54 protein-coding genes and 3 tRNA genes are annotated in these 56824 nt (G+C 64.2%); 29 read left to right on the top strand and 28 right to left on the bottom strand.

The window, feature by feature from the left end; all coding sequences use genetic code 11:
* Positions 1 to 181: 181 nt before the first annotated feature.
* The 3 genes from CKW39_RS14230 to CKW39_RS14220 form a co-directional block, all read right to left on the bottom strand.
* Positions 182 to 1069, bottom strand: coding sequence for an SDR family oxidoreductase (locus CKW39_RS14230; RefSeq protein WP_095798779.1), 888 nt, complete (start codon positions 1067 to 1069; stop codon positions 182 to 184).
* Between the two features lie 119 nt (positions 1070 to 1188).
* Positions 1189 to 1917 (bottom strand): phosphotransferase, encoded by a 729-nt coding sequence (locus tag CKW39_RS14225; RefSeq protein WP_058874198.1) that lies wholly within the window; start codon positions 1915 to 1917, stop codon positions 1189 to 1191.
* A gap of 23 nt (positions 1918 to 1940) precedes the next feature.
* Positions 1941 to 2978, bottom strand: coding sequence for a phosphotransferase family protein (locus CKW39_RS14220; RefSeq protein ID WP_158222960.1), 1038 nt, complete (start codon positions 2976 to 2978; stop codon positions 1941 to 1943).
* Positions 2979 to 3174: 196 nt separating this feature from the next.
* Here CKW39_RS14220 and CKW39_RS14215 point away from each other — a divergent pair, with 196 nt between their 5' ends.
* Positions 3175 to 4209 carry a hypothetical protein gene (locus CKW39_RS14215; RefSeq protein WP_095798778.1) on the top strand — a complete coding sequence of 345 codons (1035 nt, stop codon included), beginning with the start codon at positions 3175 to 3177 and terminating at the stop codon, positions 4207 to 4209.
* 274 nt (positions 4210 to 4483) lie between these two features.
* On the opposite strand, the gene CKW39_RS14210 is transcribed toward CKW39_RS14215, so the two are convergent.
* The 4 genes from CKW39_RS14210 to CKW39_RS14195 are packed head-to-tail and all read right to left on the bottom strand — an operon-like array spanning position 4484 to position 9568.
* Positions 4484 to 5512: a sugar ABC transporter permease gene (locus CKW39_RS14210; protein WP_216823186.1), complete on the bottom strand. Its 1029-nt coding sequence runs from the start codon at positions 5510 to 5512 to the stop codon at positions 4484 to 4486.
* Between the two features lies 1 nt (position 5513).
* Entirely contained in the window at positions 5514 to 7145 is a 1632-nt protein-coding gene (locus CKW39_RS14205; protein WP_095798777.1) for an ABC transporter permease subunit, read from the bottom strand.
* Positions 7145 to 8374, bottom strand: coding sequence for a maltose ABC transporter substrate-binding protein (locus CKW39_RS14200; RefSeq protein WP_095798776.1), 1230 nt, complete (start codon positions 8372 to 8374; stop codon positions 7145 to 7147). Before CKW39_RS14200 ends, CKW39_RS14205 begins: the two co-directional genes overlap by 1 nt.
* A gap of 57 nt (positions 8375 to 8431) precedes the next feature.
* The gene (locus tag CKW39_RS14195) at positions 8432 to 9568 is read right to left on the bottom strand and encodes an ABC transporter ATP-binding protein (protein ID WP_095798775.1); all 1137 of its coding nucleotides are present in this window, start codon (positions 9566 to 9568) and stop codon (positions 8432 to 8434) included.
* Positions 9569 to 9861: 293 nt separating this feature from the next.
* Here CKW39_RS14195 and CKW39_RS14190 point away from each other — a divergent pair, with 293 nt between their 5' ends.
* Together CKW39_RS14190 and CKW39_RS14185 are read left to right on the top strand one after the other, a co-directional pair.
* Positions 9862 to 11589: a glycoside hydrolase family 13 protein gene (locus CKW39_RS14190; protein WP_095798802.1), complete on the top strand. Its 1728-nt coding sequence runs from the start codon at positions 9862 to 9864 to the stop codon at positions 11587 to 11589.
* Entirely contained in the window at positions 11550 to 12611 is a 1062-nt protein-coding gene (locus tag CKW39_RS14185) for a LacI family DNA-binding transcriptional regulator (protein WP_173674342.1), read from the top strand. The genes CKW39_RS14190 and CKW39_RS14185 overlap by 40 nt, the downstream gene beginning before the upstream one ends.
* Positions 12612 to 12713: 102 nt before the next feature.
* On the opposite strand, the gene CKW39_RS14180 is transcribed toward CKW39_RS14185, so the two are convergent.
* Together CKW39_RS14180 and CKW39_RS14175 are read right to left on the bottom strand one after the other, a co-directional pair.
* Positions 12714 to 13304, bottom strand: a complete 591-nt coding sequence (locus CKW39_RS14180; RefSeq protein WP_095798774.1) for a recombinase family protein — start codon at positions 13302 to 13304, stop codon at positions 12714 to 12716.
* A gap of 439 nt (positions 13305 to 13743) precedes the next feature.
* A complete protein-coding gene (locus CKW39_RS14175; RefSeq protein WP_095798800.1) occupies positions 13744 to 14367 on the bottom strand; it encodes a thymidine kinase in 624 nt (207 codons plus the stop codon).
* A 223-nt stretch (positions 14368 to 14590) separates the two neighbouring features.
* Here CKW39_RS14175 and CKW39_RS14170 point away from each other — a divergent pair, with 223 nt between their 5' ends.
* From CKW39_RS14170 to CKW39_RS14135, 8 genes are all read left to right on the top strand, one after another.
* Complete coding sequence (locus CKW39_RS14170; RefSeq protein ID WP_173674341.1) at positions 14591 to 15334, top strand: GntR family transcriptional regulator; 744 nt, start codon at positions 14591 to 14593, stop codon at positions 15332 to 15334.
* Positions 15335 to 15844: 510 nt separating this feature from the next.
* Complete coding sequence (locus CKW39_RS14165) at positions 15845 to 16858, top strand: aryldialkylphosphatase (protein WP_095798772.1); 1014 nt, start codon at positions 15845 to 15847, stop codon at positions 16856 to 16858.
* A 9-nt stretch (positions 16859 to 16867) separates the two neighbouring features.
* Positions 16868 to 17830 carry a phosphotriesterase gene (locus CKW39_RS14160; RefSeq protein WP_254049446.1) on the top strand — a complete coding sequence of 321 codons (963 nt, stop codon included), beginning with the start codon at positions 16868 to 16870 and terminating at the stop codon, positions 17828 to 17830.
* Between the two features lie 68 nt (positions 17831 to 17898).
* Positions 17899 to 19062: an NAD(P)/FAD-dependent oxidoreductase gene (locus tag CKW39_RS14155; protein WP_095798771.1), complete on the top strand. Its 1164-nt coding sequence runs from the start codon at positions 17899 to 17901 to the stop codon at positions 19060 to 19062.
* Between the two features lie 12 nt (positions 19063 to 19074).
* Positions 19075 to 19998 (top strand): alpha/beta hydrolase, encoded by a 924-nt coding sequence (locus CKW39_RS14150; protein WP_095798770.1) that lies wholly within the window; start codon positions 19075 to 19077, stop codon positions 19996 to 19998.
* Between the two features lie 146 nt (positions 19999 to 20144).
* Positions 20145 to 21440, top strand: coding sequence for an MFS transporter (locus CKW39_RS14145; protein ID WP_095798769.1), 1296 nt, complete (start codon positions 20145 to 20147; stop codon positions 21438 to 21440).
* Positions 21441 to 21597: 157 nt separating this feature from the next.
* Complete coding sequence (locus tag CKW39_RS14140; RefSeq protein WP_173674340.1) at positions 21598 to 22647, top strand: DUF2332 domain-containing protein; 1050 nt, start codon at positions 21598 to 21600, stop codon at positions 22645 to 22647.
* Positions 22637 to 22864 (top strand): hypothetical protein, encoded by a 228-nt coding sequence (locus tag CKW39_RS14135; RefSeq protein WP_095798767.1) that lies wholly within the window; start codon positions 22637 to 22639, stop codon positions 22862 to 22864. Before CKW39_RS14140 ends, CKW39_RS14135 begins: the two co-directional genes overlap by 11 nt.
* Positions 22865 to 22878: 14 nt before the next feature.
* Here CKW39_RS14135 and CKW39_RS14130 read toward each other — a convergent pair whose 3' ends face one another.
* A complete protein-coding gene (locus tag CKW39_RS14130; protein ID WP_095798766.1) occupies positions 22879 to 23820 on the bottom strand; it encodes an MBL fold metallo-hydrolase in 942 nt (313 codons plus the stop codon).
* A gap of 165 nt (positions 23821 to 23985) precedes the next feature.
* On the opposite strand from CKW39_RS14130, the gene CKW39_RS14125 reads away from it, so the two are divergent.
* The 3 genes from CKW39_RS14125 to CKW39_RS14115 all read left to right on the top strand — a co-directional run bounded on the left by CKW39_RS14125 (position 23986) and on the right by CKW39_RS14115 (position 28657).
* A complete protein-coding gene (locus CKW39_RS14125; RefSeq protein ID WP_095798765.1) occupies positions 23986 to 25713 on the top strand; it encodes a CocE/NonD family hydrolase in 1728 nt (575 codons plus the stop codon).
* 169 nt (positions 25714 to 25882) lie between these two features.
* Positions 25883 to 26653 (top strand): SDR family oxidoreductase, encoded by a 771-nt coding sequence (locus tag CKW39_RS14120; RefSeq protein ID WP_095798764.1) that lies wholly within the window; start codon positions 25883 to 25885, stop codon positions 26651 to 26653.
* Positions 26654 to 26791: 138 nt separating this feature from the next.
* Positions 26792 to 28657 carry an AMP-binding protein gene (locus CKW39_RS14115; protein ID WP_095798763.1) on the top strand — a complete coding sequence of 622 codons (1866 nt, stop codon included), beginning with the start codon at positions 26792 to 26794 and terminating at the stop codon, positions 28655 to 28657.
* 154 nt (positions 28658 to 28811) lie between these two features.
* Here the strand turns inward: CKW39_RS14115 and CKW39_RS14110 are convergent, their stop codons facing one another.
* Positions 28812 to 29213, bottom strand: a complete 402-nt coding sequence (locus CKW39_RS14110) for a RidA family protein (protein ID WP_095798762.1) — start codon at positions 29211 to 29213, stop codon at positions 28812 to 28814.
* 113 nt (positions 29214 to 29326) lie between these two features.
* Between CKW39_RS14110 and CKW39_RS14105 the strand changes: the two genes are divergently transcribed.
* From CKW39_RS14105 to CKW39_RS14080, 6 genes are all read left to right on the top strand, one after another.
* Positions 29327 to 30445, top strand: a complete 1119-nt coding sequence (locus CKW39_RS14105; protein ID WP_095798761.1) for an ABC transporter ATP-binding protein — start codon at positions 29327 to 29329, stop codon at positions 30443 to 30445.
* On the top strand, positions 30442 to 32046 hold the full coding sequence (locus CKW39_RS14100) for an ABC transporter permease (protein ID WP_095798760.1): 1605 nt from the start codon (positions 30442 to 30444) through the stop codon (positions 32044 to 32046). The genes CKW39_RS14105 and CKW39_RS14100 overlap by 4 nt, the downstream gene beginning before the upstream one ends.
* A 93-nt stretch (positions 32047 to 32139) precedes the next feature.
* On the top strand, positions 32140 to 32562 hold the full coding sequence (locus tag CKW39_RS14095; RefSeq protein WP_143470017.1) for a hypothetical protein: 423 nt from the start codon (positions 32140 to 32142) through the stop codon (positions 32560 to 32562).
* An 83-nt stretch (positions 32563 to 32645) separates the two neighbouring features.
* Complete coding sequence (locus CKW39_RS14090) at positions 32646 to 33125, top strand: DUF2975 domain-containing protein (protein WP_095798758.1); 480 nt, start codon at positions 32646 to 32648, stop codon at positions 33123 to 33125.
* Positions 33125 to 33331, top strand: coding sequence for a helix-turn-helix transcriptional regulator (locus tag CKW39_RS14085; RefSeq protein ID WP_095798757.1), 207 nt, complete (start codon positions 33125 to 33127; stop codon positions 33329 to 33331). Before CKW39_RS14090 ends, CKW39_RS14085 begins: the two co-directional genes overlap by 1 nt.
* A gap of 3 nt (positions 33332 to 33334) precedes the next feature.
* Positions 33335 to 33514 (top strand): hypothetical protein, encoded by a 180-nt coding sequence (locus CKW39_RS14080; protein ID WP_095798756.1) that lies wholly within the window; start codon positions 33335 to 33337, stop codon positions 33512 to 33514.
* Here CKW39_RS14080 and CKW39_RS14075 read toward each other — a convergent pair.
* From CKW39_RS14075 to CKW39_RS14055, 5 genes are all read right to left on the bottom strand, one after another.
* Entirely contained in the window at positions 33511 to 35184 is a 1674-nt protein-coding gene (locus CKW39_RS14075; RefSeq protein WP_216823185.1) for an ABC transporter permease, read from the bottom strand. The genes CKW39_RS14080 and CKW39_RS14075 overlap by 4 nt on opposite strands.
* Positions 35181 to 35978, bottom strand: a complete 798-nt coding sequence (modA, locus tag CKW39_RS14070; RefSeq protein ID WP_095798755.1) for a molybdate ABC transporter substrate-binding protein — start codon at positions 35976 to 35978, stop codon at positions 35181 to 35183. Before modA ends, CKW39_RS14075 begins: the two co-directional genes overlap by 4 nt.
* Positions 35975 to 36376 (bottom strand): molybdopterin-binding protein, encoded by a 402-nt coding sequence (locus CKW39_RS14065; RefSeq protein ID WP_095798754.1) that lies wholly within the window; start codon positions 36374 to 36376, stop codon positions 35975 to 35977. The genes modA and CKW39_RS14065 overlap by 4 nt, the downstream gene beginning before the upstream one ends.
* Positions 36377 to 36442: 66 nt before the next feature.
* Positions 36443 to 36883 (bottom strand): MarR family winged helix-turn-helix transcriptional regulator, encoded by a 441-nt coding sequence (locus CKW39_RS14060; RefSeq protein ID WP_158222959.1) that lies wholly within the window; start codon positions 36881 to 36883, stop codon positions 36443 to 36445.
* A 535-nt stretch (positions 36884 to 37418) separates the two neighbouring features.
* The gene (locus tag CKW39_RS14055; protein WP_095798752.1) at positions 37419 to 38204 is read right to left on the bottom strand and encodes an enoyl-CoA hydratase; all 786 of its coding nucleotides are present in this window, start codon (positions 38202 to 38204) and stop codon (positions 37419 to 37421) included.
* A 96-nt stretch (positions 38205 to 38300) separates the two neighbouring features.
* Between CKW39_RS14055 and nadE the strand changes: the two genes are divergently transcribed.
* Positions 38301 to 39122: an ammonia-dependent NAD(+) synthetase gene (nadE, locus tag CKW39_RS14050; protein WP_095798751.1), complete on the top strand. Its 822-nt coding sequence runs from the start codon at positions 38301 to 38303 to the stop codon at positions 39120 to 39122.
* Positions 39123 to 39171: 49 nt separating this feature from the next.
* On the opposite strand, the gene CKW39_RS14045 is transcribed toward nadE, so the two are convergent.
* Complete coding sequence (locus tag CKW39_RS14045) at positions 39172 to 40431, bottom strand: phosphatidylserine/phosphatidylglycerophosphate/cardiolipin synthase family protein (protein ID WP_095798750.1); 1260 nt, start codon at positions 40429 to 40431, stop codon at positions 39172 to 39174.
* 114 nt (positions 40432 to 40545) lie between these two features.
* Here CKW39_RS14045 and CKW39_RS14040 point away from each other — a divergent pair, with 114 nt between their 5' ends.
* The 4 genes from CKW39_RS14040 to CKW39_RS14025 are packed head-to-tail and all read left to right on the top strand — an operon-like array spanning position 40546 to position 43164.
* On the top strand, positions 40546 to 41013 hold the full coding sequence (locus CKW39_RS14040; RefSeq protein WP_095798749.1) for a carboxymuconolactone decarboxylase family protein: 468 nt from the start codon (positions 40546 to 40548) through the stop codon (positions 41011 to 41013).
* A gap of 29 nt (positions 41014 to 41042) precedes the next feature.
* Positions 41043 to 41393 (top strand): GNAT family N-acetyltransferase, encoded by a 351-nt coding sequence (locus tag CKW39_RS14035; RefSeq protein ID WP_095798748.1) that lies wholly within the window; start codon positions 41043 to 41045, stop codon positions 41391 to 41393.
* A 49-nt stretch (positions 41394 to 41442) separates the two neighbouring features.
* Positions 41443 to 42249: an exodeoxyribonuclease III gene (locus tag CKW39_RS14030; protein WP_095798747.1), complete on the top strand. Its 807-nt coding sequence runs from the start codon at positions 41443 to 41445 to the stop codon at positions 42247 to 42249.
* Positions 42250 to 42252: 3 nt separating this feature from the next.
* A complete protein-coding gene (locus tag CKW39_RS14025; protein ID WP_095798746.1) occupies positions 42253 to 43164 on the top strand; it encodes a hypothetical protein in 912 nt (303 codons plus the stop codon).
* A 236-nt stretch (positions 43165 to 43400) separates the two neighbouring features.
* Here the strand turns inward: CKW39_RS14025 and CKW39_RS14020 are convergent, their stop codons facing one another.
* Complete coding sequence (locus tag CKW39_RS14020) at positions 43401 to 44402, bottom strand: hypothetical protein (protein ID WP_254049445.1); 1002 nt, start codon at positions 44400 to 44402, stop codon at positions 43401 to 43403.
* A gap of 427 nt (positions 44403 to 44829) precedes the next feature.
* On the opposite strand from CKW39_RS14020, the gene CKW39_RS14015 reads away from it, so the two are divergent.
* A complete protein-coding gene (locus CKW39_RS14015; protein WP_254049444.1) occupies positions 44830 to 46533 on the top strand; it encodes a glycoside hydrolase family 13 protein in 1704 nt (567 codons plus the stop codon).
* Between the two features lie 121 nt (positions 46534 to 46654).
* Here CKW39_RS14015 and CKW39_RS14010 read toward each other — a convergent pair whose 3' ends face one another.
* The 6 genes from CKW39_RS14010 to CKW39_RS13990 form a co-directional block, all read right to left on the bottom strand.
* Positions 46655 to 47137: a hypothetical protein gene (locus tag CKW39_RS14010; RefSeq protein WP_143470016.1), complete on the bottom strand. Its 483-nt coding sequence runs from the start codon at positions 47135 to 47137 to the stop codon at positions 46655 to 46657.
* A gap of 77 nt (positions 47138 to 47214) precedes the next feature.
* Positions 47215 to 47937 carry a DUF1801 domain-containing protein gene (locus tag CKW39_RS15365; RefSeq protein WP_254049443.1) on the bottom strand — a complete coding sequence of 241 codons (723 nt, stop codon included), beginning with the start codon at positions 47935 to 47937 and terminating at the stop codon, positions 47215 to 47217.
* A gap of 110 nt (positions 47938 to 48047) precedes the next feature.
* Positions 48048 to 49307, bottom strand: coding sequence for a sodium/glutamate symporter (locus CKW39_RS14000; RefSeq protein WP_254049442.1), 1260 nt, complete (start codon positions 49305 to 49307; stop codon positions 48048 to 48050).
* A gap of 123 nt (positions 49308 to 49430) precedes the next feature.
* Complete coding sequence (locus CKW39_RS15880) at positions 49431 to 49553, bottom strand: hypothetical protein (protein ID WP_256382235.1); 123 nt, start codon at positions 49551 to 49553, stop codon at positions 49431 to 49433.
* A 189-nt stretch (positions 49554 to 49742) separates the two neighbouring features.
* Positions 49743 to 50777 (bottom strand): acyl-CoA dehydrogenase family protein, encoded by a 1035-nt coding sequence (locus tag CKW39_RS13995; RefSeq protein ID WP_095798743.1) that lies wholly within the window; start codon positions 50775 to 50777, stop codon positions 49743 to 49745.
* Positions 50777 to 51319: a DUF4242 domain-containing protein gene (locus CKW39_RS13990; RefSeq protein ID WP_095798742.1), complete on the bottom strand. Its 543-nt coding sequence runs from the start codon at positions 51317 to 51319 to the stop codon at positions 50777 to 50779. The genes CKW39_RS13995 and CKW39_RS13990 overlap by 1 nt, the downstream gene beginning before the upstream one ends.
* A 189-nt stretch (positions 51320 to 51508) precedes the next feature.
* Between CKW39_RS13990 and CKW39_RS13985 the strand changes: the two genes are divergently transcribed.
* Both CKW39_RS13985 and CKW39_RS13980 read left to right on the top strand, forming a co-directional pair.
* Positions 51509 to 52489 carry an NYN domain-containing protein gene (locus tag CKW39_RS13985; protein WP_095798741.1) on the top strand — a complete coding sequence of 327 codons (981 nt, stop codon included), beginning with the start codon at positions 51509 to 51511 and terminating at the stop codon, positions 52487 to 52489.
* Positions 52490 to 52515: 26 nt separating this feature from the next.
* Positions 52516 to 53310, top strand: coding sequence for a TVP38/TMEM64 family protein (locus CKW39_RS13980; protein ID WP_254049441.1), 795 nt, complete (start codon positions 52516 to 52518; stop codon positions 53308 to 53310).
* Positions 53311 to 53483: 173 nt separating this feature from the next.
* On the opposite strand, the gene CKW39_RS13975 is transcribed toward CKW39_RS13980, so the two are convergent.
* From CKW39_RS13975 to CKW39_RS13960, 4 genes are all read right to left on the bottom strand, one after another.
* Positions 53484 to 53556, bottom strand: a tRNA-Phe gene (locus CKW39_RS13975).
* Between the two features lie 62 nt (positions 53557 to 53618).
* Positions 53619 to 53692 (bottom strand) — tRNA-Asp (locus CKW39_RS13970).
* Between the two features lie 90 nt (positions 53693 to 53782).
* Positions 53783 to 53855, bottom strand: a tRNA-Glu gene (locus tag CKW39_RS13965).
* Positions 53856 to 53946: 91 nt separating this feature from the next.
* On the bottom strand, positions 53947 to 54894 hold the full coding sequence (locus CKW39_RS13960) for a universal stress protein (protein ID WP_095798740.1): 948 nt from the start codon (positions 54892 to 54894) through the stop codon (positions 53947 to 53949).
* A gap of 224 nt (positions 54895 to 55118) precedes the next feature.
* Between CKW39_RS13960 and CKW39_RS13955 the strand changes: the two genes are divergently transcribed.
* Positions 55119 to 56501, top strand: coding sequence for a D-arabinono-1,4-lactone oxidase (locus tag CKW39_RS13955; protein ID WP_254049440.1), 1383 nt, complete (start codon positions 55119 to 55121; stop codon positions 56499 to 56501).
* The last annotated feature ends 323 nt before the right edge of the window (positions 56502 to 56824 follow it).

Here is a 56824-nt window from a genome sequence, read left to right as displayed (position 1 = left end):
CCTGATCTCCCTGACATGGTCGCTACCGGTCCGCGACGGCGCCATGCACCTCTTCTAGGACACCGCCGCCACGTCCGACGGGAACCCTCACCGTAACGCCGTGGGCGGAGTAGTCAGCCGAAGCTTCAGCAGTGGGACGGCTGTTCTCGTCAGGGTGGAGTTGTCGGGCCTCATGGTGCGTTCAGGTCAGGCTCATGCCTCCGCCGGTGGTGATGACCTGCCCGGCGACCCACACGCCCTGGTCGGTGGCCAGCCACCCGATCAGCCGCGCGGGATCTCTCGGGTGCCCCCAGCGGCCGAAGGGGGTGGCCTGTCGCCATGTCTCGATCTCCTCCAGGGAGCGGTCGGTGGTCCCGGGGTCGAGGTAGCCGGTGTTGACCGGGCCCGGGTTGATGGTGTTCAACACGATTCCGAGCTCGAGCAGTTCCGCGGCCACCGTGGGAGTTGCCCCGGCCAGAGCGGCCTTGCTGGTGGCGTAGGCGACCTCACCGCGCATCGGCCCCTGGCCCTGGCCCGAGGTCATCCAGAACACCCGGCCCGCCGCCCGTTCATCGACGGGCCCGGCTTTTTCGATGCGGTCGCCGGGCCGCGCTGAGGCGGATCGAGCAGTCGTGGCGGCGTGGCGGTGGGCGAAGTGCCGGGTCAGCAGCAGGGTGGAGCGGGTGTTGGTGTCCCAGAAGGCGTTCAGGTTCTCGGCGGTCATGTCCAGGATGGACCCGTCGCCGCCGCTGCGGGCGTGGTTGCAGACGAGGATGTCCAGGCGCCCGGTCAGGGCGTGGGCCTGCTCGACGAGGTTTTCAGCGGTGTCCGGGTCCCTCAAGTCCGTGGAGACGTCGCCGGCGAGGGCCCCGTCGTGCAGAGCGGCCCGGATGCCGGCGCGTACCGCATCGAGGTCATCGGCGCCCCAGGGCTGGTCCGCGTCATGGGGGCTGTAGTGGTGGAAGAACACGCTCGCCCCCAGGGAAGCGAGCTCCACGGCCACCGCGTAGCCGATGCCGCGGCGGCGGGAGACCCCGGTGACCAGGGCGGTCCTGCCCTGCAGCGGGCGTGCGGAAGAGGGATGAGACATGGTGGTGCTCCTGACGTACTCGGGGATTCCTCGTTCACAGGGCAGACACTCACACCGTCTTCATGATGGGGAACCTATCAGTGACCGCCGCTCCAAGCGGTGCGCCACCAGGAAGAGAGTCAACCGGTGGCCAGCACCCGGTCACGATCGCGGCGATACATCGCGGCGTGCTCGGCGAAGTCGTCCCGGCCGGTCTCGGCGGCTCGTGCGTCGGTGAACGCCGCGAGTTCCTCCAGACGTGCCGCCACCGCAGCCAGCAACTCTGCGGGCTCGTAGGGCATTTCGTAGGAGTCGATCAGCAACCGGAGGCGACCCGCACGCTCGGGTGCGGGCGGGCCGCCGTCGTGCGCGTCATCGGTCAGAGGCACCAACCGGTAGGCCAGGTAGGCGAGGTCCCAGATCCTGGGGCCCGGGGAGGCCGTGTCGAAGTCGATCACCCCGCGCAGCCGACCGTTGCGGAACACCAGGTTGTACGGGGCAAAGTCGTTGTGGCAGATCACCTCAACCGGGTGGTGGGTGGGCAGCTGCCAGACCAGGTCCTCCCCTACCAGCGCGGTGGACGCGTCGTGGATCCGGCGCAGCAACCTCCCGGCCGCCGCCAGGACCGTTTCCGCCCACACCCACTCGGGCAGCGGATAGCCGGGAACCACCCCGACGATGTAGGACAGGACCTCCCGGCCGTCCTCGTCCACCCCGCGAGGCTCCGGGACCTCGGTGATCCCTTCCGCCCGCAACCGACTCAACAGTGCATGCACCGCCGGGGTCCAGGGTCCGACAGTGCGGCGGACACTGTCGTCGACCCGCACGACGGTGGTGGAGTTGCCGCCGGTCAACATCTCCTCTGCCATGGAACGACCCTATCCGGAGGACCTCAGCCGAACCGGCGGCCCAACTCCCGGGTAACGTGGGCAGCCGCACTGGCGTACAAGTTCCGCTCCTGTTCGGTCAGGTCGGGGCGGCCGGCCAGGAGGCTGCGGTGATGCAGAGACGTGAGGAACCGTTCGTAGACCTCCCAAGCATCACAGCGGATCATCATTTCCTCCACGGTGCCCGTGGCCGCCCGGTGCTCGCTGGCCGCCAGGTAGACCTCGATCAGGTCCCGGGTCTGGGCCCGGGTCATGGGTAGATGCCACGGCTCCACCGTGATCCGCCCACCGAGGTAAGCGAGGTCTTGGGCGGGGTCCCCGATCTCCGACCACTCCCAATCGATGTACCGCACCCCGGTCTCCCCCTCGACGAGGATGTTGGGCAGCAACAGATCCCCGTGGATCAGCGCGAAGGACTCCAACCGATTGAAAACCTTCTGTGCGTCCTGCAGATACGCCCCCACCTTCCGCGCCAGGCGTGTCACGTCGGGCTCGTTCATCACCCCCGGGTGGTTGTCCGACCACCACTCCAGCCCGGCGGCGAACTGACCGGCGATATCCACCGTCTCTCGGCGTTCCTCCTCCGGTGTGGTCAGTTCACCGCAGCGGTCGAAGCGCTGGGCATGCAGACGAGCCATCTGCTGGGCGTGGGCCTGGACCAGCCCCGGGGTCCACTGCCCCGGTGGAAGGACACGGCCGGGCACGAAACCGACCACCATGTACGGAGCACCCAACGGATTGTCCACCGACTCCTCCAGCACCAGCGCCTGCGGGCCGATGCCCTCAGGCACCAGGCTCAGCCCGTGGAACTCCTCCTGCATCGGCCGCGGCAGCTCCTCCACCGGACGCCGGGCGATCCGCACCACCACCCGTTGCTCGCCGGCCTCCAGTAACCACGCCGCGAAGCTCTCCCCATGCCCCAGCAGACGCACCTCGTCTCCGTCGCCCGGTGAGGAGCCCAGGCCGAGCGCAGCCGGGGCCTGGCCGGCCAGATGAACCAGTCGGTCGGCCATGGACGGATGCTCAGGACGGGCAGGAGTCATGAGCACAGTCTGCCCGCAATCACACCTGGCTCGACAACCAATGTCATGCCCCCGCTGCACCGGGGAAACGCCTTTAGTGCTCACACCGGAACCCCAACTGCAACGGTGCATATCTCGCCGTTGATGCGAATGTCAGCGGTTCTGGCCACGGCGCCCATGACCGTCCGAACGCCTGAGTGCGTCCTACGCTGAGCAGGTGCCACCCTTCGTCGACGTCTCCGCGCGCCACCGCGCCGTGAGGCGCACCGTTCTCGCCCTGGTGGGGGTGTTCCTCTTCTGTGCTGTGGCCGGCACAGTATTCCTCTGGAGTCAGATGAGCGTGACCACCCCATTCGACCCCTGGTGGCGCAGCCTCAAGAGCGTGGAGCGGCAGCTGGATCGGCTCGAGGGCGTGGATCGGGCGGTGCTGACGGTGGACACCCCGTATTGGGTCAACCGCTCGTTGCACGGAGCCTGGCCGCCCAGGTCCGGAACCCTGGAACTGGACCTGGACGAGGACACGGACCAGGCCTGGCTGCTGGAACTTCTTCCTGAGGCTCACCGGATCATCACGGAGCACGACTGGCCGGTGGAGCAGGGCCACCGCGTCGGTCCCGAGGAGGGCCCCGAGGCGGTGACCTTCCCGGTGGAGCCGGCCACCTGGAAAGTCCTCGTCACCTCCGGCTCCGATCGCCTCGAGGCTGGGAAGGGGCCCGTGTCGGTGCTGCCGCTGGCCCGCCAGTGGACCGACGCGGCCCGGGCCGCCACGGACCGCCTGGTGACCGGAGATGCGCCCGGACCCGGCCCGGCGATCACTTTGATTGGCTACCGCGAGGTGGATTTCACCTCGGAGGCCTCGGTCCAGGGGTTCCTGGACGCCCGCCAGGTGATGCCCGATGACGTTCAGCTCATCGGTCAGGAGGGCAACACCACCGTGCTGGCCGAGAAGCCCACGGGCATGGGCCAGGTCACCGCCGCGGACATCGTCGCCGGCGCACGCCTGGGGGACGCCCAAGGTATCCGCACCCTGGACATCGGCTACGGAGGCGAGGACGGCCGCCTGAGCTTCTGGGCAGAAACCCGGGACGACTTCGGGGCGCTTCCGGATGGTCCTCTCCCGGAGTCCACGCTCACCACCGCCGCCGAGCTGCACGACCGGCTCGCCCGACAAGAGATCAAGCACACCATCATCGTCGCCGTCCCCGGCCACGCATACACCTGGCCCGCCGAGATCGAAGAAGTCAGCGAGTAACCGCTACCGCAGCACGGTCCGCCGCTAACCGGGCCATATGTAAAGCGCAGGACGTTCAGCTGCTGTGGCGCCCGATGGTCCACGGGCCATGCAAGCAGTTGCCCGGTCTCTCCGAGGCTGAGGGTTGGGGCAGGCGTCCGTAGTGGAGGCCCTTACCGCAGTACTCGAACCGTGGAGCGACGGGCGGTCGCTGCACGGTTCGAGTGCGGTGAGTGGAGTGGCTGGTCACTCTTTGGGGTGGTGCGGGGCGTGTGCGGCGGGCGCACGGCCGGTATCAGCCCTTGACGGCACCTCCGGTCAGGCCGGAGACGATGTAGCGCTGCAGGAACAGGAACAGCGCCACGACGGGGATGGCGGCCAGGATCGCTCCGGCGGTGAACACGCCCCAGTTCTCGCCGAATTGCACGGAGACGAACTGGTAGAGCCCCACGGCCAGCGTGTACTTCTCCGGGTCCTGCAGCACGATCTGGGCGAGCAGGAAGTCCGAGAAGGACGCGATGAAGGACAGCATGCCGACGACCACCAGGATGGGGGTGACCAGGGGCAGGATCATGGTCCAGTAGATCTGGGCGTGCGAGGCGCCGTCGATCTCGGCGGCTTCGTCCAGGTCCTTGGGGATGGTGTTGAAGAAGCCGTACATGAGGAAGGTGTTCGCCCCCAGCGCCCCGCCCAGGTACACGGCGACCAGGCCCAGCCGGGAGTTCAGGCCCAGGAACGGGTAGACCTCGGAGATGGCGAAGAGCAGCAGGAAGATGGCCACGAACGCCAGCAGTTGCGGGAACATCTGGATGATCAGCAGGGTCATCAGCCCTCCCTTGCGGGAGCGGAAGCGGAACCGGGAGAAGGCGTAGGCGGCCGCCGCGCCCATCAGCACCGTGCCCACGGCGGTGGTGACCGAGACGAACATCGAGTTGGCGAACCAGGTGAGGTAGGGGTTCTGCGGGTCGTTGAGCAGGTTGGTGTAGTTGGCGCCGGTCACGTCGGAGAACAGCCGGTTGGACCCCAGCAGCGATCCCGAGGCCGATAGTGACGCCGAGAACGCGTAGACCAGCGGAAACAGGGCGAAGACGCACGCCGCGATGGCTGCGAGGTGCTTCCACCCGCCGCGGGCGAAGCGCCGGCCGGCACCGGGCCGGGGCCGGGGCGCCGCGGTTCCGGTGCCCGCCGGTCGCAGGGAGCCGGTCGGCTGGACCGTGTTCGAGGTGCCGATGGACGGGGCGGCCATGGCCGCGGCCCAGGGGGCGCGGTTCGAGCCGTCGGGGCCGGGGCGGTCGCCCGGCGGGGGCGTGGTGGGAGTGGACATGTCAGCTGATCTCCTCGAGAGCCTTGCTGCGGCGGAACGTCAGTCCGGAGATGACGGCCACCATGATGAAGATGAGGATGGACAGGGCCGCGGCCAGACCGTAGTCGTTGCTGCCGCCGGCGAACGCGATCTTGTACACGAACGAGATGAGGATGTCCGTCGCACCTACCCCGGTGGTGGACTCGACGTCCTGGGGGCCACCGCCGGTGAGCAGGTAGATCACGTTGAAGTTGTTGAAGTTCATCGCGAAGGACGCGATGAGCAGCGGTCCCACCGCCACCATGAGCATCGGCAGGGTGATCGAGCCGAACTGGCGCACCGGGCCGGCCCCGTCCATCTCGGCCGACTCGTAGAGCTCGCCGGGGATGGCCTGGAGGGCGCCGGTGGTCACCAGGAACATGTAGGGGAAGCCCAGCCAGAGGTTCACCAGCAGCAGCGAGATTCTGGCCAGCCAGGGGTTGTCCAGCCAGGGAACCCCAGCCCCACCCAGCAGGATCTCGTTGACGAAGCCGTAGTCGGTGTTGAGCAGCCCGGCCCAGATCAGAATGGAGAGGAACGCGGGGAAGGCGTAGGGCAGGAAGATGATCGCCCGGTAGACGTTGCGGAACTTCAGCTTCTCGTCGTTGAACAAGATCGCCAGCAGCAGCCCGAGGAAGAACGTCAGGGCCACGGAGAGGATGGCGAAGGTGAAGGTCCACAGGGTCACGGCGAGGAACGGTCCGCCCAGGATCGCCGGGTCGAAGATCGCCGCGAAGTTGTCCAGGCCCACGAACACGCGCCAGCCCGGGCTGAGGGCCTCGCCGTCGGAATTGACGAAGGCACCTTCACTGTTGTTGGTGTACACGGTACCGTCGTCGGCGACCATCGCGTCGGCGCCCTCGTCATAGACCAGGGTGGGGTCGTAAGCGTAGGCGGTGCGGCCGTCATCGGTGCGCAGCGCGCCGTCCTCGGCTTGCTCGCTCACCGGGACCCGCAGCTCGGAGAGCTGGTCCTGCGCCCCGAGGACCTCGGTGTAGGAGAGGACCTCGTAGCCTGGCACCTCGGCGACGCGGCCGTCGGTGACCGTAGCGTCCCCGACCGGGGCCAGCGGCTGCTCGGCGGTGCCAACGAGCACCTGGCCCTCCTGCACCGTGGCCAGGGCCAGTCCAGCGCCGCCCTCCACAACCGTGACGGGGTAGGGCGCGGAGCCTTCCACACGCTGCTCGTAAGTGGTGGTGAGCTGGCTGATCGCCGCCGCTTTGGTGGCGTTGTGGCCGTCTCCGTAGTTGGTGAACGCCGTGGCTGCCGTGTAGAGCACCACGAAGATCTGGAAGATCAGCAGGAAGATCAGCCCCGGGTAGAGGTATTTGGCGGGCAGCATCTTCCGGGTCGGCAGGAAGTACACGAGGTCGGCCACGACCAAGGCGACGACGAGGAAGGCCAGGATGCCCCAGTTTCCGGCGGCCCAGGCCGCGAGGATGCCGTAGAGGCCGAACGCGTTGATCAGTGCCATGAGGACGAGCTTGACCACGAAGCCCAAGCCGAATCCTCGGGAGTGCGAGTCGCGCAGGTCGAGGGGAGCGCCGAGCCCGGCGCCCCTGCCCGCCTCGCCACGGGCGGCGGTGGCGCCCCGTGCGGTGGTGTGTGTGCTCATCAGATCTGTCCTTCGATGTTGTCGATCATGCGGTCCCACAGCTCCACGGGGTCCCCGCGGCCGTCCACGATGGCGTTCTCCGTGGTACCCCAGAAGCTCCACACCGCGCCCATCTCCGGGATGGCCGGCATGGGCAGGCCCGTCTCGGCGATCTCGGCGTAGGACGAGCGCAGCGGGTCACCCTCCATGCGCTCGACCGCGATCTGGCTGGCGGGGGGCCGGCCCGTGCTCTCGTACATGGCCGTCTGAGACTCGGGGCGGGTGAGGTAGTTGGCCGCGAAGTCCTGGGCCGCGACCGGGTTGGGGGCGTTGGCGTTGACGAAGAACGCCTGGACGCCCACGAAGGGGCGTGCCTGCTCGTCACCGGCCGGGGGCACCGGCAGGACGCTCACGTCCATCCCGGCGGCCTCGACATCGGTCAGCTCCCACGGCCCGCCCATGTGAAAAGGCGACTGGCCGTTGAGGAAGGATTCCTTGGCGATGTCCGGGGTCATGGAAGTCTGCAGGTCGCCGGTGGCCCCGAGGTCCTGCAGGTAGCGGGCGAAATCCTGACCGTCCTCGCCACCCATCGTGAGGTTACTTGTGTATTCGCCTTCCTCGGTGCGCTCAAACACCTCGGCCCCGAAGGAGGTCTGCAGGGCGTACAGGTGGTACGGGTCCCCGGCCTCCGGGGACTGGCTGACCGTGAACGGGTACTCGATGCCCCGCTCCTCCATGAGCCGGTGTCCGATCGTCCGCAGCTCATCAAAGGTGGCCGGGTCCTCGGTGGTGAGCTCGTTGTTGCGCAGCAGCGCCACGTTCTCAATCGCGTAGGGCACCCCGTAGCTGACCCCGTTGTAGACCACGGCGTCCCGGGCGTTCTCGGTGAACTCCTGGGCCCGCTCGCCCATCTCCACGGGGGCCACCACGCCGTTGGCGGCGAGCTGCCCGAGGTTGTCGTGCGGGGAGACGATGATGTCCGGTGCCTGCCCGGTGGGAGACTGCGAGATGAAGTTGGAGATGGCCTGGGCATTGATCTCGCGCTGGACGAACTCCACCTCCACCCCGGTATCGGCGGTGTAGGTCTCGGCGACCTGTTGCAGGGCAGGGATTTCGTCGGCTCCCGCCTGGATCTTGATGCTTCCCGGCCCGCCGCCCAGGCCGGCGACCCCGGCCGTGGGCGCCGATGAGCACCCGGCGAGCAGGAGCACGGCACCGGCCGCGACGGCCGCCCGGTGGATGTGTTTCATAGTGGCATTCCTCATTGTCGTCGTAGTCAGTCGGCGGCGTACGCGCGGGGCTGGTGGTCATTCGGGCAGACGCCGACCGGTGGCGGCGTCAAAGAGGTGGACGTGCTCCAAGTTCGGGGCGACCCAGATGGTGGACCCAGCCCGCGGCGGGGTGCGGCCCTCGACCCGAACGATGAACTCGTTGCTGGTGGACTCGTCGGTGGTTCCTGCGGTGGGGTCCACGGGCACGATCGCGTTGGCGGCGGTCACTGGGGCGAGGTGGCCGTAGACGAAGGCGTCGGCGCCGAGTTCTTCGACCACGTCCGCGACGATCGGCAGGCCGGTGCCCTCGGCGGCCGGGGCGAGGTCCTCGGGGCGGATCCCGACCGTAACCTGGGGCCCCCTCAGGGCGGAGCGCTGGGCGGGGCTCAGCGGGATCCGCACCGTGCCCAGCTGGGCCCCGGTCTCGGTGACCGGGACGCGGAAGAGGTTCATGGCCGGGGAGCCGATGAACCCGGCCACGAACTCCGTGGCCGGCCGATCGTAGAGCGCCCGCGGGGTGTCGACCTGCATCAGGTGCCCGTCCTTGAGCACCGCCACTCGGTCGCCCATCGTCATCGCCTCCACCTGGTCGTGGGTTACGTACACCGTGGTGACACCGAGTCGGCGGGTCAGGGAGGCGATCTGGGTGCGGGTCTGCACCCGCAGCTTCGCGTCCAGGTTCGACAAAGGCTCGTCCATCAGGAACACCTGCGGGGACCGCACGATGGCCCGACCCATGGCCACGCGCTGGCGCTGCCCGCCGGACAGGGCCTTGGGCTTGCGGTCCAGGTAGTCGCTCAGGTCCAGGATCTTCGCGGCCTCCTCCACCCGGTGCCTTCTTTCTTCGGCACTGATTTTGGCGATCTTCAGGGCGAAGCCCATGTTGTCCGCGACCGTCATGTGCGGGTACAGGGCGTAGTTCTGGAAGACCATCGCGATGTCGCGGTCCCGGGAGGGGACGTCGGTGACGTCGCGGTCGCCGATGTAGATGTTGCCCCCGGTGACCTCCTCGAGGCCGGCGAGCATCCGCAGGGTGGTGGACTTGCCGCACCCTGAGGGCCCGACCAGGACGAGGAACTCCCCTTCGGTGATGTCGAGGTTCAGGTCGGTCACCGAGGGGCGTTCGGCCCCGGGGTACTGGCAGGTCACGTTGGCGTAGCGCACAGAAGACATGAGCAAGGTTTCCTTTCAGAGGCCCTGCCATTGAGGAGATCCGAGGTCGGGCCGGCCATTGGGTCAGGTCCGGTGTTGGCGGTCGAAGCCCAGCCCCGGGGTACTAGGACACACCTCGCCGAACAGGAGATCAGGAGTGCCAAGTACGGAAGACACTGATCCTAAGGTGAGCCACATCACTACTGTAAGCGTTTACAGTTTCGGTGTCCACGGTCGAGAGAGCAGTTGCCGAAAGAGCCGTTCAGACAAGTAAGCGCTTTCAGTTTGGGTGTGCGAGCCCTACGATGGTGCTCATGTCGACGACCTCTGGTGAGCTCCAGTCACTGCGCCTCACCCCGCTGCATGCCCGCGACCAGGACCCGAAGTGGTGGCGGTCCTCGGTGATCTATCAGGTGTATCCCCGTTCGTTCCGCGACCTCGACGGGGACGGCGTCGGCGACCTCGCCGGCATCACCGCAGAGTTGGGGCAGCTGGGGCAGCTGGACATTGATGCGATCTGGCTCTCGCCCTTCCACCCCTCCCCCCACCGCGACGGTGGTTACGACGTGAGCGACTACTGCGACGTCGACCCGGTCTTCGGCACGCTGGAGGACTTCGACGCACTGGTGGCCGCGGCCGAGGCGCTGTCCATCAGGGTGATCATCGACCTGGTGCCCAACCACTGCTCCGTGGAGCACACGCTGTTCCGTCAAGCCCTGACCGCCGTCCCCGGCAGCCCTGAGCGCGACCTGTTCATCTTCCGTGACGGGCAGGACCCCTCCGGGGAGCTGCCGCCGAACAACTGGCAGTCCCACTTCGGCGGCCCGGCCTGGACCCGGGTGGTGGAGGCCGACGGGGAGCCGGGCCAGTGGTACCTGCACCTGTTCGACTCCTCCCAACCCGATTTCAACTGGGACAACGAGCTCGTCCGCGTGGAATTCGAACGTGTCCTGCGTTTCTGGCTCGACCGCGGCGTCGCGGGATTCCGGGTCGATGTAGCCCATGCGCTGATCAAGGCCCGGGGCCTTCCCGACTGGGGAGGACGGGCCGACGGCGGCAGCATCCCGGGCTACCCCTTCACCGACGCCCCGATGTTCGGCCAGCCGCAGATCCACGACATCTACCGTCGCTGGCGCGAGGTGCTGGCGGAATACGACGGGGAACGGATCCTGTGCGCTGAGGCCAGCGTGGACCCGCTCGACCGCCTGGCGGACTGGGTGCGCCCGGACCAGATGCACCAGACCTTCAACTTCTCCTACCTGGCGGCTCCGTGGGACCCTACGGAGCTGCGCCGGATCATCACCTCCTCCCTCGAGGCTTTCGACGCGGTCGGAGCCCCTACCACCTGGGTGCTCTCCAACCACGACGTCGTGCGGCACACCACCCGGTTGGGTCTGCCCGAGAACACGCCCCGCCCAGGCGATGGCCTCGGACCCGAAGACGAGCAGCCGGACCACCTGCTGGGCACGCGCCGGGCGAAGGCGGCCTCCCTGCTCATGCTCGGCCTACCGGGTGGGGTGTACCTGTACCAGGGTGAGGAACTCGGGCTGCCCGATCACACGACCATGCCTCATGACGTCCGGCAGGACCCCACCTATCACCGCACCGGGGGCGACCGTCTCGGGCGCGACGGCTGCCGGGTGCCGCTGCCCTGGACGACCACGGGAGGCTCCTTGGGGTTCAGCGCCACCGGTCAGTCCTGGCTGCCGCAACCCTCCGACTGGTCGGAACTCTCCCGCCAGGCCCAGCGCGAGAACCCCGCCTCCACGCTGTCGCTCTACCGCGCAGCGCTGGCGTTGCGACGAACCCACGGACTGGGCTGCGGGTCCCTGGCCTGGGCCGAGGACTTCACCGCACGCAACTGCGTGGGATTCCTCAACAATGATGTCCTGGTACTGCTGAACATGGGCACCACTGCTGTGGAGCTGCCGGACCTGCCGGTGCTGCTGCGCAGCGATCCCGAGACGGACACGCCCTATCTCTTGCACCCGGAGGAAAGCACATGGCTGCACCTGGACGACCCCGCGACGACATACCCGTGAACCCTCCGCGATTGCAGGACGTCGCCGCGCGAGCCGGAGTATCTACCGCCACCGTCTCCCGTGCACTCAGCGGCAACGGCCAGGTGTCCCCCCGCGCCCGGGCCAGGGTCCAGCAGGCCGCCCAGGAGCTGGGCTTCGTCGTCTCCTACCACGCCTCGAGCCTGGCCAGCGGCCGCAGCCGCAACATCGGAGTGGCGCTGCCCTACGTCGACCGGTGGTACTTCTCCACCGTCTTGGAAGGAGTGGCCGGCGCCCTCATGGAAGCCGGTTACGACCTGTCCCTGTACAACTTCGAAGGAGACCGCTACCGGGAGACGGTGCTGACCGACTTCCTGTTGCGCAAGCGACTGGACGCGGCCGTGGCGGTCTCCCTGCAACTGGATCCGGCGGAGACAGAGCAGCTGTTCTCCGCCGGGATCCCCCTCGTCGGAGTCGGAGGCCCCCTGGTGGGTGCGTCCACCATCAGCATCGACGACCTCGACGTCGGACGGCGCGCGACCGAACACCTCATCGGACTGGGCCACCGGCGGATCGCCCATCTCGGCGGGGCCGAGGAGGGCAGGCGCTACTTCCCCATGTCCAACGACCGCCGCACCGGCTACGAACAGGCGATGACCAAGGCCGGGTTGCCCATCGAACCCACGTGGTCGCTCATCGTCGACTACACCTTCACCGACGCCTACCAACGGGCCAAGAATCTCCTGGCGGACCCCACCGACCGCCCCACGGCCATCTTCGCTGCCTCCGACGAGATGGCCGCCGGGGCAATCCTGGCAGCCAGGGACCTCGAGCTCACCGTGCCCGGGGATCTGTCGGTCATCGGCATCGACGCCCACCCCATCGGAGAGGCCTTCGGCCTGACCACCATCGATCAGCACGCCCGCCAACAAGGCGTCCACGCCATCCGGCGGCTCCTCCAGCACCTGACCGGACAGAACACCGAGCCCACGAACGAGATCGTCCCAGCCAACTTCGTCGTCCGATCCTCCACCGGGACCCCAGCCAACCCGACCGCAATCTGACCTGTCACAACTCCCCGCACTTCTGCCATCAAACAAAAGCCGGACCGTTCAGGCACAGATCCCAGCACGGAGAACCGGCGTCATCCCTGAGCCCCTATGGGTTCACACGGTCGGTATTGGCAACTCTCTGATGCGCCGGTAGAGGGTGGCCCTCGACATCCCGAGATCCCGGGCGACCTGGGTGGCCGGCTCCCCGCCGTCGATCAACCGGAGGGCATTGCGGATCTGGGAGTCGGTGAACGTCTGGCGCCGCCCACCGAGGTCCTTGCCAGCAGCCCTGCGCTTGGCCACCGAGTCGGTGATCCGCTCCCGCTTGATCTCCAACTCCATCTGCGCCAGAGCCGCCATGACGGTGAAGACCATCGAGCCCATCGGAGTGGCGGTATCCACGTCTCCTCCGCCAAGATTCAACGCCCGTAGCCCCACCCCCCTCCCCCGCAGTGCTTCGGCGAAGACCAACATGTTCTGCGTCGAGCGACCCAGTCGGTCCAGCGTCGTGATGACCAACGTGTCGCCCTCCTCGAGGGCGGTCACCGCTTTGTCGAAGGCCGGACGAGATGCACGCCCTCCAGACACTCCACTGTCGACATAGACGTCGTCAGGCCGCACGCCGGCGGCCAAGAGGTCAGACACTTGACGGTCTGCGTCTTGTTGCCGTGTCGAGACTCGGGCATACCCGATCAGCTTCCCCATGTCCACCTCATCTGTCTCGCAACCGACGTTGAGTATCCGATTCTAGGGGCATGGATAAAGCACAAGGATGCGAGACATGCCGAATCGCGAAAACATGCGGGCGCAAATTTTTGCGATGAGACGTCTCGCATCCCATAATCTGCGAAACATCCCGCCACTTACCCGAGATCCACATGACTGCAACTTCAGGGAGTTAACCGACAACCAGCATGTTCAGCTAACTATCCGCTGTGCCAGCGCTGCCGTTCGAGATTTGTTTATGAGAACCACTCCGTGGCTGGACAGCCCAACTCGGCTATTCAGAAGTGCAAAGTGATTGCCCTCAGGCCGACCGACGCTCATGCGGCAATATTGAATCGGGCGGCCCGGCCTGTCCCCACACCCGTCATGTGGTGACTCTTTACGGAAGAGATAGGCTTCGGCCTTTCGAAGCGGCACCTCAGCCCAGTCGGCCACCGGATTCGGTGAGGTAGCACTGCCCGCACAGGGACTCATAGGTAACCTCGACGCCGTCGATGGCGACCTGATCGCCTTCGAACACGAACCGCTCCCCCACCTTGCGGGTGTTGAACACGGCCTTGCGGCCGCAGCGGCAAATGGTCTTCAGCTCTTCCAGCGAGTGCGCGAGCTCCATCAAGCGCGCCGAACCTGGGAACGCCTGGGTGCGGAAATCCGTGCGGATGCCGTAGGCCATGACCGGAACGTTGTGGAGCACGGCGATGCGCAGCAGGTCATCTACCTGGTCGGTTTCGAGGAATTGGGCTTCATCCACCAGAACGCACGCAACGGGTTTGGCGTCCACGTGCTCGAGGAGCGCATCCGGATCGTCACCTGTCGCGTAGCGGTGGAAGAGTTCGAGCACGCTCGCACCGTGGGGGATCAAGAAATCCACCGTGCGCGTGACACCCAAGCGGGACAGAATCTGGTCCTCGCCCTTGGTATCGACCTGGGGTTTGGCGAGCAACACCCGCTGCCCGCGTTCTTCGTAGTTGTAGGCCGCCTGCAGCAGACCCGTGGATTTTCCGGAGTTCATCGCGCCGTAGCGGAAGTAGAGCTTGGCCACGGTGGGACAGTCTATCGGCAGCAACCGACCGGGACGCGTGGATGTGCCGTGGGACCACATCGATCACTGACCGGAAATCGCAGGTGATTGCCTCTCCGCCGGGCTGATGGCTATCTGGGCAGGTGTCCTTGAATGAGCTGTTCCTGGCAGCGATTTGTCCTGGGAAACTATGCTTGACTGTCGGGAGTAAATCCGGCGAACCCAGGTATAGGGGAGGGCGATCGTGCCAGTGAACGAGCTCGATTCGTCGTCTGGTATCCCTCTGTACCGGCAGATCAAGGACATTCTGCGTCACGAGATCATTGATGGCTCCGCCGACCCTCAAACCCCCATCACTGAAGCGCAACTTCTGGACCGCTTCGACGTGAGCCGTGCGCCCATCCGTCAGGCTTTGAAAGAACTCTCGGTCGAAGGATTCGTCTACCGCAAGCAAGGCAAAGGAACGTTTCCCGTGCCGGGCTCTCGGGTGCATCGACCGGTCACCGTTCGCTCGGGTGCCCTGTACCAGTTCCTGGCCGACACTGGCCTCGACCCGGAGTCAACGGTTACCGGTGTCGAACGCGTGGTGCCGCCGACTCGGATTGCACAGAACCTCGACCTGTCCAAGGGCGAAGAGCTGCTGCACTTCACGCGGGTGATTTCGGTGGAGGGCGCCCCGCTCGTGGAAGCAGATGTCTACATCCGCGCTCCCAAGGAGTTCATCCCGACCGGTGGCGCGTTGGAAGAAAGAGGCTCCGCGTTCGAACTTCTCGAGCGGCAGTTCGGCATCACACTGGAACGCGCTGAACATGAAGCCTGGGCTACGGCAGCTTCTCCGCGGCAAGCTGAGACCTTTGGCGTCCCCGAGGGGAGCCCCTTGCTGGTCATCGAGACGCTGTTCTTCGCCACGGGAGGACTTCCCGCCGGCTGGCGCACCGCCGTTCACCGTGCTGACGAGTTCAAGTACCACTTCATCACCGGCGCGTAGTCGAGCAGCCTCAGCAGGTGGAGCATTCAGTGTGCCCTTAGGGCCGCTGATGACACACCGTGGGCCATGAGGACCCTTGGGCGAGCCATTAAGGGTTCTAGCGGAACATCATGCGATCGGGAGGGCTGCGGCATCGCTTGAGGTGGGATCCAGCTGCCGCTCCCAACCTCGTCAACTCCCAATCCACCCCTGACCTGCGCCTTAGATCCGGCTGAAATTCCCAGCTGCACTCCACTTACGCTTTGGCATAACAATATGTATATTGGTGCCACAACGTTACTCAGATCACACCACAGGCGATGGCTACGGCCCGTACGGCGGACACGAGGCTCTCCGGTTCATCGCTTCTCACGTTGACGACCGCCAGCACCCGCCCCTACTTGCGAGCAGACCGACACGGCCCACCACGGAAGGCCATCAACGGCAGCCACAAGCCAGGGGACGCGAAGTGCCCCACGCTCCACACCGCGTCACCCTCATGGTCGGTGACGCCGATGAAAGGTAGTGCCCATGACAGATTCAGAGACTGTCGGCAATGCAACGGTCAACACAGTTCTCGGTCCCGTTCCCGCCGATCAGTTGGGAATCATTGCGGTCCACGAGGCGCTGCTCTCGGTGATCCCGGGAGCCCAGTTCGCGCCGGACGTGTCCATGGATCGCGCCGAGATCTTCGAGACCCTCGCCGCCAAACTCAAGGACTTCCGCGAGCACGGTGGCGGCACGATCGTGGACAGCACCGGCATGTTCCACGGCCGCGATCCCAAGCTCTACGAGGCGCTGTCCAAGTCCACTGGTGTGCACATCATCGCGACCACCGGCATGGGCCCGGAGGAAATGCTCGGCGGTTACTTCCTCACCCCGCAGACCAATCCACCCACGCCGTGGCCCGCGGAGAAGTTCGCCGACCTCTTCGAGAAGGAGGTCACCGAGGGCATGGTTGTTCCGCGCGTTGAACGTCGCGCCGCAGCTGGCATGGTCGCCACCGCGGCAGCGCGCGACGGCATGACCCCCACCGAGGAAAGCCTTTTCCGCGGTGCGGCACGAGCGGCCCTGAATTCCGGGGTCCCCGTCTCGATCCGCTTTGGCGCGGACGCCCTTCACGACCTGGACATCGTGCTCGCCGAGAGCATCCCGGCCCGCCGCGTGCTGGTGGGTGGGCTGGATCGTAAGGACGCGGCGTCGTCGAACGGGGCGCTCGAGGTGGCCATGAAGGGTGCGTACGTCGCGCTCGATCACGTGGGTCTCAACGACGACGCCGCCCACCTCACCGACGAGGAGCGCGCGGATCTGGTGCTCGAGCTTGTCGATGCCGGCCACGCGGACAAGATTCTGTTGTCTTCGAACGCGATTGGCGTGGCCAAGGGCCAACCCGACTACGACCTGCCCTTCAGCTATGTCGCGGCCACGTTCGTCCCGCAGCTCGTGGCCAAGGGACTCAGCGCGGATCACGCGCAGCAAATCCTGGAGAGCAACCCGCGTGACCTGCTGACCGTGGCCCCGGCGCACCGCGCCGACCAATCCTGAATTCTTGAGGTGAAGAAGTTGTCGAAAGTAAACACCGTGCTGGGAACCATCCCGGCCGAAGAACTGGGCATCGTGGCCATCCACGAACACATCGGCTACGGCATGCCGGGCTCCGAACTGGACACCCAGTGGTGGAAGACCCCGGAGCAGCGTTACGAGGAAACCTTGCCCAAGCTGCGTGCGTTCCACGAGTACGGCGGCGGCTCGTTCGTGGATGTGACCGGTATCTGCAACGGCCGCGACGTGGACTACTACAAGTCCCTGTCCGCCAAGACCGGCGTGAACATCATTGCGTGCACAGGATTCGTGGGTGGCGATACGGCACTGCCGCACTTCGCCCGCGCCTCCGTGGAATACCTGGCCGAGGTGTTCGTTCACGAGATCACCGTGGGAATCGGAGACACCGGATCCAAGGCCGGCGTGATCAAGGTGGGCGTTTCCCGCGGTGGCAAGATGACCGATCTGGACAAGCGCATCTATCGCGCGGCCGCCCGCGCTGCGCTCGCCACGGGTGTTCCGATCCTCACCCACCTGGCGATCGATGCGGAAAACGCCATCAACATCTTCAACGAGGAAGGCCTGCCGCTGGACCGAGTGCTCTTCGGTCACGCGGACGACGGCGTCAACGCCCAGAACACGCGCGACACCTGGATCGCCGAGCAGGGCGGCCGCGTCGGTTTCGACACGTTCGGCTACGAGACGGAACTGCCTGATCCGCCGTTCTGGGCCCGTCCGCGCAAGGAGCGCCTGGATCACTTCCTGCGCTTCCTGGGTGAGGGCCACCTCGACAAGGCTCTTGCCGGCGTGGACGCGAACTGCAGTCCTCTGGGCTGGCCGGGCGTGAAAGGCCACACCGTGAACTACCTGTTCGAGGACCTCATCCCGGACCTGCGCGAAGCGGGCGTGGACCAGGCAACTATCGACACACTCTTCATCCACAACCCTGCCGATTTCCTCTCGATCCAGAAATAAGCACTTCTCATGCGGGGCGGGACGACGGCGCTCCGCTCACCGCAGATCTCACCAGAAAGTGACACACCATGAAGACTTCGGACCTTCAGAACCTGACCATCGCCATTGTGGGTGGCGGCTACGGCGGCGCGTCCGCGGCGGCCGCGCTGAGCGCCCTGGGTGCGAACGTGACCGTGTACGAACAGGCCTCCGGAATGCACGAGGTGGGCGCAGGCATCGGCTTGCGTCCCTCGTCCATGAATCGTTTCCGCGAGTGGGGCATCTTCGACAACATCGCTGCGGTGAGCTCTCCCAGTGACTACTTCGAGATTCTCACGGCCACCGGCGGTCCCATCATGAAGGACGACTGGCCCGAGGACGGCGAGGAGAAGCACACCTACCTGATCCACCGCGGTGACTTCATCGAAGCCCTGGTGGGTGCGCTTCCGCAGGGCATGGTCAAGCTCGGCCACAAGCTGGAGAAGATCGAGGACAACGGCAGTAACGCCACTCTCACGTTCACCAACGGTGAGGTCGTCACCGCCGACCTCGTGGTGGGCGCGGACGGCATCAAGTCCGTGGTGCGCAAGCAGCTGTTCAGCGACAACCAGCCGGTGTTCTCCGGTGAGCATGCTTACCGCTCCGTAATCTCCATCGACGACGCCCACGGGATGATCAACGACGACAACCTGCGCATGTACATCGGCCACGGCACCAAGGTGTACTTGTTGCCGCTGCGCCACCGGAACCAGGTGTCCTTCGACATCACCGCACTGATTCCGGACAGCACCTGGTCACCGGACGTCACCAAGGAAGACATCCTCAAGACCGTTGAGGGCTTTGACGAGCGCATCGTGGACATCTCCCGCGGCCTGAACATGGACACCGTGAACCTGCGGGCCGTGTACGACATCGACCCCGTGGACAACTGGCACTCGGACTGTGTGGCGTTGCTGGGCGATGCCGCCCACTCCATGCTCCACCACCAGGGCCAGGGTGCGAACTCCGCGATCCTGGACGCCGGTGGACTTGCCGACGCCCTCAAGACGGCCGATACCGTGGCAGAAGCGCTGGCCCAGTACCAGGCCGACCGCAAACCCGTGACCGACGAGCTGCAGCGGATCTCCCGTTCCGGCTGGACCGAGGACGAGGTCAACTCCGTGTTCCCCGGCCAGAAGCCCGAGAACCAGAACCCCGCCGAGCAGCAGGCCGCGGATCACGACACCGCCGACCTCGACTCCAGCACCAAGTAGGAGGCGCACTCCATGACCATTCACCCGAAGATTGCCGAGTTCCTCAAGTCCCTTCCCGAGCCGGACGGTTCACCCCTGGACCCCGTGGCCATGCGTGCCGGGGAGAACGCACAGGTGCCACCGGTGGCGGATCGCCTGCCGATCCATGACGTGCGGGAGGCGACCGCAGCGACGTCGTCCGGAGACGTACCCGTGCGGATCTACACGCCCGCCGAGGCCGAAAGCTACGGCGTGCTCGTGTACTTCCACGGCGGAGCGTTCTTCTCCGGGAGCCTCGAGACTCACGACCACATTGCGCGTTCGTTGGCCAAGGAGACGGGCCTCGAGGTCGTGGCCGTTGACTTCCGACTCGCCCCCGAGCACGAGTTCCCGGCCGGTCTGGAGGACTGCTACCGCGTGGTCCGCTGGGTTGCGGAGAACAGTGGGGAGCTGAAGTGGGACGGGCGCACGCTGGCGATCGCCGGTGACAGCTCCGGCGGCAACTTCGTCGCCGCGGTCGTCGCAAAAGCCCGCGACGACGGCTTCGACCGCATCACACACCAGATCCTGTACTACCCGTCCCTGGACTTGGATTTCGATGTGGACCGCTACCCCTCCCTGCGCGAGAACGCAGAGGGTTACGGCCTGGAAACCGGCATCCTGGAACCGTTCAACGCGTTTTATTTCGAGAGTGGCGCGGATCGATCCGACCCACTGGTCTCTCCGATCAAGCGCGAGGATCTCTCCGGGTTGCCCACAGCCCTCATCGTCACCGCGGAGCACGATCCACTGCGCGATGAGGGCGAGCTCTACGGCAAGCGCCTGCAGGAAGCCGGCGTGAACGCCACCGTGTCCCGCTACGACGGAGCCAACCACGGCTTTGTCCAGCACTTCTCCTGGATCCCCGAATTCCAACGGGTGTTCACGGAGACGGCTGAGTTCCTGCGCCGGAGCTAAGACACCGGACTCAGCCACCACCCCTAAATAACGACGGCGGCGCGGACCCACGTGTCCGCGCCGCCGCTTTCAACCTGCCCAGCATAGAAAGCCTGTGATCCATCAGTTTCACTATGCGACAGCACTGAGTGACCCGAGAGGCCACCATGTCCACTTCACCCCGTACGAAATTCTGGACCTATGAGAACAAGATCGTCGCGATCTTCTTCTTCACCGTCGGTTTCGTGTTCTTCGACCGACTGATCCTCAACTTTCTGATCCCGTTCATTCAGGAAGACATCCATCTGGACAATAAGTCCATCGGTCTGCTCGCTGCGGCGCTGTCCGTGACCTGGGCGCCCGCCTCAATCATCGGCGGGCGCATTTCCGACAAGGTCAAGAGCAAGCGTCTCTACCTGGTCATCCTGATGGTCGCGTTCTCGTTGACCTCGTTCTTCCAGGGCTTCGTAGTCACCTTCGCGCACCTGGTGATCCTGCGTTTGCTCATGGGCCTGCTCGAGGGCCCGATCATCCCGGTTACCCAGTCCGTGCTCGCGATGGAATCCTCCCCGCGCCGCCGCGGCTTCAACCTGGGTTTCACCATGAACACCGCAAACGGCTCGTTCGGATCCATCCTGGCACCGCTGGTGATCGTGGCCCTCGCGACCATTTTCGATTGGCGCACTGCCTTCTTCCTCACCTTGGTTCCCGGCCTGATCATGGCCGCGATCATTTGGAAGGTCATGCGTGAGCCCAAGGTCGACGACGCCGCTCTGGCGCCTTCCGCCTCGGATTCTCACGGTGCCGACGGGGCGGCTTCCGCAGCCCGCGTGCGCCCCAAGGGTCAGCTCAAAGAGGTGCTCAAGAACCGGAACATCATCCTGTCGATCCTGATTTTCAGCGGTTTCATGGTCTATCTGATGGCACTGATGGTGTTCGGTCCCGTTTACCTGACCAGCATGAAGGGCTTCTCGCCGGGCACCATGAGTATGGTCATGGCTGCATTCGGACTGGGCACCGCGGTGTGGGGTTTCGTGGTTCCGCTGATCTCGGATCGCATTGGCCGCAAGCCCACTTCGGTGATCTTCGGACTGTTGTCCGTGATGGCCCCGTTGAGCCTGTTGTTTTTCTCCAGCCCGTTGTTAATGGCCCTGGCGGTGTTCATCTTCGCCGCCGGTATGGGCGTGGGCGGCATGGCCATGTCGGTGATTCCCGCCGAGTCCGTTCCCGCGATCTACGCTGGCCTGGCCGTGGGACTACCCACAGGAATCGGCGAACTCATCGGCGGGTTCTTGAATCCCCTACTGACCGGCATCGCGGCCGATCAGTTCGGGCTTCCCGTGGCGCTGCTCGTGAGCTGCGGCGGTGCCATTGTCGCCACGATCTTTGCATTGTTCCTCAAGGAAACCGCGCCCCGCATTGTGGGCCGGCGGGAAGAGGACCGGAAGCTGGTGGAGGTGTAACCGGCGACCGCGCCGTCCACCGAACCGTGTGAGCCCCGCTGATCGAGTTGGTCGGTCCGCGGGGTTCACTCCGCTTATTTGGACCAGTCTCGAGCGCGCTTCGATCAGTCGTGGGTCATGAGCGTTGTCTGGATCCTCATGCCGTAGGTTGACGACTATGGAACAAACGGTGGCGGAGCTGTACCAGCGGTGGGCCGAGATCGAGGTCAAAGAACTGTCCCCGATTTTCTACGACTGGGCCACTTCCATTGCGGACGATTCCGAGGTGCTGGGGCTGATTGATGATCTCCCTACCTCGAAGCGCCAACCCAATCTGGTTTTCACGGCCGCCCGTTTCTGTGGTGCACCAGTCGGATCGTATTCGGAACTGCGTCCTTGGTTACTATCGCGTTGGCTCGAGGTCGAATCGGTGATTCGGGAGCGGGCAACTCAAACCAATGAAGCCGGGCGGTGCGCCGTGCTCCTCCCGGTCCTGAGCCGACTGCGGGGGCCGCTCGCTCTCATCGAGGTGGGGGCGTCCGCGGGTTTGTGTCTTTATCCGGATCAGTACAGCTATCGGTACGAGACCGATCAAGGTGTTGTTCCGCTTGATCCGACTACTGGACCCAGTTCGGTTGAGCTGTCCTGCCGCATTGAAGCGGACAGTGTCCCCAACCAACTTCCTACTGTCGTATTCCGTGCGGGGATCGACCTAAATCCGGTTGATCTACGAGATTCTGATCAAGTGAAGTGGCTTGAGACTCTGATCTGGCCGGAGCACGATGACCGCCGTCATCGCTTTCGGGCAGCGGCGGAGTTAGTTGCTGCGGACCCTCCGATGCTCGTGAAGGGTGATCTCCTCGACAACATTTCCGCATTAATCACCGAGGCCCCCAAGAACGCAGGCGTGGTGGTGTTTCACAGTGCGGTCCTCGTCTATCTGACGCCTAAACGCCGTGATCAGTTCGTCGAGCTGATGGAATCCATGCCTGACGTGACGTGGATCAGCAATGAGGGTGAAGACGTATTGCCCACGGTCGCTTCGCGGATCTCCGTACCTGTCAACGGACGAACCGTGCTCGCACTAAACGGCCGGCCGTGCGCAGTCGTTGGTCCTCACGGGCAGAGCTACGAACGAATCGGGATCGCTGAGGGAGCGAGCAAAAAACTGGCCGAAGGGCTATTGCGAGATGGCCCCAGGACTGATGCCATGGGGTATGGAAACTGATAAACAAGCGACCGGTTCAGATTCCGAACGCGGGATTTCCCAGACCATCAAATCTTTCATCCCATCCTTTTTGCTAGTGCTGATAGGTATCGGAACACTCGCCATGAGGGCCAACGGGATCATCAGCGACACAACATCATCGATTGTGTTCGCAGTCCTGATCGCTGCGGGATTGGTGATCTATGTGCTCCTGAACCATGTCCATGGACGGGAGTAACGCGAGCGACGCGGCTACTGCACCACACCCGCCTGCTCCGCATACCCGTGCATCGTGGTGAAGAAGGGTGACGGCTCCAGGGTTGGGTCACCGGAGTAACCCAGCTCTTCCGCGACCGCAGCATACGGAGAGTACGGCGAATCCGACTCGCGGAGGCCGTCGGAAAGGTACCGCTGAGCGGCGTCGGCTACACGGGACTCGATGTCGATACTTTCCTGGATCACGTGCCGTGCTTGGTCTCCCGAAACACCGATCTCGTACGCCTCACCCGCGGCGTTGCGATAGGGGTGGCCCAGGAAGAGACGGTTGGGCTCCACTGTGTCGCGCAGGTACTCGAGGCTTGAACGGTAAGCGACCGGATCCTCATAGCCTGGGAAGCCGTTGGCCGCGCCGTGGATCTGAACAGAGTCGCCCACGAACACGTCGTTCTGACCGTCGATGCAGTACGCGACCGAACCAGCGGTATGACCAGGGATGTGATGAACGGACACGGTGACGTCGCCGCCCAGAGATAACGTTTCACCGCCACGAACCAGCACCTGCGGCTCCATCTCACCCGAGATGACCTGATTTGCCATGCCCATCTGCTGTTCTTCACCCTCGGGGTCGTTCAGGTACCGGGCTCGCGTCTCCATGTACTGGTCGACGTGGGCTCGCCGAGAGCGGAGGAGGGCGGCGTCGTCGTGATGGATGACCACCTGGGCCTTGCGGCCGGTCATTTCCCAGAGCGCATACGCGCCACCCATGTGGTCGATGTGGCCGTGGGTGAGCAGGATCCAGCGAACGTCCTTGATGTTGCGGCCGAGCTTTTCGAGTTCGGGGGCCATACCGTCCGCGGGAGAGGACGCGATGCCCGTGTCCACGATGGCGGGTTCGGGTGCGTCGATGAAGAAGCTGTAGAGACCGAAGCGACCCCACGGTGAAACCAACGGATGGACGGGAACGCTGTGCGTCATGGTGATCTCCTACGGGACGAACGGCCGAGGACTGCTGAGTCCATTGTGCGGTGTGGTCTTGCACACACTAACTTTAGTATAATAATATTTCCATAAAGTGCCCAGGGATCGTGCCCGTCACCAGGACGGCGTGCGCTCCGGCGCTAGTGAAGGAGCTACCCACTCATGGCCGAGTTTGAAACGCTGGACGCCGGCGGGGAATCCATAGCAGTTCGCAAGAACCTCGAAGTTCCGATGCGCGACGGCGTCAATCTGATTGCGGACGTCTATCACGGCACCGAGAATAAGCCTCGTCCTGCGCTCGTCGCCCTGAGCCCGTACGGCAAGGAATTGCAGGCCATGGCGCTGACCATGCCCGCGCAGCGGCGGCCCAGCCCCATGTGGGACGGGTGCATCGAAGCTGGCGATATCACCCGCGTGGTCAAAGAGGACTACGCCCACGTCATCGGCGACCTCCGCGGCACCGGTCATGCCGAGGGTGAGCATATTGGCAATTACAACGCCGGTGGCGTCTCGTTGGGACAGGACGCCTACGACTTCATCGAGTGGGTCGCCGAGCAGCCCTGGTGCGACGGCAACGTGGGCATGATCGGCATTTCCTACTTCGGCTCCATGCAGGTGCTGGCCGCGGCCGAACGCCCGCCGCACTTGAAAGCCATATTCGTCTCCGGTGGCCACTACGACTTCTACGAGACCACGTACCACGGCGGCATCATGTGGTTCATGCCGCGCGCCGCACGCGAGGGACGCGGCGGCGATTCCGGCTGGGCTTTCACGGACAACGTCAAGTCCCGCATGCTCGAGACATTCTCGCCGGGCGAGATCCAGGAGCGGGTCGCCGAACGTCTGGCCGATCCCGACGTCGCCGCGTGGCCAAATCTCGTCCACGTCCTGAACTACCCCAAGAACCACGAGGCCTGGTTCGACATCATCACCAATGAGCTGGACGGTGAGTGGTACGAGGAACGCAATCCCATCACATTGGCCCCGAACATCGACATCCCCGTGTACCTGCAAATCGATCAGGGCCGCGGCTGGACCATGGACGGGACCATCGAACTGTTCGATGCGCTTCAGGGACCGAAGAAACTGGATATCGGGTCCTACCCTCCAATGCAGTCGCGCCCGTTCATCGAGGAACACGACAAGATGTTCCGCTGGTACGACTACTGGCTCAAGGGCATCGAGAACGGGGCCATGGATGGTCCCCCCGTCAACGTGTTCGTGGAAGGATCGCGAAAGATCGCGTCTGGTGAGCAATGGCCACCGCTGCCGGTCGAGTACCGGCCGTTGTACCTGCGCCCCCGGCGGAAGCTGTCGTTTGAGCCCGAACTGATGGGCCCTGAGTACGCGGCACCGGACGGCTTCTATCAGGCGCCGCTCACCGTCACGGACAAGGTGGAGATCCTCCGCTGGGACACCGAGCCCTTCGACAAACCTACGGAAATGATTGGGACCGGTGCCGCACACATCTTCGCGGAGATCGACCAGGACGATACGAACTTCATCCTGCGCATGTGGGACACCGCTCCCAACGGGAAGCGTCAGCTGATTACCACGGGATACCTCAAGGCTTCACACCGCGAGCTGGACGAGCGTACGACCGAGGGCAACCCGTATCACCCGCACACTCGCACCGAACCGGTGGAGCCGGGGAGTATCGAGGAGTACGTGCTACGGCTCTACCCGTTCGCGAACACCTTCAGGCAGGGACATCGACTGACGGTGGAGCTGTCCAACGCGGAGCCGCTGGCCGATGAGCACAACTCGCTGCTGCCCCCGGATGCCTTCCACCTGCCGGTGGGCCGCCCGGTCACGCACAAGATCTACCGGGACGCGAAGCATCAGTCCCGTTTGGTGCTGCCGTTCACAGTGAAAGGTCTTGAGGAGTAGACGCTAACGACACCTCGCTGGGGCGGGTAGGCGCAAACCCCGTGACCCGCCCAGAGGACCACTGTTATCGTTGACCCTCACGACGCACGGGGGCGAAGCGGCTTGTCACTAAGAAGTTCACCATGGACCGCGGTCGGCACCCGACACCCCCGGGACGAGGAGAACTGACATGGCCGGACTTGCACTGGTGACGGGAGCTTCATCGGGCATCGGGTTCTACCTGGCCCAGGGACTCGCGGCCCGCGGCTACGACATTGTGGGGGTCGGCGCGAGCTCGCGCATTGATGAGTTGCCAGGAAAACTCTCGGAGGTAACCGTGTACCCGGTGCGTGCAGACCTCTCTAGCCCCGACGGGCCGAAAGAAGTCTGGGCGAAGGTCGAATCCTTGAACCGCCCGTTGGACGTGGCGGTGTTCAACGCGGGCAAGAGCCTCGGTGGCGCCTTCATCGACACCGACATTGACGACGAACTACAGATGCTCTCGCTCAACGTCACCTCGCAGATCCTGTTGGCCAAACCCGTGACCCGCCACATGGCCGAGCGCAGCCAGGGCAACATTCTGATCACCAGCTCGCTCTCCGCGACCACGCCCACCCCGTACGAGTCGATTTACGGCCCCACGCGAGCGTTCATGTACAGCTTCGCGCAGGGGCTGAGAGAGGAATTGCGCGAGTACGACGTCAACGTGACCGCACTCCTCCCGGGGGCGACTGCCACCGAATTCCATGACCGAGCCGGGATGCAGAACACGGCCTTCGGCGATAACTCCACCAAGAACGACCCCGAGCTGGTCGCACGCCTCGCCCTGAACGGCCTCTTCGCCGGCCGCGACCACGTGGTCGGTGGGGACCGGAAGACCAGGCGGTCCGCGGTTCTCAACAAGTTCCTGGGTGAGCAGCGCAAGGCCCGGCGGTTCTCGAAAGATTCTCGCGAACAATAATGCACACGGAGCCCTCGTAACCAACGGACATGATGGGCCCAACTTGAGCTGCCTGTGCAGTACGTTTAGGTCACTGATGACCGCGAGGGTCCGGTGAACCGGCCTGCGGTCCGCGCCGGACAGCCAAGCGAGGACGTCATGACTCTTCCCACCTCATCCGATTCCACCCGGTCCGTCACGGAGCAGTTTCGCGCCGCCAGGGATCAGTTGTTGCGGTTGCGCACGGATCTCGACGCCGCTCACCGCGAGTTCGAGTGGCCCCGGTTCACGCACTTCAACTTCGCCCTCGACTGGTTCGACGCGCTCGGCCACGGCGACGAAGCAGACCGCGAGGCTCTGGTCATCGTCGAGGAGAACGGCACCGAAACCCGCCGCACCTACCGCGATCTCTCCGTCCGGTCCTCGCAGTTGGCCACGTGGTTGCGCGAGCAGGGTGTGCAGCGCGGTCACCGTGTGATCCTCATGCTCGGCAACCAGGTGGAGCTCTGGGAAACCATGCTCGCGTGCACCAAGCTCGGCGCGCCCATGATCCCCACCACCGTGATGCTCGGCCCCGCTGACCTGCGCGATCGCTTGGAACGCGGCAAGGCCAGGTGGGTGGTCACCTCCCACACCAACGCGCAGAAATTCGCCGATGTCGCTGGCGACTTCACGATCATCGAGGTCGACGACCAGCCCGACTTCCGCAAGCCCGTTCCACCTTCCGTGCTGCCGAGCAATCCGGCCGCACCTTCCACTTCCCAGGCCGACGACGCCGCCGCTTCGCCACCCGAGCGCTCCTCCACCGTGGGTGAGCACCCGGTGATCCATTTCGCGGACTCCTGCTCCGGCCCGGAAACCTTCGAGGTGCTCGAGTCCTCACCGGCCGATGATCCGCTGCTGTTGTACTTCACCTCCGGCACCACGTCGCTGCCCAAGTTGGTGGAGCACACGAACATCACCTATCCCGTGGGGCACCTGTCGACCATGTACTGGATTGGCTTGGAACCGGGTGACGTGCACCTGAACGTGGCCTCCCCGGGCTGGGGCAAGCACGCGTGGTCGAACTTCTTCGCACCGTTCATCGCCGGGGCCACGGTGTTCCTCTACAACTACTCACGCTTCGATGCCCGAGCTCTGATGGACCAGATGGAGCGCGAGGGTGTGACGTCCTTCTGCGCACCACCCACCGTGTGGCGCATGCTCATCCAGTCCGATTTGAGTCACCTCAAGAACCCGCCACAGAAGACGGTGTCCGCCGGCGAACCGCTGAACCCCGAGATCATCTCCCGCGTTAAGAACGCCTGGGGCACGGACATCCGCGACGGTTACGGTCAGACCGAATCCTCGCTGCAGATCGCCAACACCCCGGGCATGCCGGTCAAGCCCGGAGCCATGGGCCGGGCCCTGCCTGGTTACGAAACCGTGCTCATCGACACCGCGACCGGCGAAGAACGCACCGACGAAGGCGAGCTGTGCCTGCGTCTGGATCCCCGCCCCATCAGTCTGACCCCGGGGTATCACGGGGATCCGGAGAAGACCGCCGAGGCGTTCCGCGACGGCGTCTACCACACCGGTGACGTGGTCTCTCAGGACGAGGACGGCGTCTTCACATACGTGGGCCGCGCCGATGACGTGTTCAAAGCCTCCGATTACCGGCTCTCCCCGTTCGAGCTGGAGTCCGTGGTCATCGAACATCCCGCCGTGGTCGAGGTGGCCGTGGTTCCTTCACCGGACCCCATCCGATTGGCCGTTCCCAAGGCCTACGTGGTCCTCGGCAATGGCCACGAACCCGATGCGGCAACCGCCGAGAGCATCCTCCACCACTGCCGTGTGAACCTGGCGGCGTACAAGCGCGTGCGGCGACTGGAGTTCTTCGAACTACCCAAGACCATTTCCGGCAAGATCCGCCGTGTGGAACTGCGTGACCGCGAAATCCGACTGCACCCGGCAGCCGGTGCGGAACCGGCGGGTGAACACGTGGAGTACGCGGACACCGACTTCCCGTCGCTGCGTGGGAAGTAGCCGAAGTGGCTCAGGGCAGTCCCGGGGTGACGTACCTGGGCGCTGCATGCACCGGACCGCACCCAACGGCGCGGCAGCAACATCCGAAGGGATGGCCGAAATACGCGGCGCGTAACCAACCGCGCGGAACGGCGCCCGAGCGGCGTCGTCGGCTCTATTCTGCGGTCCGCGCGATCGCGGAAACCTCGACCATGAACTGCTCCCGCGCCATGGGGGCGACCACCACGGTAGAGGTGGGCGGGACGTCGCCGGTGAAGTACTTCTTGCGCACCTCGCCCACCGCGCCCGCGTAGTCCGCGGAGGCGAGGTAGGTGGTCGTGGAGACGACGTCCTCCAGGGTGCCGCCGGCCTCGACGACCACGGCCTGCAGGTTGTCGAAAACCTGGGTGGCTTGGGCGGTGATGTTGCCCTCGCCCACGTAGGAACCGTCCGGGGCGAAGGCGACCATGCCGGGCACGTGCAGCGTGTCACCGTCCAGCACGCCGTAGGAATAGGCGTTGTTGTCCGCGACGTGAGCGGGCAGGCAGGACGGAACGATTCTCTGGCGGCGGGGCATGAGCACTCCTCAAGAAGGCGAAAGATGAATCCGCTCAACCTTCCCAAACCCCCGTGACGGGTGCAACATAGAGGTATCACTTTTCGTGACTCGTCCTTCAGAGGCCGTGCATCATGCCGTCCCATCCACGTCACCGAGCAGCTACACCTTCCATTGACGACGCCGCCCCGCCGGGTGAGCGCGAGGGTCACGGTGAGCGCGACGTCGGCACAGCGGTCCGCGCTGTAGAGCCACCCGATCCCGCCGATCTGGCTGTTGACCTGCAAGGAATCCACAAGTCGTTCGGAAAAGCCCATGTGCTCAACGGCGTGGACCTGCAGATTCCCCGCGGAGTGATCGCGGGCTTCCTGGGGCCCAATGGGTCGGGTAAATCGACGACCATTCGAGTTCTGCTGGGGTTGTTGCGGGCGGATTCGGGCACCGCGACCGTGCTCGGACGAGATGCCTGGCGGGACGCCGTCGATGCTCACCGACACCTGGCCTATGTGCCCGGGGACGTGAATCTGTGGCCCGGGCTGACCGGTGGCGAATGCATCGACCTGCTGTGCCGGATGCGCGGTGGCACCCGAGAAGGCGCCGTGGCAGAGCTGACCGAACGGTTCCAGCTGGACCCCCGCAAGAAGTCGCGCGCGTACTCCAAGGGCAACCGGCAGAAGGTCGCGCTGATCGCCGCGCTCGCCTCGGATGCCGAGCTTCTGGTCCTGGATGAACCGACATCCGGACTCGACCCGCTCATGGAGCGCGAGTTCCAAGAGGTCGTGCGGCAGCGCCGGGCCGAGGGCGTTTCCGTGCTGTTATCCAGCCACATCCTTTCCGAAGTGGAACAGCTGTGTGACACCGTGGCCATCATCCGCGAGGGCTCCGTGGTGGAGCAAGGCCGCTTGGAGGACATGCGCCACCTGACCCGGGTCACGATCGACGTGATCACCGCACATGACCCCGCGCTGCTCGATGACTCGATGGATCTGGGCGAGCTGCAAATCCATGAGATGGCCGAGGGGTTCCACATCACCGGGCAGGTGGAACCGGCCGCACTCCAGGACATGCTTCCCGGCCTCCACAGCTTGCACGTACGACAACTGCACGTTGCTCCGGCCTCGCTTGAAGAGTTGTTCATGCGTCATTACCGCGCGGAACCGCACGGTGAGGCGGGGCAGGCAGCTGGCCCGGGCGGCGTCGTCGGCGTGGAGACTCGCGCGCCTGGGAAGCCTGCGAAACCGGACCCGTCATGACACGCGAGCTGCAAGGCACGGCCACCTTGCTGAAGTTGGCGCTGAAACGCGACCGCATCCGGTTGCCCATCTGGGTCGTGGCCGTGGGACTGCTGCTGGCCGGGGGCGGTCAGGAACTCGCGCAGGTCTTCTCGAGCGCCGAGGAACGCCAGGTGCGCGCCACCATCATGGGACAGCCCAGCGGCATCTTCATGGGAGGCCCCGGCTACGGCCTGGACGACTACACCGTAGGGGCCATGATGGCCAATGAATACACGCTGTTCATCGTGGTGGCAGTCGCGATCATGGCCCTGCAAACGGCCGTGCGCCACACACGCGGTGAGGAGTCCGCCGGGCGGATCGAGCTGCTGCGCTCCACACGAGTCGGGCGGCACGCGGCACCCGCTGCGGCCACGGTCATGCTGCTCATCACCGCCACCTTGATCACGCTGGTGTGCGCCGGATCGATGCTAATGCTCGACCTTCCGGCCCAAGACAGCTGGGCCTTCGGCGCGGGGATCGGGGTGCAGGTGCTGGTGTTCGGGGCGGTGGGATTGCTGTGCGCGCAACTCTCTTCGACGCCCCGCGGTGCCATGGGCCTCGGGCTCGCGGTGCTTGGCGTGGCCGTTGTGGTGCGTGGAGTGGGCGACATCATGGAACTGCAAGGCAGTTGGCTCTCGTGGTTCTCGCCCATTGCCTGGTCCATGCAGACGCGCGCGTTCGTGGAGCTGCGCTGGTGGCCGCTTCTGCTGGCCGTGGGGCTCACCCTGCTCGCGACGCTGGCCGCAATGTCCCTGCAGTCCCGCCGCGACCTGGACGCTGGCCTGCTTCCGCAACGCTCCGGGCGGTCACACGCCGCGAGTTACCTACGCGGCCCACTCTCCCTGGGTGTCCGGCTGACCCGCACTTCCAACATCACCTGGTTGATCGCCCTGGTGCTCCTGGCCGTGACCTACGGGTCGTTGGCGCCGTCCATGCGGGACTCATTCGCGGACCTTCCGGCCTCGTATCAAGCGATCATGGGCGGTTCGGACCGTGCCGTGCAAGGCTTCCTGGACCTCGCGATGACCACCATGGCGTGCGGCGCGGCGGCCCTGGCCGTGGCGCTTGCATCGCGGCTGCACGGTGAGGAAACGGATAGTCGCACCGAACTTGTCCTGTCACTACCCGTGGCCCGGATCCGGTGGTTGCTGAGCTGGTGGGCGCTCGCCTTCGTGGTGTCCGCGGTGGTCCTGCTCTTGAGCACTCTGGTCCTGGCCGCCACCACGGACGCGGTGATCACGGTAGATGGCGTGTACTCGGGCCTTCTGCTGATCTGGGCCACGTATCTGCCCGCGCTGACCCTGTTCGCCTCCCTTGCCGTGCTGGTTTACGCCCTTTCCCCCCGCCTCACGGTGCTCGCGTGGGTGCCGGTGTTGTTCGTGGTGATCGTCGCCATCCTGGGACCGCTCCTGAGCGTGCCCTCGTGGGTCACGGACCTCTCGCCGTTCCATCACGTCGCACGCCTGGCCAGTGATTCCGCCGCCGACGCCGCCGCCCTCACCTGGATCTCGACCGTCGCCGTTCTCACGGCCGCCTTGGCCGTGGCCGCGTTCCGTCGCAGGGACATTCCGAGAGATTAAGTAAGCATGCTTATGAGATGATTAAGTGACCTAGACGGGCGATACACCTCACCATGAATTGGGGCGACCATGTACCCCTTGGTCAAGAAGCGAATGCTTCTCGCTTCAGCAACAGGCATGCTGTTCATGGCGGCCTCATGCACTCCCACCGAAGCCTTACCCGCCTACGACTCCATGGATGACGTCTATCGAGCGGTGGACGGTCACGTCGGATGCGCGGACCATGCTCAAGGACAACCGATCTCGATTTCGACTTCCATTCAACCGACCGGTGAATCTCGCATGTGCACCAAATCCGTAGAGATCCTCTGGTTCCAAGCTTCGGAGACACACCAGGAAGCCCGATCGGCAGCCGCGAGTGCCGCCGACCCCTCCGGTGCTGTGTACATCGTGGAAGGGGCCAACTGGTTTGTCGCGGACCCGTCCGAGGTTCAGCAGAGGTCGTTCCCCGATCGAGAAGTCGACATGAAGGAACTCGCGAAAGCGCTGAACGCCCGGTACTCGGTCGAGCACTGAGCACTGAGCACTGAGCACGCGTGATGCTCTTGCTTCAGCGAGAAGCTATTGACTTTCGATAGATTTCAAACGATACTCAATGCATGCTGTCGGAACGCTGGGCCGTTGTGCCCCTCAGAATTTTCTTGGCGGTTCTCTTCGGAGTCCTCGTCCTGCTTCAGGTGATGTCCCTGCCCGGCCAATTTGCGCATATGGCCCAAGAGTCACCGGACATGGCTCACCTGCGGTGGCCGCTGACTGCCATCACCGTGTTCTGGGTGGTGTGCGCTCAGGTCGTGGTCGTCTGCACGTGGAAGCTCTTGACGCTGGTAAACCGTGACCGCATCTTCACGCAGTCTTCCTTGAAATGGGTGGACGCCATTGTGTGGGCCATTGCCGCAGCCTGGGCCGTCCTGCTGGGCGTGTTCTTGGCCGTAGGCTTCAACGCCGACGATCCCGGACTACCCCTCTTGATGTTCCTCGTCTTGACCAGCGTCACCGTGCTGGGGCTGCTCATGGTGGTGATGCGAGCGCTCCTCCGCCAGGCCACCACGCTGCGCACCGACATGGAAGCGGTGATCTGATGCCCATCGTCGTGCGCATCGATGTTGAGCTCGCAAAACGGAAAATGAGTGTTGGCGAATTCGCGGAACGCGTGGGGCTCACTCCCGCCAACGTGGCCGTGCTCAAGAACGGCCGCGCCAAAGCTGTCCGTTTCACCACGCTGGACGCCATGTGTCGCGTGCTTGAGTGCCAACCCGGGGATCTCCTCGAGTGGGTCGAGGACTGAACCATGAGGCTTCTTGTCATCATCCTTTTCGGCATACTGGGCCTCGCCGTGGGCGTTGCCGGAATGATCCTGGGGGAAGGTGATGATTCCCCGGGACTGCAAGGGATCGGCGTTCTGCTGGCCCTTGGCTCAGTGACGCTCACAGCGAGAGCACTTCGACGCCGCTCCCGCCAAGCTCCTTAGCCTGCCCGGCCCCGTACCGGCACCAAACGCACCGAGCGATCCGCCAACTCGGCCACGTCATCCGGGTCGTGCGTGATGATCACCGCGGTCCGGTCCGCCAGCACTCGTTTCAGGACACTCCGAATTTCCGGGCGGGCCGATACATCCAGAGCGCTCAGGGGCTCATCCAGCAGCACCAGTTCCGGTTCCGCCGCCAATACTCGCGCGATTGCGACCCGCTGCGCCTGACCCCCCGAAAGTTGCTCCGGATAACGGTCAGCGAACCGCCCCGCACCCGTCTCATCCAGCCAACGACGAGCCGCCCGTCTCGAGGCCTCCCGGCCCAGGCCCTTGCACCGCGGCCCGAAGGCCACGTTCTCCAACACGCTCAGATGCGGGAACAACAACGGTTCCTGAGCCATCAACGCCACGCCCCGCCGGTGCGCCGGCCTCCAGGTGCCGTGACCCTTCGTATCCAGGTCGACGACGTCGCTCCCCGCCACTCGCACTCGTCCCCGGTCGGGTGCCAGGGGACCCGCAATCACCGCGAACACCGTCGACTTACCCACCCCATTGGGTCCGACCAACGCGACGGTCTGTCCCCGATCAGCTCGAAACTCAGCAATGACTGCCCGTTCAGCGACGACCACGTGCACATCCAGCCAAGTCTCCTTGCGTTGATCGGCCACTGAGTTCTGCTCGGCTACTGGATTGACCTCAAGCCCCCGGAGGTCGCCAGGTCCCGGCTGCAATCCCGCACTGAAGGGTTCACCACGACCCCGATCGACGGCATCGCCTGGACCGGTCACCGGTGAAGCATTGACCCCATCGGCATCAGCCGAACCCTGCTCGGAACGCCCCGCGCCCCGCAGCCAACCGGAAAGTCCCGCACGAAAGCCGACGCCGCGGCGTCGTCGAGCGGGTGCCGAAAATCCGACCACCGCCACGGCAACCAGAACCAAGAGAAGTGACAACGCGATCGCGGCATCCGGGTCAGTTTCACGCTGCAGGTAGATCTCGAGCGGCAGCGTGCGAGTGACACCCTGCATACTTCCGGCAAAAGTTAGGGTCGCACCGAACTCTCCCAAGCAGCGCGCGAACGACAGCGCCGCACCCGATGCAAGGGCCGGGGTCACCAGGGGAATAGTGATCCGCCGCATCGCAACGGTTGGCGATGCTCCCAGCCCGGCGGCAACTTCTTCATAACGGGTCCCCATGGTTCGCAGCGCACCCTCGAGGGAGACCACCAGGAACGGGAGCGCAACGAACGTTTGCGCGAGCACCACCGCGGTCGTGGAGAACGCGATCGAGATCCCGAGCGCCTCCAGCTGCTGGCCCACGAGTCCAAGTCGACCAAAGGTGTACAGCAGCGCAATACCGCCCACCACCGGTGGCAGCACCAGGGGCAGGAGCACCAGTGATCGCAGTATCCGTAGTCCAGGCACTTGGACCCTGGCCAGCACCAACGCCAGCGGACAGCCCAACACCACGCACAGCACCGTCGACATCAACGCCGTGCGCAAGCTCAGACCGAGTGCGGTGAGTGAGGATTCTGACGTCAGCAAACTCCACAGGTTCGGCCAATCCACGCGCAGCAGCATCCCGAGCAACGGCAGAAGCACGAACAGCGCCCCGATCAACGCCGGTACCAGCACCCACCCGGGCACCGTCCGGAAGCGAGCGCGCGTCACGGCGCCCCGAACCCCTCGTCCCGCAGGATGGTCTGGCCACGCTCACTCGTGAGCGCGTCGACGAATTCCCGTGCGGCCGTCGCGTTCGGCGAGTCCGGGAACGTCACCACGGGGTAGTAATTGACGACGTCCTGCGAATGCGGAACCTCGATCGTTTCCACACGACCCCCCGCGGCCTTGGCATCCGTGACGTACACGAGTCCCGCATCCGCCTGACCCGACGTCACCTTGCCCAGCACGTCGGTCACAGACAGTTCCGAACTCACGGGACTCAGCGCTACGCCATTCGCCTTTTCGAGTTCATCCGCGGCCGCTCCGCACGGCACTTCTGGCGCGCACCGGACAAAATTCACACCGTCTTTCCGAAGGTCGTCCAGCCCGGAGATATCGGCAGGGTTGCCCTCTGGCACGACGAGTGTGAGCGTATTGCTCGCGAAAATCTCTGATTCACCGGACGGCAGGTCCGAATCGGTCAGGCGCTGCATGGTCCGCTCGTCCGCAGACGCAAACACGTCCGCCCGCGCCCCCTCCTGCAACCGCTGCGCCAAGCCGGTCGAGCCGCCGTAATCCACCGTCACATCTACGCCCGGGTACTCAGCCTCGAATTCCTCGGCCAGCCGGTCGAAGCTCGTGGTCAGCGACGCCGCCGCATACACCGTCAGCGTTCCCTCCGCCGACGACGCCGCTCCCCCACTCTCGCTCGACCTCTCGTCAATACCACCGCCGGTTCCGCACGCCGTCAGAAATAGTGCTGCCGCCGCACTCAGCACGGCAAGTATCGCCCGAGCCCTCACGAGAAATCTCCGGACTCGACAATGACCGTGGTTGCCTTGACCACCGCCGTCGCGACCGATCCCGGTTCGAGCTTGAGTTCTCGCACTGCTTCGGTACTCATCAGCGAGACAATCCGGTGGGGACCGCACTGCATTTCCACCTGGGACATCACCTTGTCCGAGGTCACGGTCGTCACCAGTCCGACCAGCCGGTTCCGGGCGGATCCTTTGCCGCTGTTGGGATCCCTGGGGTTCACCGCATTGCGTTTGGCCAGCTCCGCCAGCTCGACCCCGTCCACAACCGCGTGACCGGATGAGTCTTGCCGACGAGTGAGCGTGCCCTGATCGATCCACCGCCGCACCGTGTCATCGCTGACACCGAGAAAGAGCGCCGCATCCGCCACCCGCAACAAAGTCATGTCATGAGACTATCCGCATCTGCGGCCCCAATCATGAGTAGATTCCGTAAATTCGGATCAATGCTGTCACCGGAGAATGTCCGCCAATGACTTCATGAGGTCAAGAGCATCACGTTGTTGTTTATAGGACAGCCACGGTTCGTGTTCATAGAGAGCAAACTGCACGGAGACTTCCGCTCTAAGTTGGATCTCTTTCCGCGCCGACTCCGAGAGTTCGATCATTCTGAACCGCGCGTCAAAGCAGTCAACTCGGTACTGCACGAGTCCCACACCGTGGAGCTCTCGCACGTATCGCGACACCAGGCTCTTGGACAATCGCGTCCCCCGCGCGATCCCACTGACCGATTCACCTGGATTCTCCGCGAGGTAGTTCATGACCTCCATTTCCCCAGGTTTGAGTCGGCCATCTCCCTCAGCGGGCACCGCCGCATCCGCTAACTCTTTGAGCCGCCGCGACAACCGATACACATCCACCACTCGCATGAGTCCAGAGAACCAAGTGGCCACCTGTCGCGCGCCTCCAGCGCACGGCATTGTGCATTTCGGCGGATCCTTGGCACGTTCGCGATGGCTTGTGGAGTCCACGCAGCACGGGTAAGGCGATACCCGGTGCCCGTCACCTTGCTGGTAATAAAAGGCCACTCATGGGAAGGTGTGCCCCAGCTAAAACTCGACGACAGAGACCAACGAGACCGAGTGTGCTGGTCGATTTCGGCCTCCGCTTACGCGCGTTTTATTCGTTTTACTCGCGTTCATCAGTGCACGGTCTCCGAGGGGCACATACTCTCCGAAAACCGTGTACTGGTGCACTGCTTCGAGGGAAAGCGGGCCGAGACAGCGCAAAACCCGTCCACTGGTCAACGGTTCTACGGGAGTATGTCCTCCCCGAAGAACGTCTCTCAGTGAACGGGTTTCGGTGACCGAGTTGTCGTGAAGCCGATCATTGGAGCTTCAGCCGGATCACTCATCCTCACCAACATTCACGGCCCGGCAAGGCGGTTCAATCGCTGTGGCTAGGACTTCCGCTCGCTCCGCTCGGGTTTTACTCGTGCGTGAAGTTGGCCTTGCGCTTCTCACTGAAGGCGGTCATGCCTTCCTTCTGATCGGCGGTGGAGAACAAGCCGTGGAACACTCGACGCTCGTACTGCACACCCTGCTGGAGAGTGGTTTCGTAAGCTGCATTCACGGCCTCGACGGCGTGCTGAGCAACAGGCTTGGAGAGCCCGGCAATGGTGCGAGCGACGTCGTTGGCGGTGTCCAATAGCCGGTCGGCGGGGACCACGCGAGCAACCAGGCCGGAACGCTCGGCTTCCTCGGCGTCCATCTGACGGGCGGTGAGAATCATATCCATGGCCTTGGACTTGCCGATGGCGCGGATCAGTCGCTGAGTGCCACCCATGCCCGGGATGACGCCCAGGTTGATCTCTGGCTGACCGAACTTCGCGGTGTCCGCGGCGATGATCAGGTCGCACATCATGGCGAGCTCACAACCGCCACCCAAGGCATAACCGGAAACGGCGGCGATCTTGGGGGTGCGCAGACGGGCAAAAGCATCCCACGGGGAGAAGAAGTCCACGCGGTACATCTCGGCGGCGGACTTGGTGGCCATTTCCTTGATGTCGGCACCCGCGGCGAAGGCCTTCTCGGAACCGGTCAGGATGATCGCGCCGATATCCGGGTCGCGGTCGAGCTCGGTGGCGGCGGCAACCACATCGTTCATAGTTTGCTCGTTCAAGGCGTTGAGCGCCTTGGGCCGGTTCAGGGTGATCACGCCGACGCGCCCGTCACGGCTCACCAAAATGGTCTCGTACTCGGTGTTTTCGCTCATGTGACCAGCATCTCATGTGGTCCTTGACCCAACCTTGTGAAGCAAAGTGTGAAGACATGTCACGCCCCGGAAACATGCCGGTACTACCATGTCGGCATGCGCGAATTGCAGGCTCAAATCATTTCCGAACTCGGCGTGAAACCACAGATCGATCCGGCATCCGAGGTCGATCGCCGAGTGGACTTCTTGTGTGACTACGTCACGGCCACACACACCAAAGGTTTCGTCCTGGGAATCAGCGGGGGCGTGGATTCCACACTGGCTGGCAAGCTGGCTCAGATGGCCGTTGAGAAGCTCCGGGCCGACGGCGGAGACGCCCAATTCATGGCGATGCGCCTGCCGCACGGAGTGCAACACGACGAAGCCGACGCCCAGGCCGCGCTGGCTTTCATCGAGCCCGACCGCACCATCACCTACGACATCGCTCCGGCAGTGCGCGGTTTCGAAGAGGCCTACGAGTCGGCCACCGGGACGGAACTGACCGATTTCACGCGAGGTAATACCAAGGCGAGAGTGCGTATGACGGCCCAGTACGCCGTCGGCGGGGACAACAATCTGTTGGTGATCGGAACGGACCATGCCGCGGAGTCGGTGACCGGGTTCTTCACCAAGTTCGGCGACGGCGGCGCGGATCTGCTGCCGCTGGGTGGCCTGAACAAACGGCAGAACCGGCAATTGCTCGAGTACCTGGGCGCGCCGGAACCGTTGATTTCCAAGGCGCCCACCGCAGATTTGCTCGACGACAACCCCGGCCGCACGGACGAGGACGAACTGGGGCTGACGTACAACGACATCGATGACTTCTTGGAGGGCAAGGAGATCGCCGCCGACGTCTCCGAGCGGTTGGAGACGATTTACTTGCGCTCACGCCACAAGCGCACCGTGCCGGTGACCCCGGCGGATGACTGGTGGCGCTGACTGCCACTGCTGAATGATCGGTGGCACCGACCGCACGACAGTGTTGAGATCAGAGGATCGGGCGTAGCGGAATCAAGACAGTTTCGGCGAACCGCGCCATCGGGTGACGGTCACGCCAGCGCGGTGAGCTGAGGATCTCACAGTGCTCGGAGTCGGCTTCGAAGACCTTTTCCATCTCCGCCGCGAAGTCCGGGTCCACGATTTCCACGTTCGTCTCGTAGTTGAACGAGAGCGACAAACGGTCGATGTTGGCGGTGCCCACGGTGGACCATTCGCCGTCGATTGTCGCCGTCTTGGCGTGGATCATGGATGCGGCGTACAACAGGATGGTCACGCCGACATCCAGGAGCTGACCGTAGAACCCGCGGGACACCCAGTCGGCGAGAATATGGTTTGAATCCTTAGGAACCATGACGCGCACGTCCACGCCGCGTTTTGATGCCCCAATCAGGGCCTCAAGAATCTGCTGATCGGGAATGAAGTACGGCGTGGTGATCCAGATGTGATCATTGGCGCGCTCAATGGCGCTCAGGTATAGGTGCCGAATTGGATACACCAGTTGCACCGGCAGATTGGCGGCAACCCGGACCTCCGGGTCCCAGTTCTGCGGAGGCACCCATTCAATCTGGTCCTCCGGGTGACGACCCTCGTTCCACACGCGGGCAATCGAATTGCGCAGCCCCCATACGGCCGGGCCCACTTCGCGCACGTGGGTGTCCCGCCACTGGTTGGCGTACATCGAACCAATGTTGTAGCCACCCACGAAGCCGATGTTGTCATCCACCACCAGGATCTTGGAATGGTTGAACCCGCTGTATCGCAGCAGCCCTCGCCACCATTTGCGGCGCACGGCCGGCATCCGGAACACATGGACTTTGTCCGAGAACGTATAGAAAGAATTGGGAATCACCAGGTTGGCAAAGCCGTCATAGATGACGAAGACTTCGACACCGCGATCGGCCGCCGCGTTGAGGGCATCCAGGAACCGCTGACCCACTTCATCGTTCTTCCAGATGAAGGTCTCCATGTGGATGGATTCCTGGGCTCCGTTGATGGATTCGAGCATGTCGTCGTACACGCTGTCACCCGAGGTGTAGATGTTCAGTTCGGAATCCTCGACCTGCGCCGTGAACGTACCCGGGCGAGGGGCCTCGCGGACCTTACGATTGCGGTGCTTCCACCAGTCCAATCCGGCCAGCGAAGCGATCACCGTGGCCTGTGCGGCAGCCAAGGAACCGGCTGCAACCACCCCCGTCTTGAACAGGAGTGAACGTCCCTTGCGGTGGGCTACGGCGGCTCTGGTCTTCATGCGTCCAGCCTACTTGGCCTGGCTCCGCGAGCGCCCAGGGTGGGACCCACCGCGTGCCAGGTCGGTATCCAATGGCGCTGAAATTTACTTACCACGGAATGCGTTAGTACCGGTGTGAGCACACACGAGCACTTTTTCCTGGACAAGTCCGACCCCGCTAGCTGGCGAGCCATCAACGCGTTCTCCCGCAAGGTGGCCGCAGCGAACGAGGAAGCCGACATCCCGCGTTCCATCACGGAGCTTCTCAACGTGCGGGTCTCGCAGATCAACGGCTGCGCCTACTGCCTGAACATGCACGTGCGCCAAGCACGTGAGGCGGGCGTGACCGATCAGCAGTTGGCGGTGCTGCCGGCCTGGCGAGACACCCAGGTGTTCAGCCCGCTGGAACGCTCCGCCCTGACCATTGCGGAAGCGACCACCGAACTGGACCATTCCACGCTGCACCAAGATCTGACCACCGCCCGGGAAACCCTGACGGACAAGCAGTTCTCCGCGCTGCAGTGGTCAGCGATCGCGATCAACGCCTTCAATCGAATTTCCATCCTGTCCGGCCACCCGGTGCGCGCCAAGCGCAGCGAGTAGTAGTCAGCACACGGTTATAGGAGACAGCCATGACCGAACCGAACAACATCACGGTCCGCAACAATCCGGACCGCCACCGCTTCGAACTCCTGGACGGGGACACCGTGATCGGTGAATCCCACTACACGGCGCATCAGGACGCTGACCGTGCGGAGCGGATTTTCTACCACACCGTGGTGGACGACTCGTACGGTGGCCAGGGCCTTGCAGCGGTTCTGACCAAGCAGGCGCTGGGTGAAACCGTGGCCGAGGGGTTGGCCATCGTGCCGGTGTGCCCGTACGTGAAGCTGTGGGTGCGGAAGAACGATGACTACGCGAGCGACGTCGTCACCGTGAAGCCCGAGCACTTACAAGCGCTCGCCGCGCTGGGCGGAAAGTGAACGCGCGCCAAGTTTCCTGCAAGGGCCCGCGGCTCGCTACGGTGGTGTCATGAGAATCGCCACGTGGAACGTCAACTCCATCCGAGCCCGCGCCGATCGCATCGAAGCGTGGTTGGACCGCTCGGACGTGGACGTGTTGGCCATCCAGGAGACCAAGGCCAAGGACGAGAACTTCCCGTGGGAGTTGTTCGAGTTTGCCGGTTACGAGGTGGCGCATTTCGGGCTGAGCCAGTGGAACGGTGTGGCCATTGCCTCACGCGTGGGTCTCAAGGACGTGGAACGCACCTTCCCCGACCAGCCCGTGTTCGGCAAGGGCAAACAGGAGCCGATCCAGGAAGCCCGCGCCATGGCTGCGACCTGCGGCGGAGTGCGTGTGTGGTCTCTGTATGTACCTAACGGCCGCGGCCTGGACGACCCGCACATGCCTTACAAACTCGAGTGGCTGCGCATCCTCAAGGATCATGCCAAGCAGTGGGTCAAGGATGATCCAGAGGCGCAGATCGCGCTGGTGGGTGACTGGAACGTGGCCCCCCAGGATGAGGACGTCTGGGACATCGAATTTTTCAAGGAGAACGGTTTCACCCACGTCTCCGAGGGCGAGCGCGCGGCGTTCAACGCGTTCATCAGCGACGCCGGTTTCATGGACGTGGTCCGCCCCCGCCATCCGGGCCCCGGCGTCTACACGTACTGGGACTACACGCAGTTGCGCTTCCCCAAGAAGGAAGGCATGCGCATCGACTTCCAGCTCTGCTCCCCCGCCCTCGCTGCACGGGTCACGGACGCGTGGATCGACCGTGAGGAGCGCAAGGGCAAGGGTGCCTCGGACCACGCTCCCGTGGTTATTGAGATCGACTGAGTCATGACCTTGGTGAACGTGGGTACGGCGTTTAGGGGGATCATTGGTCCTCCCATTCGTTTCGCGCTGCGCATTTACGTCCCGCAGGAGGAGCTCGACGCGGAGTACGCTCCCGCCATCCCGCGTGCCCTGGACCCCTTCGAGGGCGGGGTTCACGAACTCACGGAACAGCTGTCCCGCCTGGCCGATCCTTCCGACACCCCGCTGCCTCCCGCGCGCGAACCACTATGGACCATCCCGTTCTCCGCCGCCCCCGCTGCTGAATCACGGTTCGTGGGTGGCATGGGCGACTTCCCGGTCTTCCACGCGCCCCAGCGGCTGCGCCGTTCCCTTCGGTTGTTCTCCGACGCCACGATGAACGACGGCGCTCAGCTCCTTCCGCTATTGGTTCCGGAAAAGAAGGTCCGGGACGCCGCGCGGGAGATTTCCGGGGAACTTTTCGAACCGCTGTACACCCGCGAGTCGGCCTATGTGGTCCCCTTGGCGTGGTTCGCGGCGTTCGCCATGGAGGACCGTGTGGTCTCATCGCATGCCGGTCACGAGGTGCACCGGCTCATCGCACCCGCCGACACCGCCGCCCGGCGTGTGATTCAGGGTGCGCAGATCGTCGAGGACACCGCCCTGGCCTCCGCCGGTCCCAACGCTGATGAGCTGTCCGAAGAGGCCCAACAGGCCAAGGCGTTCGCGGATGATCTAACTCGGTTGGGCCGCTGGCTCGGAACCTTCAGCCCCGCCTCCCTCGTGTGCCTGGACTACGGCTCGTTGGCGGATCGGATCCAGCCCGACGAGAGCCCCCGGGACATGGAGGACGCCATCGAACTCCTCCGCGCCGGCGATCAAGGTGCCGCCACGGCCGCCCTGCGCCGGATCTTCCAACGGTGGTCGTCGCTGGCGCACTTGCAGTCGGCGAATTAGGGCGATTAGGCCGGTTGACAGTCTCCGGACCTGGTTTATAGGCCAGTTCATAGCTCGGGGCGTAACGTCATGTGAGGGAAATGCAACGGCCGAGTTTGATGTGAGGAAAGTGTCCAGAACTGGCCAAATTCTTGCAGTTCCCTCCCCTGAGACTTCATTGATGCGCTTTCCTCTCCTGAGACTGCCTTGGGTCATGCGGTCGCCCCGGTCATTAGGTCGCACGCGCCGCAGCTCCCTCAGAGGACAATGACTGACGACGACGTCGCGCGGCGCACCCGTTCCACCCACTTCCATCTCCGGTCGAGCTCCTCAAGATCGCCCTTGACCAGCAGCGTGAGGTCCCATCCGCTGTCCCGGATGAGCGCGAACCGGTACATCTCGTCCCGGTAGTCATCTACTTCCTCCGCATGGACACGACCGTTGTATTCGACTGCCACCTTTAACTCTGGCCAAGCCAGATCCAGATAAAACGTTCGCCCGTTGACTTCCACCGGGTAGTTGAGGTGGGGCGGTGGCAGGCCTTCATGAAGTGCGATCATGCGCGTCAGGGTTTCCATGGCCGAAAAGCAGGATTCCTGGGCTTCTCGCAATCCTCTACGCACGGCATTCACGGCCAGAGCATGCGGCGGCAGATGGCTCAGGCACTCTTCGATCACAGTTCTCGGAAGTTCAGCCGTGACACCGGTACCTGGAATCGTGAATTGCCAGGACATCATCGCGTCCAAACAGGCGATGATGCGCCAGTGCGACAGCCTTGGGGCAACGACCACCAGCGCTTCCACAGGATGTGTAACTCGGCTACCCCAGGGGCCTTCAAAGCTGCTTAGTCCCATCGACTTTGAGAACTTGATCCCCTCAGCAACCGTCTGAGTGCGCGCACCTGACCACCGCAAATGGGCCGTCTCGCGTTCGCCCAAGATGTCCCGCATGACTCGTGGAAGTGGCATCTTGAGCGACTGATGAACCCAAGGATCGGTATAGCCCACGGGTATCTTCAAGAGATCCAAGGCATTGAAACCGGTCACGGCAAGTGTCGATCCCGGGGCGCCCAGGTGCTGTTGCAACAACAGCGACCGCTCCACCGCGGTGAGTGGCTCGGGATGCATTGCCCAGAGACCTTTGGTCACTCTTTGAACTCCGGGTTTGGTCATCAGCTGCGAGGCGCGGTTGCCAGTTTGGCCCGTGCGGAGCACCACCGGACGATCCCCGAACTTCAACGGCTTTTGTCGATACAGCATGATCGGACTCTAGAGAACGCCGCTCGGGCGGGTCGGAAGTTATCCACAGTCACTCCTCTAAGCGTTCTCCACAGGACTCAATTTCAGCTGGAGAGCTCACCTGAGCTGGCGACATCACCCTCAAAAAGGCGCGTGCTAGTGAAGCAGTGAGGATTGGAGGTGAATCCCAAGTGAGGAAAATGAAGGTGTCCAGTGTGGTGTGAGGGAAATGCTCAGAACAGGCCAACTTTCTGCATCTTCCTCACCTAAGACTTCTCGGCTGCATTTTCCTCACATCATGCTGAAACAGGCCGTCTCATCGACACCGGAAGTGACAGGCCCGTGCCACAGCGCAGTCCCCTCCGCTCAGCTCCACCGCAGCCACCCCGGTGTCCTGGCCTCACCCCACGATTTCCCCTCCACCCCGCAGGCTGACTAGCGTTGGAGTGTGTCTGAAGAATCAGTAATCCCACGTCAGAAGTCCGGTACCGAGTGGTGGCGGGACGCCGTGATCTACCAGGTGTATCCGCGCTCCTTCAAGGACTCCAACGGGGACGGGATGGGCGACTTGGGCGGTGTGACCGAGAAACTTCCCTACCTCAAGCAGCTCGGTGTGGACGCGGTGTGGCTGTCGCCGTTCTATCTGTCCCCTCAGCATGATGCTGGCTATGACGTGGCGGATTACCGCACCATCGACCCGCGCTTCGGCACCCTTGACGATTTCGAGCGGATGAAGGACCAGGCCCACGAACTGGGGCTCAAGATCATCGTGGACCTGGTGCCCAACCACACCTCCGAGGATCACGAGTGGTTCCAGGCGGCACTCGCCTCACCGATCGGTTCACCGGAGCGCGCCCGCTATATGTTCCGCAACGGCAAGGGTGAGAACGGCGAGCTGCCGCCGAACAATTGGAAGTCCCTGTTCGGCGGCCCCGCGTGGTCCCGTATCGATGACGGCCAGTGGTACCTCCACCTCTTCGACTCGTCACAACCGGACCTGAACTGGGAGAACCCGGAAATCTGGGAAGAGTTCCGCAGCGTCCTGCGCTTCTGGCTGGACCGCGGAGTGGATGGCTTCCGCGTGGACGTCGCCCACGGCATGGTCAAGGCGGAAGGACTCCCTGATTGGGACGAGCAGGTCCACATGGTCGAAGGCACGGACGTCGATGAAAAAGGTCACGCCGAAAAGACCATGGACACCGGCCCGTACTTCGATCAGGACGGTGTGCACGAGATCTACCGCGATTGGAACCAGGTTCTGGCCGAGTATCCTGGCGAGCGCATGCTCGTGGTGGAAGCGTGGATCGGCCCGGCAGAACGGTTGGCGTTGTACGTCCGCCCGGATGAGGCGCAGCAGGCGTTCAACTTCGACTTCCTGATCGCCGGTTGGGACCGCGACCGGATGCGCAACGCCATCACGGATTCCCTGCGCGTGAACCAGGCGGTGGGTGCGCCGTCCACGTGGGTGCTCTCCAACCACGACACCGTCCGCCACGCCTCCCGCTACGGTTTAAGCTCCCGCACCGCCTACCCCAACGGCATCGGGGCGGAGGACGAGCAGCCCGACGCCGCTCTGGGCCTCCGCCGCGCCCGCGCCGCCGCCCTCGTGGAGCTGTCCCTGCCGGGTTCGGCCTACGTCTACCAGGGCGACGAACTGGGCCTGCCTGAGCACACCACTCTGGACGCCGAGAGCCGCGAGGACCCCACCTTCTTCCGTACCGAGGGTCAGGAATTGGGGCGCGACGGCGCTCGCGTTCCCCTCCCTTGGTCCCCCGTGGGCAACGGGCTGGGCTTCGGCCCGAATCCGTGGTTGCCGCAGCCGGAGACCTTCGAGAACATCACGGTAGACCACCAGCTGGGCAACCCGCAGTCCGTGCTGAATCTCTACAAGAACGCCCTGCGCATCAGGCATGAAATGGCCCTTGGTCGCGCCCAGTTCGAGTGGGACCCCATGAGCGAGCAGAACACTCAGATTCTGGCCTATCGCCTCACCACGGATTCCGGGGACACAGTCCTGGTGGCCGCGAATGCCGGTGACGCGGCAGTGGAGATCCCCGAGCTGACCACCGGTGAACTGTTGCTGGCCAGCGGCCAGAGCGCCGTGATGGCAGGGAAGCTCGCTGCGGATCACACGGTGTGGATCAAGCTCTAACGAGCTGACGTTCGGGGCCGGGCAGAATGGCGCGGCCCCGAACAACAGCGCGGCAGATCCGCGAGAAATTCAAGGCCGCGACGGGTAGCTGAAAAGGAGAGTCCGGCGTAGGCCTCGGATGCTACTTCTCCGGCAACGCCGCCGAACACTGCGTGGAAATCCAGTCCTGCACGGGCTGAAGTGCGCGCTGGATTTGGGCGGCCTCTTGGGGTTGCAAAGTGTCACCGGCGTTGTCGAGGAGGCTGACGGCGTCGTCGAAGGCCGGAAGCACAGGCTCCGGAAGCCGGTCCCGGTGAGATTCGAGGGAATCGGTGGCCTCTGCGATCACGGACGGGTCCTGCCCGGCTTCGGGGGTGGCGTCCGTGGAGCGATCGGTGGTCATGGGCAGGACGACCAGTCCGGTGTAGACCTCGACCACGTCCAGGCAGGTTCCGGTGCTCGCGGTCTGTCCGGTGCCCGCCGGTGCCTCGGAGCCTCCGTGGGGCTGGGGGATCTCGCTGGGGACCTCGAACGTGAACGGCTCCTCGGCGTTGGAGGAGCAACCGGTCAGGGCGATCAGCAGACCCGAGGCGGCCACTGCCGCGGCAACTCGTTTCAGGGTCATGAGTTCACCCGCCATCCGCACGTGAGGTGCAGCCCATCCGGCCGAAAAACTGGGGGCGTACACGGTGATCGATACGCCTACAATTTAGGCGGCCAACCTCTGTAACGGCTGGGGGTTTTCCGCGTCTCTGCTTCGTGCCAACGCACAAAAGAACAGGTGGTTCGGCACACGGAGTCGGACACCCATGCGCGGGCAATGAGTTCTCGCAACACGTCGTGATCCACCTGGTCCAGCTTGGTCACGTACACGCAACTCACGCTGCGCTTGTGTGGCCCCAGTCGGTCGAGCAGTCCCTCGGCGCCGTCGCCGCTCTGTAATCCGTACAGCGAGATGGCCGCCTTGCGCGGCGAGAACGCGACCTGCGCGGTGTCTCCCTCACGGCCGGTTTCGTAGCGGTAATGGAAATGCCCGTACCCCACGATGGATTCGCCCCACATCACGGGCTCGGCGCCGGTGACCTCCCGGAAGATCTCGAGCAATTCCTTCCCCTGTTCCACGCGCCGCGGCCACGGCAGCGATTCGATCCATTCCTCCGCAGACTGCCCGGTGGGCTTGGTCTTGACGTCCGCCTCGACGGTTCGGGTCGTGGCCTTGGGGGCGACGACGCCGCTCATCGGTTCCAGCCCCTTCTCGCCCAGGGCGTCGTTGATCCGATTCAGCCCCTTGAGTCCCACGCCGTGCAGCGCGAGGAGTTTCTGGAAATCGGCTCCGGCGAGTTGCTCGAGCTCTGTGATGCCCTGTTCGGCGAGCGCGCGATGCAGCGGGGCGCCCGTGCCCTTGATCTCCGTGAGTGCGGTCATGGGATCAGAGTAGATGCACGCGAGGGTCCTGAACATCGGTGTGCTCAGGACCCTCGCGCACTCTGCATTGGAACGGGAACGTTCATGCGGGTTCGATCAACGGACGTTGATCAGACCGATGCCTGCTCCTGTTCCGCCATCTTGCGGTTGTGCTCGTCCCGGTCCTTCATCTCGCGTGGGCGGAAGTACAGCAGTCCAACGAGCACGGCGATGGTGAACACCGCGAGCATCACGAAGAACAGCGGCCACACGCCGGTCAGGTAAATGATCGGGATGGCTAGCGCGGTGACCAGGCCACCGCCGAAGAACGGTTCGAAGACCAACTGCTTGTAGCCAAACGCCTCGAAGGCCGGGGTCTTAGCCTCCGGATCGACCACGCGCATGAGGATCAGGCCGGTGGCGGTCACACCCATGGACTGGCCGAAGTCGCCGATGCCGCGCTCGAACCAGAAACGACCGATGACGCGCGGGGCGAGCCACAGGAAGATGGCCACGTTGAACACGATGCCGGCCACGGCCAGGATCGCGAAGGCCGCCAGGTTGTCGCCCACTGCCTCCAGGGACAGGGTCGCGATCGCGGACACGATCAGGAAGTCCAACGCCAGGCCCTGGATGCGGAGCATGACCTGGTGGTCGATGTAACGGTCGAAGCCGAAGCGGCCGGCGATGACATGGAAGATCACACCGCCCAGCAGCGCCATGGGGAACAGCGGAACGTAGGCGAAGATCTCCAGCGGGGTGGTGTCATCAAGCATCACGTTCGCGTAGGTCTGCTGCTCGATCCAGCGCAGCCCCTCCAGGATGCACCAACCGATCAGGATCGCCACGGCCACGATGGCCATGTGCAGTGAGAACGGCTCCACGGAGGACGGGCGGCTGGTCATGGTGCCGGCGGAGTAGTACTCGTCGCTGCGGAACAGGCCCTTCTGCTCGGCCACGGACATCTTGACGTCGCCCTTGAGTTCCTCGGTCTTACCGGTGCGCACGCCCCAGTTGATCAGGCCGATACCGATGATGATGCCGCCCACGATGCCCACGGTCGCAAGGCCCACGGCGAGGTCCGCACCCTCACCGAAACCGAGTTCTTCCATGACGGGGCGCATGCCGGCCGCGGTTCCGTGCCCGCCCTCGAAGCCGATTTCAATCAGCGCACCGGTCATGGGGGACGCCGCAAAAACGGGTACCAGGATCAGCGCTGCAAGCAGCAGGCCGATCACGTATTGACCCGAGCCGAAGGCAACGCCCAACGACAGCTGCGGTCCCACCAGTTTGGCCGCGCGCTTGGGCGAGGGAAGATCCTGGCCCAGGAACATGGTCGCGAAGATGACGCTGATCAACAGGCCGGGCAATACGCCCCAGGTCTCGACCATACCCTCGGTGAAGAGCCCGCTCTCACCCCACGGGCCGTTGAATCGTCCGAGGACCTGCGGACCCAGGATCAACAGAAGCGCGCCGCCGATGATCGAACTCGGCAGGAACAGGCTCTGGACCCATCACACTTTCACACGCACGAACTTGCCCAGGAGCAGCGCCACCCCCAGGATCAGAAACGCAAAACCAACGGCCTCAGGGGACACGGGAACCACCTCTAGTGATCGGGGATCGAAAACGGTCACAGGTCACATAGCGAGGGTCAAGAGCGCTCCGTGGAGTGTCCCCCAGCTGATGTTCAGGTATCTCAGTTTATGAGACACCTGTCCCCTGACGCCCGATCAACACAGTTCCCCGCCGACCCCGTAGTAACTGTTGCGGGGCAGCAAAAAGCCCCGGCGCGTAGGCGCTCGGGGCTTTTCGACGTTCGGTCGTCAGACGCTTTGCCGCTGAATCTCCCACATGAGGTGTCCCTCGGTGGGCGACTGCACCGGCAGGAACGCGGCCTCGCGCACGCGGCGCGTGGTGTCCGTGTCCGCCAGGTAGCCGCGGCCGCCGGCGAGCGTGGCCTCGAGCTTGGTCGCGTCACTCACGAAATGAGCGGCGTCGAGCCGGAGCTGCAGTAGGCGCACCGGCGAGGTGACCTTCTCCAGTAGCGACGCGTGCTCGTTGCGCAGGCTCTGCTCGGTCTCGCGCAGACCATCAAGACGGTCGCGGAACAGGGCGTTGGGGCCCGGCTTCTCGACCGACAACGCCGCCTCGTCCAAGCTGCGCGCGCCCAGGCCGATGCAGAACGCACTCTGGGCCAGCAGGAAACCGGGGCGAACCTTGGCGAGGAATTCCTTGAGCGGGACGCCGGTGACGTCGCTCGCGAGGATCCGCACGTCGGTCAGGCTCAGGGAACCGCTCGCGGTGCCGTTGAGAGCCATGAGCGGAGCCGAGTGCTTAACCGTGAGTCCCTCGGTACCGATGCGCACGCGGGCGATGGTCAACGTTCCATCCTCGAAGCGCACCGGCATCATGACGATCGCGTTGGGGAACAGGTTGGAGGCCCACGCGATCTTGCCGTTGAGCACCACGGAATCACCGTCGGCAACGGCTTCCACCGGGATGTCACCCAGCTCGGACGCCCACTTGAACGCGGGGGCCATCGCGGAGACACCGGCCACGGAACCGTCAAGTAGTTCCTCCGGAACCTCCATCCCACCCGCGCGGTGGAACAGGATGCTCATGGTGTGACCCCAGCTGCTGAACGCGGTGGAGAAACACTCGCGAGCCAGCGTTTCGAGCAGGGCGGTGACCCCGGCGACGTCGCCCTGGGCCGCGGCGTCGAAGGCGCCGTTCTGCCCGAGCTCGGCCAGAGCGACGTCGGTCTGGACGTCACCCCGGTCGATACTCGCGGCGCGTTCGGCAACGTTGGCCAGTACGGAATCCGCGACCGGTTGCTGAACAGTTGAAGGAACGGGCATTACTTGCCCGCCAGGTGGTGCAGACGATCAATGGGGGTGGTCACGGCCTCGCGGGCGCGCACCACGGCGTCCTCATCGGGAGCGTTGTAGAAGCACAGGCACTTGACGGTGTCCTCGCGAACGTAGGTGCGGAGGAAGCTGACCTCGGGAACCTCGGCGTACTTGGGAGCGTTGGCCTTCTTGCGGCCCAAGTAGGTCTCCATGTCGATCTCGGCGGGGATGTCCCACTCGACCAGGTACTCGGCGGAGGGCTTGGCCTTGCGGATATCCTCGATGTCGGCACCAACCAGGCGGACCTGGTCCGGGCCGGTGACCTCGGTGGACTGATCGGCCACGCCGTTGCGAATGGCCTGGTCCAGGGCGGTGGTGTCATCGCCGTCGAGCTCGACCACGGTGAACACGCGACCCTGACCCTCGGTGACCTGGGATTCCAGGACCTGAGCGCCGTTCTGCTCGGCTGCAGAAGCGATGGCCTCAATCACGGACTGGGCACCCTCGCGGGTGGCGTTGCTGGGAACGACTTCGAAAAGCTGCAGTGACATGGAGATTCCTCTCGTCGGTTGTCGGATTGCGTTAAACGCTACGCGCGGCCCCGTCAGTGACCCAAGGAGATAGTCACACTGCGCAACATTCCGTGGACACTTTGTTCAGACGTTGATCACCGCAGGGATCTATGATCGGAGCACCCTGCACCACTTTCGACTGATCCCCGAAAGGACCGGGTCTGAACCATGTTTCACGACCAGAGCGTCATTTTCATCGACGCGGGCTTCTTGCTGTCCGCCGGTAGTTCCACCGTGACCGGGACCTCTCTTCGCGCTGCCACCAGGGTGGATGCCGAACAGCTCATCTCCGGCATCGTCAGCATCACCAGAGACAACTGCAACCTGGACCCGCTGCGCATCTATTGGTATGACGCGTCTCGGGACGGCGTGCTCAGCGACTGGCACAAGAAGATCTCACTGCTCGACGACGTCAAGGTGCGGCTCGGTCGCATCGGCGTGAACGGACAGCAGAAAGGTGTGGACCTGCGTCTGGGCCTGGACCTGGTCGAGGTGGCCCGCAACGGTTCCGCCAAGGTCGCCTACCTTCTCAGCGGTGACGACGATCTGGCCGAAGCCGTCGAGGCCGCCCAGGACCTGGGCATGAAGGTGGTGCTGCTGGCCCTGGAGGACAAGAACCGGTATCTGGGGATCAAGTCGGTAGCAGAGCACCTGGCGTACAAGGTGGACCGGATCATCGTGCTGCCGCAGGACCTCATTCATTCCACGTTCACGCCGGCCACGCGAGCGGTGGTTCCGGGTGCGGAGGCGGGGACCGAGTCGGAATTCCAGTCCACCGCTCAGCCCGCTCCGTCGGCGCCTCCTGGGCCCATGCCGGGGGCGGGGCCCGGAGCCGCGCCGGTCACACCGGCAACTCTGGCGAGCAAGAAGGCCACGTTCATCACGGTCAAGGAGCCGGAAGTCGATCTCCCCCACTTGTTCGCAGTGGCGGAAGAGGTGGCCGAGAGCCTGGCCCGCAACTGGTACCAGACCACTCCGTTGTCCGAGGTACAGTCCGTCCTGGAAGAGAGGCCCATCCTCCCCGCCGAGATCGATTCCACTCTGCTGCGTGATTGCGCGGCTCGGATCGGCGAATCGGACACCGACCTGCAGCCCGTGCGGAAACACCTGCGTAAGTGCTTCTGGGACACCATCGACACACTGGCCTGACGCCGCGGTGCTCTAGTCTGAAGCGTGTGAGTCACGAGCCAGCAGTTTTAGATTCCTCCGGGGATGAGTCGAAGGAATTAACCCGCTCCACCTCCCGAGCCTCGGCTGGACAGGAGTCTTCTGAAACCCAGGATGCGCCCGCCGCCAGCACGGCCGTTTCTTCCGACGGCGACTCCGGAATCTCTTGGGGATCATTCGCACGTAATGCCGCGCTGATCGTGGTGGCCGTGGTCATGCTGTGGCTGTTCTTCAACGTGGAACTTCCTCCGGCCGACCAATTGCAGGAACGGCTCGAAAGCTACGGGTGGGTGAGTTGGCTGGTGTTCATCGGCCTTTACGCGATTGTGGCTCTGACCCCTATTCCGGTGACCATCATGGCGGTTGCCGGTGGGCTGATCTTCGGGGTGGTGCTGGGCAGCCTGTTTTCCGTGATCGGAGTGCTGATCGGCTCGTGGGGTGCCTATTGGTTGGCCCGCGCACTCGGCACGGACGCCGTGCGTAAGGTATTGGGCAAGTACAGCCAGAAGATCGAGAGTCGCTTGGACGGCGCCGGTTTCGAGGCCGTGTGCACCCTGCGACTTGTTCCCGGCATCCCGTATTGGCCGGTCAACTACGGCAGCGGGGCCTTTGGCATTACGCAGCGCGATTTCCTGGCGGCCAGTGTGATCGCGGTGATTCCAGGCCAGGTGTCCCTGGTGGCACTGGGAGCGTTCGTCGCGGACCCAACGCTCTTCCACGGCACCGTGGTGGTGCTCTCGTGGATCGTGGTGCTGGTCATGACCGTGTGGGCGTACAAACGGTGGAAGGCTGCTCGGCGGTAACGTTCTGTCCGGGCTCGGTACGGAAACCGGTCACGCCGTCAAGGCAGCGCACGAAGAGAAGGTGGCGGAGCGGCGTCGTCGTCAGGGGTGAAGCGAGTTCACGGGACATAAGCTGCGGGAACCAGCCAGAAATGGGAAGAACCCCCGCGTGTAGAAGCCACGCGAGGGTTCAGTGGCTCCGACCGGCGTCGATCCGGTGACCTTACGATTTTCAGTCGTACGCTCTACCAACTGAGCTACAGAGCCAGGCACATCACCTGGGATATGCCGCGACGGCGCGAAAAGTTGCCTTTTCATCGCCGCCTGAGCGACCCTGACGGGACTTGAACCCGCGACCTCCGCCGTGACAGGGCGGCGCGCTAACCAACTGCGCTACAGGGCCTTAATTGTTTCCAACGAGTGGATATCTTACCAGTAGAACTGACTGCCTTAGCAAATCGTTCACCGCATCAGATTCTCTCGCGAGAAAACGTACCCCCAACGGGATTCGAACCCGTGCCGCCGCCGTGAAAGGGCGGTGTCCTAGGCCGCTAGACGATGGGGGCCAGAACGTCGCCCGACTGCCGCTTGCGCATCAGTGGACGATGGACCTTCAGTAGCTTAGAGGTAAACACCCCGGTTGCACAAACCCGAGTATCACAGGGTGACCTCCGGTCGATCGGCCAGCCGTTCGTCCTTGAAACCCTGGATGATCATGAGCGGTCCGGCGCTGTTGTGAATGACGCCCTGGGAGGTGGAACCCAGGAGCATTCCGGCGAATCCGCCCCGGCCGCGGGTGCCCATGATGACCAAACGATTCAGGTTGGACTGCTGCACCAGAACGTCGATCGGGGAACCATCCAGCAGCTCGGCGTTGATCTCCAGATCCGGGAAGTGCCCGCGCAACCATCGGACCGACGCATTGAGGGCGTCCGCGATCTCCTGGTAGATGTTCTCGAAGTCAACGGGCGTGGGCATCCAGGACGCCGCACCCGCCATGGGCGGCACGGCGCAGACCACCGTGAGCGGAACACCGAGCAACTGGGCTTCGTCCGCCGCGCGCAGCATGGCAACGCTGGAATGTTTGGAACCGTCCGAGCCCACAGAGACACCGTCGATGAACGCCTTGGTCTCGTTGATGTCCCGCTCGAGCTGGTGTTCACGCGCCCACGGCAACGGGATGATGCCCACGGGGCAGTGCGAGTGAGCCGGGACTGCGGTGGAGACTGAGCCCAACAGTCGGCCGAGCAGACCACCGCGGCCACGGGATCCGAGGACCAGCAACTGCGCGGACTTACTCAGTTCCAGCAGCACGCCCGAAGGATCGCCGGTTTCGACCGTGGAACGCACCTCCACGTTGAGGTTCTGCACGTGCAGGGCGGCCTCGCGCACGAGTTCCTTGACGGCGTCGTCCAGGGCACCCTGGTCGAACGCAGCGTACCCGACATCGAAAGTGGAACCGGCGTAGACCGGCACCGAATAGGCGCTCACCAGGTGCAGCGGAGCGCCTCGACGTTTGGCTTCGCGGGCCGCCCAGCGCAGGGCTCCCAGGCTCTGATCCGTGCCGTCCACGCCAACGACAATTTCTCGGCCGTTGAGGGTCATGGCGTGCCTTCCTTTCGCCGATCCGTCACTTCAAGCGTAGTCCTCAGTCCTCACGGATGGTGCGCGATGCTGGTGCGTGTGGAGAACACATGCCACCTCACAGCCCACGGTGAGATGATGGAGTGGGTCCGGAGGATGGTCCTAAGGAAAGCACCTGGATCGGGGTCACGGGGAGGAACCCGAGCCGCTGTCCGAGGGAAGGGTCCTGAGGAAGGAAACGAACCGTGAACGAGCAATCGGCAACACCAGACGATCCCGCAGAGTCGTCACCCCTGACCGCTAAGGTCAGCCAGGACACGTGGCGTTCGTGGGGCAGGAATCTCACCGTGACGCCCGCGGTCATCGTGCGCCCGGAGAACACGGATCAGGTCGAGCAGGTGCTTCGAGACGCAGCAGCCCAGGGTCTGCGTGTGCGCCCCGCCGGTTCCGGCCAGAGCTTTTCACCGCTGGTCCCCACCTCGGATGTCGTTCTGGACGCCACTGCTCTCAGCGGCCTCAGCTCGATCGACGTCGAGAAGCAGCAGGCCACGTTCTTCGGCGGCACCACCATTCAGCAGATCTGCCAGATCCTCGAAGACCATGGCTTGGCCTTGACGAACATGCCGGACTTCACGGGTCAGACCATTGCCGGCGCCATCGCCACGGGCACTCACGGCACCGGTTTGGGGCAGCCCTCGCTGTCCGAGCAGATCATCCAGATCACCATCGCCACCCCCTCCGGCGAGCTCATCACGTGCTCCGAGACCTCCCATCCCGAGATTCTGCGCGCGGCTCGCGTGCACTTGGGTGTCCTGGGCGTAATCGTGTCCGTCACCATTCAGTGCGTGAGCGCCTTCCGACTGCACTGCGCCGAGTTCCGCGAACCACTCGAGCGCCTGGTGGATTCGCTGCCCGAGAGAATGTCCGGCGCGGATCACTTCGAGTTCTTCTGGATGCCCGGCCGTTCCACCGTGCACACCCGCATCCTCAGCCGCCTCCACCGCCTTCCGGACACCTACACGCGCCCGGCCTCCCCGTTCTCGCGCGTCCTCCGCCGAGCCGACGACGCCGTTCTGCGCACCTCCCTGACCTCCGGCCTGGGCCGCTTGGCCTCCGTGGCGCCCAAAACCGTGCCCGGTCTGAACAAATTGGAGTCCATGTCCAAGAGCTCCCGGCGCTACACCGACGTGTCCTACCGTGTGTTCACCGCACCGCGCGCAGTGCGTTTCGTATCCACGGAATACGCCTTACCGCTGGAGAACACCGCTGCAGCATTCCTCGACCTGAAGGACTTGGTGGACCGCGAGGGCTACACCCTGTCCTTCCCGGTCCTGGTGCGCTGCTCACCTCCGGAACAGGGATACCTCTCCCCCTCCGCCAGCCGCTACACCGGTTGGATCAGCCTGCGCCAGTACGGCAAACGCCCCTACGAAGAGTTCTTCCGGGCCGCCGAGCAGATTTTCCTGAAACACGGCGGTCGCCCGCACTGGGGAGCCATTCACACCCAGACGGCCGAAACACTCAAACCCATGTACCCGCGCTGGGACGACTTCTTGAAGGTCCGCTCGGAGCTGGACCCCAACGGCCTGCTGCTCAACGACCACGCGAGGGCGCTGCTGGGGGTGTAGCTGGGTAATCCGGCGGTCGGCTGCACCCTGATCGACGCTACGAGCATGCCGGGAGCGCTTACTGACTCGCGGTGCTTCCTGGTTGACGATTCGACCCTGTGACCGCTGCGCAGCATCTCGATCGTGCATTCTGGTCGACAGTGCGACCACGACTGGAGTGCCCACTGGCCGTCGGTGCATCCTGGTTGACGATTCGGGCTCTTCAGAGTTGAGTGTGGGGTGAGGCGTCGAGTCCACCGGTGATGAGGAGCATGCGGAGGCGGTAGTGCTCGAAGTTGCGGAAGCCGCGGGCGATGCGGCGGCCGAGTTCGATGATCCCGTTG

This window comes from Kocuria sp. WRN011, assembly GCF_002295155.1.
GTDB lineage: Bacteria > Actinomycetota > Actinomycetes > Actinomycetales > Micrococcaceae > Kocuria > Kocuria carniphila.
This window is presented reverse-complemented; position numbering and strand designations above follow the sequence as displayed.

Coding starts and splice junctions, on each gene's coding strand:
- CKW39_RS14230 (WP_095798779.1), bottom strand. CDS start 1,069: ATGTCTCATCCCTCTTCCGCACGCCCGCTGCAGGGCAGGACCGCCCTG.
- CKW39_RS14225 (WP_058874198.1), bottom strand. CDS start 1,917: ATGGCAGAGGAGATGTTGACCGGCGGCAACTCCACCACCGTCGTGCGG.
- CKW39_RS14220 (WP_158222960.1), bottom strand. CDS start 2,978: ATGACTCCTGCCCGTCCTGAGCATCCGTCCATGGCCGACCGACTGGTT.
- CKW39_RS14210 (WP_216823186.1), bottom strand. CDS start 5,512: ATGTCCACTCCCACCACGCCCCCGCCGGGCGACCGCCCCGGCCCCGAC.
- CKW39_RS14205 (WP_095798777.1), bottom strand. CDS start 7,145: ATGAGCACACACACCACCGCACGGGGCGCCACCGCCGCCCGTGGCGAG.
- CKW39_RS14200 (WP_095798776.1), bottom strand. CDS start 8,374: ATGAAACACATCCACCGGGCGGCCGTCGCGGCCGGTGCCGTGCTCCTG.
- CKW39_RS14195 (WP_095798775.1), bottom strand. CDS start 9,568: ATGTCTTCTGTGCGCTACGCCAACGTGACCTGCCAGTACCCCGGGGCC.
- CKW39_RS14190 (WP_095798802.1), top strand. CDS start 9,862: ATGTCGACGACCTCTGGTGAGCTCCAGTCACTGCGCCTCACCCCGCTG.
- CKW39_RS14185 (WP_173674342.1), top strand. CDS start 11,550: ATGGCTGCACCTGGACGACCCCGCGACGACATACCCGTGAACCCTCCG.
- CKW39_RS14180 (WP_095798774.1), bottom strand. CDS start 13,304: ATGGGGAAGCTGATCGGGTATGCCCGAGTCTCGACACGGCAACAAGAC.
- CKW39_RS14165 (WP_095798772.1), top strand. CDS start 15,845: ATGACAGATTCAGAGACTGTCGGCAATGCAACGGTCAACACAGTTCTC.
- CKW39_RS14155 (WP_095798771.1), top strand. CDS start 17,899: ATGAAGACTTCGGACCTTCAGAACCTGACCATCGCCATTGTGGGTGGC.
- CKW39_RS14150 (WP_095798770.1), top strand. CDS start 19,075: ATGACCATTCACCCGAAGATTGCCGAGTTCCTCAAGTCCCTTCCCGAG.
- CKW39_RS14145 (WP_095798769.1), top strand. CDS start 20,145: ATGTCCACTTCACCCCGTACGAAATTCTGGACCTATGAGAACAAGATC.
- CKW39_RS14140 (WP_173674340.1), top strand. CDS start 21,598: ATGGAACAAACGGTGGCGGAGCTGTACCAGCGGTGGGCCGAGATCGAG.
- CKW39_RS14135 (WP_095798767.1), top strand. CDS start 22,637: ATGGAAACTGATAAACAAGCGACCGGTTCAGATTCCGAACGCGGGATT.
- CKW39_RS14130 (WP_095798766.1), bottom strand. CDS start 23,820: ATGACGCACAGCGTTCCCGTCCATCCGTTGGTTTCACCGTGGGGTCGC.
- CKW39_RS14125 (WP_095798765.1), top strand. CDS start 23,986: ATGGCCGAGTTTGAAACGCTGGACGCCGGCGGGGAATCCATAGCAGTT.
- CKW39_RS14120 (WP_095798764.1), top strand. CDS start 25,883: ATGGCCGGACTTGCACTGGTGACGGGAGCTTCATCGGGCATCGGGTTC.
- CKW39_RS14115 (WP_095798763.1), top strand. CDS start 26,792: ATGACTCTTCCCACCTCATCCGATTCCACCCGGTCCGTCACGGAGCAG.
- CKW39_RS14110 (WP_095798762.1), bottom strand. CDS start 29,213: ATGCCCCGCCGCCAGAGAATCGTTCCGTCCTGCCTGCCCGCTCACGTC.
- CKW39_RS14105 (WP_095798761.1), top strand. CDS start 29,327: ATGCCGTCCCATCCACGTCACCGAGCAGCTACACCTTCCATTGACGAC.
- CKW39_RS14100 (WP_095798760.1), top strand. CDS start 30,442: ATGACACGCGAGCTGCAAGGCACGGCCACCTTGCTGAAGTTGGCGCTG.
- CKW39_RS14095 (WP_143470017.1), top strand. CDS start 32,140: ATGCTTCTCGCTTCAGCAACAGGCATGCTGTTCATGGCGGCCTCATGC.
- CKW39_RS14090 (WP_095798758.1), top strand. CDS start 32,646: ATGCTGTCGGAACGCTGGGCCGTTGTGCCCCTCAGAATTTTCTTGGCG.
- CKW39_RS14085 (WP_095798757.1), top strand. CDS start 33,125: ATGCCCATCGTCGTGCGCATCGATGTTGAGCTCGCAAAACGGAAAATG.
- CKW39_RS14080 (WP_095798756.1), top strand. CDS start 33,335: ATGAGGCTTCTTGTCATCATCCTTTTCGGCATACTGGGCCTCGCCGTG.
- CKW39_RS14065 (WP_095798754.1), bottom strand. CDS start 36,376: ATGACTTTGTTGCGGGTGGCGGATGCGGCGCTCTTTCTCGGTGTCAGC.
- CKW39_RS14055 (WP_095798752.1), bottom strand. CDS start 38,204: ATGAGCGAAAACACCGAGTACGAGACCATTTTGGTGAGCCGTGACGGG.
- nadE (WP_095798751.1), top strand. CDS start 38,301: ATGCGCGAATTGCAGGCTCAAATCATTTCCGAACTCGGCGTGAAACCA.
- CKW39_RS14045 (WP_095798750.1), bottom strand. CDS start 40,431: ATGAAGACCAGAGCCGCCGTAGCCCACCGCAAGGGACGTTCACTCCTG.
- CKW39_RS14035 (WP_095798748.1), top strand. CDS start 41,043: ATGACCGAACCGAACAACATCACGGTCCGCAACAATCCGGACCGCCAC.
- CKW39_RS14030 (WP_095798747.1), top strand. CDS start 41,443: ATGAGAATCGCCACGTGGAACGTCAACTCCATCCGAGCCCGCGCCGAT.
- CKW39_RS14025 (WP_095798746.1), top strand. CDS start 42,253: ATGACCTTGGTGAACGTGGGTACGGCGTTTAGGGGGATCATTGGTCCT.
- CKW39_RS14020 (WP_254049445.1), bottom strand. CDS start 44,402: ATGCTGTATCGACAAAAGCCGTTGAAGTTCGGGGATCGTCCGGTGGTG.
- CKW39_RS14010 (WP_143470016.1), bottom strand. CDS start 47,137: ATGACCCTGAAACGAGTTGCCGCGGCAGTGGCCGCCTCGGGTCTGCTG.
- CKW39_RS15365 (WP_254049443.1), bottom strand. CDS start 47,937: ATGACCGCACTCACGGAGATCAAGGGCACGGGCGCCCCGCTGCATCGC.
- CKW39_RS14000 (WP_254049442.1), bottom strand. CDS start 49,307: ATGGTCGAGACCTGGGGCGTATTGCCCGGCCTGTTGATCAGCGTCATC.
- CKW39_RS13995 (WP_095798743.1), bottom strand. CDS start 50,777: ATGCCCGTTCCTTCAACTGTTCAGCAACCGGTCGCGGATTCCGTACTG.
- CKW39_RS13990 (WP_095798742.1), bottom strand. CDS start 51,319: ATGTCACTGCAGCTTTTCGAAGTCGTTCCCAGCAACGCCACCCGCGAG.
- CKW39_RS13985 (WP_095798741.1), top strand. CDS start 51,509: ATGTTTCACGACCAGAGCGTCATTTTCATCGACGCGGGCTTCTTGCTG.
- CKW39_RS13960 (WP_095798740.1), bottom strand. CDS start 54,894: ATGACCCTCAACGGCCGAGAAATTGTCGTTGGCGTGGACGGCACGGAT.